This is a genomic window from Streptomyces sp. NPDC029296, assembly GCF_055569255.1.
Map to the genome: position 1 here is coordinate 1 of NZ_JBVHXT010000055.1, position 54,957 is coordinate 54,957.

The 54,957-nt window shown below is 71.8% G+C and carries 56 protein-coding genes and 1 pseudogene (1 of these 57 only partly in view); 29 read left to right on the forward strand and 28 right to left on the reverse strand.

Features of this window, described 5'->3' with window-relative positions:
• Positions 1-366: 366 nt before the first annotated feature.
• Positions 367-2,787: a M4 family metallopeptidase gene (locus tag ACZ4W9_RS35465; protein ID WP_467942708.1), complete on the reverse strand. Its 2,421-nt coding sequence runs from the start codon at positions 2,785-2,787 to the stop codon at positions 367-369.
• A gap of 155 nt (positions 2,788-2,942) precedes the next feature.
• Between ACZ4W9_RS35465 and ACZ4W9_RS35470 the strand changes: the two genes are divergently transcribed.
• Both ACZ4W9_RS35470 and ACZ4W9_RS35475 read left to right on the forward strand, forming a co-directional pair.
• The gene (locus ACZ4W9_RS35470) at positions 2,943-3,902 is read left to right on the forward strand and encodes a LysR family transcriptional regulator (protein ID WP_467942711.1); all 960 of its coding nucleotides are present in this window, start codon (positions 2,943-2,945) and stop codon (positions 3,900-3,902) included.
• Positions 3,903-4,038: 136 nt separating this feature from the next.
• Positions 4,039-5,022: an intradiol ring-cleavage dioxygenase gene (locus ACZ4W9_RS35475; RefSeq protein WP_467942713.1), complete on the forward strand. Its 984-nt coding sequence runs from the start codon at positions 4,039-4,041 to the stop codon at positions 5,020-5,022.
• A gap of 223 nt (positions 5,023-5,245) precedes the next feature.
• On the opposite strand, the gene ACZ4W9_RS35480 is transcribed toward ACZ4W9_RS35475, so the two are convergent.
• Positions 5,246-5,467 (reverse strand): hypothetical protein, encoded by a 222-nt coding sequence (locus ACZ4W9_RS35480; protein WP_467942715.1) that lies wholly within the window; start codon positions 5,465-5,467, stop codon positions 5,246-5,248.
• A 319-nt stretch (positions 5,468-5,786) separates the two neighbouring features.
• Here ACZ4W9_RS35480 and ACZ4W9_RS35485 point away from each other — a divergent pair, with 319 nt between their 5' ends.
• Positions 5,787-6,335 carry a putative immunity protein gene (locus ACZ4W9_RS35485; protein WP_467942718.1) on the forward strand — a complete coding sequence of 183 codons (549 nt, stop codon included), beginning with the start codon at positions 5,787-5,789 and terminating at the stop codon, positions 6,333-6,335.
• A gap of 330 nt (positions 6,336-6,665) precedes the next feature.
• Positions 6,666-7,256, forward strand: coding sequence for a dihydrofolate reductase family protein (locus ACZ4W9_RS35490; RefSeq protein ID WP_467942720.1), 591 nt, complete (start codon positions 6,666-6,668; stop codon positions 7,254-7,256).
• A gap of 62 nt (positions 7,257-7,318) precedes the next feature.
• Here ACZ4W9_RS35490 and ACZ4W9_RS35495 read toward each other — a convergent pair whose 3' ends face one another.
• The 3 genes from ACZ4W9_RS35495 to ACZ4W9_RS35505 form a co-directional block, all read right to left on the reverse strand.
• Positions 7,319-8,119 carry an inositol monophosphatase family protein gene (locus tag ACZ4W9_RS35495; protein ID WP_467942723.1) on the reverse strand — a complete coding sequence of 267 codons (801 nt, stop codon included), beginning with the start codon at positions 8,117-8,119 and terminating at the stop codon, positions 7,319-7,321.
• A 161-nt stretch (positions 8,120-8,280) separates the two neighbouring features.
• Positions 8,281-9,105 carry a hypothetical protein gene (locus ACZ4W9_RS35500; protein ID WP_467942726.1) on the reverse strand — a complete coding sequence of 275 codons (825 nt, stop codon included), beginning with the start codon at positions 9,103-9,105 and terminating at the stop codon, positions 8,281-8,283.
• A gap of 231 nt (positions 9,106-9,336) precedes the next feature.
• Positions 9,337-10,086, reverse strand: a complete 750-nt coding sequence (locus ACZ4W9_RS35505) for an abortive infection system antitoxin AbiGi family protein (protein WP_467942728.1) — start codon at positions 10,084-10,086, stop codon at positions 9,337-9,339.
• Between the two features lie 349 nt (positions 10,087-10,435).
• On the opposite strand from ACZ4W9_RS35505, the gene ACZ4W9_RS35510 reads away from it, so the two are divergent.
• Entirely contained in the window at positions 10,436-12,079 is a 1,644-nt protein-coding gene (locus tag ACZ4W9_RS35510) for an alkaline phosphatase D family protein (RefSeq protein WP_467942730.1), read from the forward strand.
• A 252-nt stretch (positions 12,080-12,331) separates the two neighbouring features.
• Positions 12,332-12,773, forward strand: a pseudogene (locus tag ACZ4W9_RS35515) (GlxA family transcriptional regulator); the annotation flags it as partial.
• Positions 12,774-12,891: 118 nt separating this feature from the next.
• Here ACZ4W9_RS35515 and ACZ4W9_RS35520 read toward each other — a convergent pair.
• Positions 12,892-13,359, reverse strand: a complete 468-nt coding sequence (locus ACZ4W9_RS35520; RefSeq protein WP_467942826.1) for an ATP-binding protein — start codon at positions 13,357-13,359, stop codon at positions 12,892-12,894.
• Positions 13,360-13,497: 138 nt separating this feature from the next.
• On the opposite strand from ACZ4W9_RS35520, the gene ACZ4W9_RS35525 reads away from it, so the two are divergent.
• Positions 13,498-13,917: an STAS domain-containing protein gene (locus ACZ4W9_RS35525; protein ID WP_467942732.1), complete on the forward strand. Its 420-nt coding sequence runs from the start codon at positions 13,498-13,500 to the stop codon at positions 13,915-13,917.
• Between the two features lie 154 nt (positions 13,918-14,071).
• Entirely contained in the window at positions 14,072-14,503 is a 432-nt protein-coding gene (locus ACZ4W9_RS35530; protein WP_467942735.1) for an ATP-binding protein, read from the forward strand.
• Positions 14,504-14,619: 116 nt separating this feature from the next.
• Here the strand turns inward: ACZ4W9_RS35530 and ACZ4W9_RS35535 are convergent, their stop codons facing one another.
• Positions 14,620-15,585 carry a hypothetical protein gene (locus ACZ4W9_RS35535; protein WP_467942737.1) on the reverse strand — a complete coding sequence of 322 codons (966 nt, stop codon included), beginning with the start codon at positions 15,583-15,585 and terminating at the stop codon, positions 14,620-14,622.
• A gap of 335 nt (positions 15,586-15,920) precedes the next feature.
• Between ACZ4W9_RS35535 and ACZ4W9_RS35540 the strand changes: the two genes are divergently transcribed.
• A complete protein-coding gene (locus ACZ4W9_RS35540; RefSeq protein ID WP_467942739.1) occupies positions 15,921-17,243 on the forward strand; it encodes a sensor histidine kinase in 1,323 nt (440 codons plus the stop codon).
• A complete protein-coding gene (locus ACZ4W9_RS35545) occupies positions 17,240-17,935 on the forward strand; it encodes a response regulator transcription factor (protein ID WP_467942741.1) in 696 nt (231 codons plus the stop codon). Before ACZ4W9_RS35540 ends, ACZ4W9_RS35545 begins: the two co-directional genes overlap by 4 nt.
• Before the next feature lie 39 nt (positions 17,936-17,974).
• Here the strand turns inward: ACZ4W9_RS35545 and ACZ4W9_RS35550 are convergent, their stop codons facing one another.
• The 4 genes from ACZ4W9_RS35550 to ACZ4W9_RS35565 all read right to left on the reverse strand — a co-directional run bounded on the left by ACZ4W9_RS35550 (position 17,975) and on the right by ACZ4W9_RS35565 (position 22,540).
• Positions 17,975-19,198 (reverse strand): FAD-dependent monooxygenase, encoded by a 1,224-nt coding sequence (locus tag ACZ4W9_RS35550; RefSeq protein WP_467942743.1) that lies wholly within the window; start codon positions 19,196-19,198, stop codon positions 17,975-17,977.
• Positions 19,195-20,589, reverse strand: coding sequence for an MFS transporter (locus tag ACZ4W9_RS35555; protein WP_467942828.1), 1,395 nt, complete (start codon positions 20,587-20,589; stop codon positions 19,195-19,197). The genes ACZ4W9_RS35550 and ACZ4W9_RS35555 overlap by 4 nt, the downstream gene beginning before the upstream one ends.
• A 424-nt stretch (positions 20,590-21,013) precedes the next feature.
• Complete coding sequence (locus ACZ4W9_RS35560; RefSeq protein WP_467942745.1) at positions 21,014-21,835, reverse strand: lipase family protein; 822 nt, start codon at positions 21,833-21,835, stop codon at positions 21,014-21,016.
• A 258-nt stretch (positions 21,836-22,093) separates the two neighbouring features.
• Positions 22,094-22,540 (reverse strand): anthrone oxygenase family protein, encoded by a 447-nt coding sequence (locus tag ACZ4W9_RS35565; protein WP_467942747.1) that lies wholly within the window; start codon positions 22,538-22,540, stop codon positions 22,094-22,096.
• 91 nt (positions 22,541-22,631) lie between these two features.
• On the opposite strand from ACZ4W9_RS35565, the gene ACZ4W9_RS35570 reads away from it, so the two are divergent.
• Positions 22,632-23,210 carry a TetR/AcrR family transcriptional regulator gene (locus tag ACZ4W9_RS35570; protein WP_467942749.1) on the forward strand — a complete coding sequence of 193 codons (579 nt, stop codon included), beginning with the start codon at positions 22,632-22,634 and terminating at the stop codon, positions 23,208-23,210.
• Positions 23,211-23,437: 227 nt separating this feature from the next.
• Positions 23,438-24,559 carry a bifunctional class I SAM-dependent methyltransferase/NUDIX hydrolase gene (locus tag ACZ4W9_RS35575; RefSeq protein ID WP_467942751.1) on the forward strand — a complete coding sequence of 374 codons (1,122 nt, stop codon included), beginning with the start codon at positions 23,438-23,440 and terminating at the stop codon, positions 24,557-24,559.
• Positions 24,560-24,906: 347 nt separating this feature from the next.
• Here ACZ4W9_RS35575 and ACZ4W9_RS35580 read toward each other — a convergent pair whose 3' ends face one another.
• From ACZ4W9_RS35580 to ACZ4W9_RS35595, 4 genes are all read right to left on the reverse strand, one after another.
• Positions 24,907-26,256, reverse strand: a complete 1,350-nt coding sequence (locus ACZ4W9_RS35580; protein WP_467942753.1) for a dicarboxylate/amino acid:cation symporter — start codon at positions 26,254-26,256, stop codon at positions 24,907-24,909.
• A gap of 267 nt (positions 26,257-26,523) precedes the next feature.
• The gene (locus ACZ4W9_RS35585) at positions 26,524-26,769 is read right to left on the reverse strand and encodes a non-oxidative hydroxyarylic acid decarboxylases subunit D (RefSeq protein ID WP_467942755.1); all 246 of its coding nucleotides are present in this window, start codon (positions 26,767-26,769) and stop codon (positions 26,524-26,526) included.
• Positions 26,770-26,818: 49 nt separating this feature from the next.
• Positions 26,819-28,249: a non-oxidative hydroxyarylic acid decarboxylases subunit C gene (locus ACZ4W9_RS35590; RefSeq protein WP_467942757.1), complete on the reverse strand. Its 1,431-nt coding sequence runs from the start codon at positions 28,247-28,249 to the stop codon at positions 26,819-26,821.
• Positions 28,250-28,318: 69 nt separating this feature from the next.
• Entirely contained in the window at positions 28,319-28,909 is a 591-nt protein-coding gene (locus ACZ4W9_RS35595; protein ID WP_467942759.1) for a non-oxidative hydroxyarylic acid decarboxylases subunit B, read from the reverse strand.
• Between the two features lie 97 nt (positions 28,910-29,006).
• Here ACZ4W9_RS35595 and ACZ4W9_RS35600 point away from each other — a divergent pair, with 97 nt between their 5' ends.
• The gene (locus tag ACZ4W9_RS35600) at positions 29,007-29,906 is read left to right on the forward strand and encodes a helix-turn-helix domain-containing protein (protein WP_467942761.1); all 900 of its coding nucleotides are present in this window, start codon (positions 29,007-29,009) and stop codon (positions 29,904-29,906) included.
• Between the two features lie 494 nt (positions 29,907-30,400).
• Complete coding sequence (locus ACZ4W9_RS35605) at positions 30,401-31,411, forward strand: methyltransferase (protein WP_467942763.1); 1,011 nt, start codon at positions 30,401-30,403, stop codon at positions 31,409-31,411.
• A gap of 34 nt (positions 31,412-31,445) precedes the next feature.
• On the opposite strand, the gene ACZ4W9_RS35610 is transcribed toward ACZ4W9_RS35605, so the two are convergent.
• The 3 genes from ACZ4W9_RS35610 to ACZ4W9_RS35620 are packed head-to-tail and all read right to left on the reverse strand — an operon-like array spanning position 31,446 to position 33,003.
• Positions 31,446-32,273, reverse strand: a complete 828-nt coding sequence (locus tag ACZ4W9_RS35610; RefSeq protein WP_467942765.1) for a rod shape-determining protein — start codon at positions 32,271-32,273, stop codon at positions 31,446-31,448.
• Positions 32,270-32,641, reverse strand: coding sequence for a TraR/DksA family transcriptional regulator (locus ACZ4W9_RS35615; RefSeq protein ID WP_467942767.1), 372 nt, complete (start codon positions 32,639-32,641; stop codon positions 32,270-32,272). Before ACZ4W9_RS35615 ends, ACZ4W9_RS35610 begins: the two co-directional genes overlap by 4 nt.
• A 50-nt stretch (positions 32,642-32,691) precedes the next feature.
• Complete coding sequence (locus tag ACZ4W9_RS35620) at positions 32,692-33,003, reverse strand: TraR/DksA C4-type zinc finger protein (protein ID WP_467942769.1); 312 nt, start codon at positions 33,001-33,003, stop codon at positions 32,692-32,694.
• A gap of 433 nt (positions 33,004-33,436) precedes the next feature.
• Between ACZ4W9_RS35620 and ACZ4W9_RS35625 the strand changes: the two genes are divergently transcribed.
• From ACZ4W9_RS35625 to secD, 4 genes are all read left to right on the forward strand, one after another.
• Positions 33,437-34,390: a sensor histidine kinase gene (locus ACZ4W9_RS35625; protein WP_467942771.1), complete on the forward strand. Its 954-nt coding sequence runs from the start codon at positions 33,437-33,439 to the stop codon at positions 34,388-34,390.
• A gap of 2 nt (positions 34,391-34,392) precedes the next feature.
• Positions 34,393-35,100 carry a response regulator gene (locus tag ACZ4W9_RS35630; protein ID WP_467942773.1) on the forward strand — a complete coding sequence of 236 codons (708 nt, stop codon included), beginning with the start codon at positions 34,393-34,395 and terminating at the stop codon, positions 35,098-35,100.
• 72 nt (positions 35,101-35,172) lie between these two features.
• Complete coding sequence (locus tag ACZ4W9_RS35635) at positions 35,173-35,685, forward strand: hypothetical protein (protein WP_467942775.1); 513 nt, start codon at positions 35,173-35,175, stop codon at positions 35,683-35,685.
• 53 nt (positions 35,686-35,738) lie between these two features.
• Entirely contained in the window at positions 35,739-37,979 is a 2,241-nt protein-coding gene (gene secD / locus ACZ4W9_RS35640; RefSeq protein ID WP_467942777.1) for a protein translocase subunit SecD, read from the forward strand.
• A gap of 30 nt (positions 37,980-38,009) precedes the next feature.
• Here the strand turns inward: secD and ACZ4W9_RS35645 are convergent, their stop codons facing one another.
• Together ACZ4W9_RS35645 and ACZ4W9_RS35650 are read right to left on the reverse strand one after the other, a co-directional pair.
• Positions 38,010-38,483, reverse strand: a complete 474-nt coding sequence (locus tag ACZ4W9_RS35645; RefSeq protein ID WP_467942779.1) for a GNAT family N-acetyltransferase — start codon at positions 38,481-38,483, stop codon at positions 38,010-38,012.
• A 70-nt stretch (positions 38,484-38,553) separates the two neighbouring features.
• The gene (locus tag ACZ4W9_RS35650) at positions 38,554-39,183 is read right to left on the reverse strand and encodes a TetR/AcrR family transcriptional regulator (RefSeq protein WP_467942781.1); all 630 of its coding nucleotides are present in this window, start codon (positions 39,181-39,183) and stop codon (positions 38,554-38,556) included.
• Positions 39,184-39,300: 117 nt separating this feature from the next.
• Here ACZ4W9_RS35650 and ACZ4W9_RS35655 point away from each other — a divergent pair, with 117 nt between their 5' ends.
• Together ACZ4W9_RS35655 and ACZ4W9_RS35660 are read left to right on the forward strand one after the other, a co-directional pair.
• A complete protein-coding gene (locus ACZ4W9_RS35655; protein ID WP_467942784.1) occupies positions 39,301-40,122 on the forward strand; it encodes an SDR family NAD(P)-dependent oxidoreductase in 822 nt (273 codons plus the stop codon).
• Between the two features lie 227 nt (positions 40,123-40,349).
• Positions 40,350-41,117 (forward strand): dienelactone hydrolase family protein, encoded by a 768-nt coding sequence (locus ACZ4W9_RS35660; protein ID WP_467942786.1) that lies wholly within the window; start codon positions 40,350-40,352, stop codon positions 41,115-41,117.
• A gap of 47 nt (positions 41,118-41,164) precedes the next feature.
• Here the strand turns inward: ACZ4W9_RS35660 and ACZ4W9_RS35665 are convergent, their stop codons facing one another.
• The 4 genes from ACZ4W9_RS35665 to ACZ4W9_RS35680 form a co-directional block, all read right to left on the reverse strand.
• Positions 41,165-42,397, reverse strand: coding sequence for a PP2C family protein-serine/threonine phosphatase (locus tag ACZ4W9_RS35665; protein ID WP_467942830.1), 1,233 nt, complete (start codon positions 42,395-42,397; stop codon positions 41,165-41,167).
• Between the two features lie 257 nt (positions 42,398-42,654).
• Positions 42,655-44,115: an aminotransferase class I/II-fold pyridoxal phosphate-dependent enzyme gene (locus ACZ4W9_RS35670; protein ID WP_467942788.1), complete on the reverse strand. Its 1,461-nt coding sequence runs from the start codon at positions 44,113-44,115 to the stop codon at positions 42,655-42,657.
• A 322-nt stretch (positions 44,116-44,437) separates the two neighbouring features.
• The gene (locus ACZ4W9_RS35675; protein WP_467942832.1) at positions 44,438-45,625 is read right to left on the reverse strand and encodes a PP2C family protein-serine/threonine phosphatase; all 1,188 of its coding nucleotides are present in this window, start codon (positions 45,623-45,625) and stop codon (positions 44,438-44,440) included.
• Positions 45,626-45,909: 284 nt separating this feature from the next.
• On the reverse strand, positions 45,910-46,389 hold the full coding sequence (locus tag ACZ4W9_RS35680; RefSeq protein WP_467942793.1) for an ATP-binding protein: 480 nt from the start codon (positions 46,387-46,389) through the stop codon (positions 45,910-45,912).
• A gap of 138 nt (positions 46,390-46,527) precedes the next feature.
• On the opposite strand from ACZ4W9_RS35680, the gene ACZ4W9_RS35685 reads away from it, so the two are divergent.
• On the forward strand, positions 46,528-47,130 hold the full coding sequence (locus ACZ4W9_RS35685) for an STAS domain-containing protein (protein ID WP_467942797.1): 603 nt from the start codon (positions 46,528-46,530) through the stop codon (positions 47,128-47,130).
• Here ACZ4W9_RS35685 and ACZ4W9_RS35690 read toward each other — a convergent pair.
• Positions 47,048-47,656, reverse strand: coding sequence for a VanZ family protein (locus ACZ4W9_RS35690; protein ID WP_467942799.1), 609 nt, complete (start codon positions 47,654-47,656; stop codon positions 47,048-47,050). The two genes, ACZ4W9_RS35685 and ACZ4W9_RS35690, sit on opposite strands and share 83 nt — an antisense overlap.
• A 207-nt stretch (positions 47,657-47,863) precedes the next feature.
• Positions 47,864-48,514 (reverse strand): DUF4230 domain-containing protein, encoded by a 651-nt coding sequence (locus tag ACZ4W9_RS35695; protein WP_467942801.1) that lies wholly within the window; start codon positions 48,512-48,514, stop codon positions 47,864-47,866.
• 125 nt (positions 48,515-48,639) lie between these two features.
• On the opposite strand from ACZ4W9_RS35695, the gene ACZ4W9_RS35700 reads away from it, so the two are divergent.
• Complete coding sequence (locus ACZ4W9_RS35700) at positions 48,640-49,077, forward strand: VOC family protein (protein WP_467942803.1); 438 nt, start codon at positions 48,640-48,642, stop codon at positions 49,075-49,077.
• A gap of 375 nt (positions 49,078-49,452) precedes the next feature.
• Here ACZ4W9_RS35700 and ACZ4W9_RS35705 read toward each other — a convergent pair whose 3' ends face one another.
• Positions 49,453-49,626 (reverse strand): CsbD family protein, encoded by a 174-nt coding sequence (locus tag ACZ4W9_RS35705; protein WP_467942805.1) that lies wholly within the window; start codon positions 49,624-49,626, stop codon positions 49,453-49,455.
• Positions 49,627-49,871: 245 nt separating this feature from the next.
• On the opposite strand from ACZ4W9_RS35705, the gene ACZ4W9_RS35710 reads away from it, so the two are divergent.
• Complete coding sequence (locus ACZ4W9_RS35710; RefSeq protein WP_268691654.1) at positions 49,872-50,042, forward strand: DUF5670 family protein; 171 nt, start codon at positions 49,872-49,874, stop codon at positions 50,040-50,042.
• 274 nt (positions 50,043-50,316) lie between these two features.
• Here ACZ4W9_RS35710 and ACZ4W9_RS35715 read toward each other — a convergent pair whose 3' ends face one another.
• The gene (locus tag ACZ4W9_RS35715; RefSeq protein WP_467942808.1) at positions 50,317-50,856 is read right to left on the reverse strand and encodes a phenolic acid decarboxylase; all 540 of its coding nucleotides are present in this window, start codon (positions 50,854-50,856) and stop codon (positions 50,317-50,319) included.
• A gap of 149 nt (positions 50,857-51,005) precedes the next feature.
• Here ACZ4W9_RS35715 and ACZ4W9_RS35720 point away from each other — a divergent pair, with 149 nt between their 5' ends.
• From ACZ4W9_RS35720 to ACZ4W9_RS35745, 6 genes are all read left to right on the forward strand, one after another.
• Complete coding sequence (locus ACZ4W9_RS35720) at positions 51,006-51,551, forward strand: MarR family winged helix-turn-helix transcriptional regulator (protein ID WP_467942810.1); 546 nt, start codon at positions 51,006-51,008, stop codon at positions 51,549-51,551.
• Between the two features lie 251 nt (positions 51,552-51,802).
• Positions 51,803-51,982, forward strand: a complete 180-nt coding sequence (locus tag ACZ4W9_RS35725) for a lasso RiPP family leader peptide-containing protein (protein WP_467942813.1) — start codon at positions 51,803-51,805, stop codon at positions 51,980-51,982.
• A gap of 24 nt (positions 51,983-52,006) precedes the next feature.
• Entirely contained in the window at positions 52,007-53,842 is a 1,836-nt protein-coding gene (locus ACZ4W9_RS35730; protein WP_467942815.1) for an asparagine synthase-related protein, read from the forward strand.
• Between the two features lie 9 nt (positions 53,843-53,851).
• On the forward strand, positions 53,852-54,157 hold the full coding sequence (locus ACZ4W9_RS35735; RefSeq protein WP_467942817.1) for a lasso peptide biosynthesis PqqD family chaperone: 306 nt from the start codon (positions 53,852-53,854) through the stop codon (positions 54,155-54,157).
• Entirely contained in the window at positions 54,154-54,585 is a 432-nt protein-coding gene (locus ACZ4W9_RS35740; protein WP_467942819.1) for a lasso peptide biosynthesis B2 protein, read from the forward strand. The genes ACZ4W9_RS35735 and ACZ4W9_RS35740 overlap by 4 nt, the downstream gene beginning before the upstream one ends.
• A 206-nt stretch (positions 54,586-54,791) precedes the next feature.
• Positions 54,792-54,957, forward strand: partial view of a DUF488 domain-containing protein gene (locus ACZ4W9_RS35745; protein ID WP_467942821.1) — the 5' end (the start) only. Its footprint extends 362 nt past the window's final position; the window shows 166 of its 528 coding nt (coding positions 1-166); the start codon lies at positions 54,792-54,794; the stop codon falls past the right edge of the window.

Consider the following 54,957-nt stretch of genomic DNA (forward strand, 5'->3'; position numbering starts at 1 on the left):
GCTGTGGGCTCGTGGCGCCTGGCGACGTCATCCAGATAAGCAGCCCCGGGAGGTGCCCGCAATGACCCCCTTTACTAGTGGTGGCCGGATCGGACTAGAATGCCGGGAATGTGGCGTGCGTCTCAATCCGCAGGTCAGAGGGGATGCGGGAAGGGGTGAATCGGGCAAATGCGACTACGGTCCGGAGTCGTAGGTGACGTGCGTCATGTGGGGCCCTTCACCGGCCCGCACGCACCCCGCGCCCGGATCTTCGCACAGGGTCACCATTCGGGACCACCGAATGTGACCGCTGATGACACACTGGAGTCGATGTGCCGTGGTCCCGCACCCGGAGATGGCGTGCGGGACCGTGTCGGCGGTACGTGCTCAGCTGGTCGTCAGCGCGGTGTCGTCCACGACGAAGTTGGTGGCGAGGTAGGCGTCCTCGACGCCGGTGAACTTCAGGGTCACCGTCTGGCCCGCCAGCGAGGACAGGTCGAGGGACTTCTGGCTGTAGCCGGAGGCCGCGTTGGCGTTCGAGTAGGTCGCGAGGGTCTTCGAGCCGGCGGTCACCGTCAGCTTGTCGTAGACGGTGCTGCCGCTCTCCGCGGTGTCGATGTGCAGGTAGAAGGTCAGGGTCGCCTTGCAGCCCGCGGGGATCGTCACCGACTGCGACAGCGTGTCGGTGTGCGCGGAGCCCCAGCCGTTGAGCCAGGCCGTCCAGGAGCCGCCGTGGGCCGGTTCACGGGTGTCGTTGTTGATGATGCCGCTGTTGGTCCAGCCGGTGTCACCGGACTCGAAGCCCGGGTTGGCCAGGAGCTGGGCCGAGGTGCAGCCGCCACCGCCGCCGCTGGTGCTGACGGTCCAGGAGAAGGTCGTGGTGCCGGTGGTGCCGGTGGTGCCGGTGGTGCCGGTGGAGTCCTTCACCGTGACGGTGGTGCTGTAGGTCCCGGCCGCGGTGGGCGTGCCGGTGATCAGGCCGGTGGAGGCGTTGATCGTCAGGCCGGTGGGCAGGCCGGAGGCGCTGTAGGTCAGGGAACCGCCGCTGGTGCTGGACGCCTGGATCTGGAGGCTGACCGCGGTGCCCACGGCGGTGTTCTGGCTGCCCGGGTTGGTGACGGTCACCCCGCTGCTGGGCGGGGTGATGTGGCTGCCGACGTTGATGCCGGCGAAGGCGTTGCCGACCGCCGCGTACTGGGCGGAGTTGGTGCCGTAGAGCGCGGAGGCGGCGTTGAGGGCGGCGGTGCGGGCGCCGGCGTAGTTGGTGCTGGACGTCATGTACGTCGTCAGCGCCTTGTACCAGATCTTCAGCGCGGCGTCCCGGCCGATGCCGGTGACGGCGACGCCGTCGGAGGTCGGGCTGTTGTACGTGACGCCGTTGATGGTCTTGGTGCCGCTGCCCTCGGACAGCAGGTAGAACATGTGGTTCGCCGGGCCCGAGGAGTAGTGCACGTCGAGGTTGCCGAGGGAGGAGGACCAGGAGTCCGCGGAGTTGCCGTCCTTGCTGGGCTTGTCCATGTAGCGCAGCGGGGCGCCGGTGCCGTTGAGGTCGACCTTCTCGCCGATGAGGTAGTCACCGGGGTCGGAGCTGTTGTTGGCGTAGAACTCCACGCCGGTGCCGAAGACGTCGGAGGTGGCCTCATTGAGACCGCCGGACTCGCCGCTGTAGTTGAGACCGGCGGTGTGGGAGGTGACGCCGTGGGTCATCTCGTGGCCGGCGATGTCCAGCGAGGTCAGCGGGTCGTTGTTCCCGGTACCGTCGCCGTAGGTCATGCAGAAGCAGCTGTCGTCCCAGTACGCGTTGGCGTAGGCGTTGCCGTAGTGGACGCGGGAGTAGGCGGCCTGGCCGTCGTTCTTGATGCCGCTGCGGCCGAAGGCGTCCTTGTAGAAGTCCCAGGTCTCCTGGGCGCCGTAGGCGGCGTCCGCGGCGGCCGTGGCGGCGGTGGAGTTGGTGCCGTCGCCCCAGGTGTCGCTGGACTGGCTGAACAGGGTGCCGGTGCCGGAGGTGGCGTGGTTGAGGTTGTAGGTCTTGTGGCCACCGCGCGTGGCGTCGGTCAGGGTGTACGACGAGCCCGACTTGGTCGTGGTCAGCGAGACCTGGCCGCTGTAACGGGTGTTGCCGACGCCGGTCTCGATGTCCTGGTACCGGTACAGCTCCTTGCCGGTGGTGGCGTCGGTGACGACGTGCAGCCTGCTGGGGGTGCCGTCGTCCTGGAAGCCGCCGATCACGGTCTCCCAGGCGAGCTTCGGGGTGCCGGTACCGGCCCAGATCACCTTGCGGACGTTCTCGGCGGTGGGTTCCTCGGCCGCCAGGCCCCTGGCGGTCTTCAGCGCCTTGGTCTCGGCGGCGGCCTTGGTGAAGGTCGCGGTGGTGGAGGACACCGCGACCTTGCGCTTGGTGTTGTACGTGGTGCTCACGGTGCCCTTGGCCCGCGAGGCGGGCGGGGTGTGCACGACGAGGTCGCCACCGAGGACGGGCAGACCGGCGTACGTGCGCTCGTAGCGGGTGTGCAGGGTGCCGTCGTTGTCCTTGACGACGTCCCTGACGACCAGCTTCTCCTTGGCACCGAGACCAAGGGTGCGCGCGGTGCCGGCCGTCTTGTCCTGGACACTCCGGATCAGGGCCTTGCGCTGGACCGGGCTGAGCTTGGCCTCCAGCGCGCCGGTGCGCAGGGGGCTGAGGTGGTGCGCGGTGGCAGGGGCGGAACCGCCCTCGGCGGCCGCGGCGGCGGTGCCCGCGAGAGTGCCCGCGAGGCCCGCCGTCAGCGCGAGCGCTGTGAGGGCCGCCGTGAGTCTGGTGGGGTGCACGTCTGCTCCGGTTCCATGAGGGGAGTTGGCGGGATGCGCCGAGTATGAGCGTGGACATGGCGAAAAAGGGACCTCCCATCGGTCATAAGGCCGGAGTTATGAAGCCCCCCGGCCCGGGCCCCCACGACGTCTGTCGGCCCGCATATGCTGGTGAAATGCAGCTGGAGTTGAGGCATCTCGAAGCTGTCCGACGGATAGCGGAAGCGGGCAGCCTGGGGCGTGCGGCGGCTCGGCTCGGGGTGTCCCAGCCGGCCCTGTCCGCCCAGCTACGCCGCATCGAACAGGTGACGGGCGGCGAGCTGTTCGTCCGCGGCAGGCTCGGCGTCGAGCCCACCCCGCTGGGCGAGTTCGTGCTGTCCGCGGCACGCCGGGTTCTTCGCGAGATGGACGCCCTGACGGCCGGAACACGAGCCGCCGCACCGCATCCGACGCTGCGGCTCGGCTGCGTCCTGCTCGTCCTCGTGGACCGGCTGCTCGAACGCGTGGAGGAGGAGTTGCCCGGCCACGAGATCGACATCACCACCGAGCACTCGGCGACCACGCTCACCCGCATGCTCGGCACCGGCCAGTACGACGCGATCCTGTACGGGGAGGTCGCCGACTACGAGGTGCCGCTCCCCGATGGTGTGGCGGCCCGGACGCTCGTGCCGAAGGAACCGGCCTGCGTACGGCTGTCGGCCACCCACCCACTGGCCGGGCAGGAACAGATCGAACTCGCCGATCTCGCGGGCGAGACGTGGACGGCGCTGACCGACGACGGCGACGGGGGTCCGGAGGCCATGGCCGACGCCTGCCGCCGGGCCGGCTTCATGCCGAGGCTGCGCTACCGGATCGACGACCGCAAGATGCGCTGGGAGCTGATCGCCGCCGGGCGGGCCATCTCCCTGTGCCAGCCCACCTCCCCGCCCGCCGAAGGCACGGTACTGCGCCCACTGGCCGGCGACCCGATCACGGAACGCATCCGGCTCGCCTGGAACCGGGCCGCGGTCTCCGAACGGCGCGCCCGCCTGCTGTACCGGGCGGCGGGACGCGCGTACCTCGACAGCATCCCCAACAACACCTTCTACCGCACCTGGTGGGAAGCCCGCCCCGAACTCCACCCGGCCCTCGACTGAGCACACGCACGGGCGGCGGGGAGACGGTCTTCACCGGCGCGGCGGACACGGCGGGTGCCCTAGGGCGGGTGTTTCATATGAGACTCACAGAGGATTTCACATGGGGTTCACAGTCAGCGCCCCTACTGTCCTGTACATGTCTAGTCCCTCCCTCGAAGAGCCTGACAACGCCCTCGTGTCCCGACTCGTGTCCCGCCGCCGCATGCTGTTCCTGAGCGGCGCTGCCGGCGCCGTGGCCCTCGGCGGGGCGGGTGCCGTCGCGAGCGCCGCCGACCGGAGCCCCACCGGTGCCGGCACCCTCGCCTCGGTGAAGGCGGCCGCCTCCGCGTCGAGCGCTTGCATGTCGCTGACCACGGAGCAGATCGAAGGCCCTTACTACATCGACTACGAGCTCTTCCGGAAGAACGTGGTCGAGGATCGCACCGGGATTCCGCTGCTCCTCGTGCTGCGCGCCGTGGACAGCGCGACCTGCAAGCCCCTGCGCAACTCGGCCGTCGAGATCTGGCACTGCGACGCTTCCGGTGTCTACTCCGGCTACACCCAGATCGGCAACGGCGGTGGTGGCGGCACGCCTCCCGGCCCGCCGCCCTCCGGCACACCGACGGCACCTCCGGACGGTCCCGGTGGTCCGGGCGGTCCGGGCGGCGGGGGCGGTCACGCGACCCCGACCGACGACCTCACCTGGCTGCGCGGCATCCAGATGACCGACCACCAGGGCTTCGTCACCTTCCGGACCGTCTTTCCCGGCTGGTACACCGGCCGGGCCGTCCATGTCCACACCAAGGTGCACACCGGCGGCTCCCGGACCTCCGACGGCTACACCGGCGGACGCACCTGTCACACCGGGCAGTTCTACTTCCCCGAGGACGCGGTCAAGGCCACCGCGGACACCACCCCCTATTCGGCGAACACCGTCACACGGGTGACCCTCGACCAGGACTCGATCTACCCGGGCACCGGCACACAGGGCGGTCTCCTCAAGCTCGTCTACGACAAGAAGCACATCGAGCGCGGCGTCATCGGCTCCCTCACCATGGCGGTCGACCCCGGCGCCACGAACGACGGCGGGGGCGCACCCGGCGGACCCGCTCCCACCACCTCGGCGTCACCGTCCGCCTGACACATCGACACCAGGCACCGGTGACCGGCCGAGCGGCCCGGACGCCATGGTCGTCCGGCCCGCCGCCGTGCCCGTCCCGCCGTGTTCCCGGTGCGCGGGCCGTCCATGCTGGAGCCGGCCAGTGCCAGGCCGCGAGTCCCACCGAAGTCGCCGTCGCGCCGCGGGTCGAAGGCCGCCGGGCCAGCTCGGCACCGGGCGGGTCGGCGCCCGGTGGCAACGGCGGTCAGACCCAGATGGACAGGCGGGCGGTGGTGGGGGCGACGTCACAGAAGTAGCTGGCCGCCAGGCCGCGGGCCACGTAGTCCTTGCCGGCCGCGTCACAGGCGGCGGCGCTCGGGTACATGCCGGCGTACGTGTATCCGATGGCTTGGGCGGACGGGGCGAGCAGCAGGGCGGCTGCGGCCAGCAGTCCGGTCAGGCTCAGGGTCGAAATCGTTTTGCGCATGGGTGTGTTGCTGCCTTCCTGTTCCGGTGGCGAGTGCTCCGGTCGTGATGGTCCGGTGCGTGGTGTGCAGCTTCCTTCACGGACGGACCGGAGAGCAATGGTCGAGACCAAAGCAATTCGGCAGCCGTCGGGTCAGCCCTGGCCGAGCGGACGGCTTACCGCCTCCCATCCCGCGGAGCGGTCGGCTCGCCGGTTCCAGCCCGCTGCGGCCGGGCGGCCTTCCAGGATCCTGCCTCCTCGGGGGCGAGTCGGCGTGGGATCGGCTCTCGGTGCCGCCGCAGCCGCCTGGTCGTCCGGCACAAGGGTCGAGGATGGAGTCATGACAGCGGAAATGGGCGAGATCGCTCTGAGCAGGCAAGAGCTTCGTGAGGTCACCGCGTTCGCCGCAGCGTGCGCGGACAGGGCGCTCGAGGTCTTCGAGAGCGACCGGCCGGACGACTCGCGGCCTCGGGAGGCTGTCCGCGCCGCGTGGGAGTTCGCTCGAGGCGGTGAGCGGGGAAAGGCCCTGCGCGACAGTGCGTGGGCGGCCCTCAAGGCGGCCAAGGGCGCGGACACCGCGGCCGCGCGCGAGGCGGCGCGGGCGGCGATGTCCGCGGCAGGCGCCGCCTACCTGCATCCGCTGGCCAAGTCCACCCAGGTCAAGCACATCCTCGGGGCCGGCGCTCACGCGGCCAGGGCGGCCGAACTCGTCGCCGACGATGATCGGAGCGTTGGTGTCGAGCACCTTGAGCAGACGTTGCAGCGTGCGACACCGGTCCTCGTCGACGTGCTCAAACGCTTCCCGACGGCGCCGAGTGGCGGCGGACGGGTCGGTGAGTTGATCCGCATGCTGGATGCCGGCCTTCGCTCGCTCACCCTCGCCGAGTGACTTCGCACGTGCGGACGGTGCGGCCCGCCTCGGCCGGCGCTCGGCCACGTCGTCCGTCAGGACCGGCGGGGCGCGCGGCAGCCGGGCGGTGGGGGGCGGGGCAGGGTTCGACGACGGTCCGCCGGTTCCCGGAGTGGGCGAAGGGAGCCTGTCGCGAGCACGCGGGTCGCGTACGTCACGAGCGCTGGACATCGTGAAGTCGCAGGTCATGGGGCTGTCGTGTGGTCTCTTCGGCGTTCCTGGGATCGCTCGCAGCCTCAGGGCGATGAGTTTCGCGGTGCACCACGGTCAATCTCCCGACACCTCCGATCAACCGTCCGGGAGGACCTCATGACCGCCGTCTACACCGCCGACATCTTTTCCACCGTCGATGGCTTCGGCGCCCCGAAGCCCGGCACCTGGGGTGGTTACTGGGGCAAACAGAGCCCCGCGTTGCTCGACCACCGGCTCGCGCTGTACCGCGAGGAGCAGCGGATGGTGTTCGGTGCCCACACCTACCGGTTGTTCGCGCGATTCGAGCGGCTGCGGGGCGCCGGCCCCGAGGTCGACAAGGCAGGCGACCCCTGGGTCACCCGGATGAGGGCACTACCGGCAACCGTGGTGTCGACGACGCTGCAAGGGCCCCTCGAATGGCCGGACGCGACATTGGCCAAGGGTGACGCCGTGGAAGTCGTCGCCCGGCTCAAGGAGGAGTCCGAGGTCCCGTTGCGCTCGCACGGCAGCGTGTCGATGAACCGGGCGTTGATGGCCGCCGGCCTGGTCGACCGCCTCCAGCTGACGATCTTCCCTGTGATCACCGGGCGGACCGGAGCGCACCGGATCTTCCAGGACGCGGCCGACTTCGGCCTTGAGCTGATCGAGAGCCGGACGTTCGACGGCGGCATCCAGGAGCTTGTCTACCGTCCCACGCCGCATGCCTGAGCGGGGCGCGCACCGCACATGACGAGTGCGCCCGGCCCGGACGAACGCACGCGGTCGCAGCACTACCCCCGGCTGCGCGTCATCGACATCAGCAGCCCGTGGGTCTCCTCGTCGGCAGCGACCACGAGCCCACGACCCCCCTCGCCGACCGGTGCACCGTCGATGCCGGTGACCACGCAGCCGGCGGCCCGGCACAAGGCGATGCCGGCCGCGAAATGCACGCTGCCGGAGAGGTCGCCGCCATCGGTGACATACGCGGCGCGCTTGCCCGCGGCCACCCAGGCCAGGGCCAGCGTCGTGGAAACGACACGCGGCCGGAAACGCGCGACGAACTCCGGGTGTGCCAGCAGATCCACGGCCCGGAAGCCGGGCGCGTTCGGGAACGGCGGATCCAGGTTGACGTCCACCAACCGGGTAGCGGCCGTGGGCCTCAGCAGCACGTCGTCGGCCCCGTCACGCCGCGCCCAGGCACGCTCCCCATCGGTGAAGAACACCTCCCCGCCGAACGGGTCGGCCACGGCCGCCGCCCCCTCGCGCAGTGCCACGTTGACGGCCACCAGCATGTTGCCGACAGCGTAGTTCAGCGTGCCGCACAGGGGATCCACCAACCACTGGCGCACGGCGTCGACGGCACCCCGCTGACCGCCTTCCTCGCCGAGCACGGCGTCGTCGGGCCGTGCGGCGCGGATGACGCCGAGGATCGTCTTCTCGGCCTCCACGTCGGCGGCGGTGGCGAAGTCACCCGCGCCCTTGTCGATGCGGTCGAGCCGCCGGCCGTACAGGGCGCGGACCACGTCCGCGCCGGCCCGTGCCCCGGCTGTCGCGACGGCGGCATCGTCCGCACCCGTGTATGAGTCGATCATGCCGTGCAGATTATCGAGGCGGAGCCGCCGCCCCGGCGCCCCTCCCGGTCGGAGCACCAGCCGCCGGGCGACTACCGACTCCGGGACGGCCCGGCCGAGTCGGCCGGCCGACGGGTACGGGCCCGGGGGCGGCCGGGTGGCGGCCGGCGTCGGTCCCGGCCTCAGTCGTTCCGCGGCTGTACGGGCGGGCGTGTGGGCACCGGGGCGCGCAGCTTGGTGGGGTCGAGGATCCGGTCGCGCGGCGGCGGGGTGGTGCGCACGGGTTCGCCCTGGTCGGTGAAGGTGATGTCGAAGGGCTCGTCGCCGCCTGTGACCGTGATCCTCAAGGGGTACGGCTCGCCCTCCTTCGCGATGTATTCGGTCGTGGTGTCGGTCGTGGTCTTCTCTACGAGCACGGCGGCGGGGCGGCCGTCCACGGCGGCATCGGTTTCGCGTGTGAAGCCCCCGTCGGACGTGAGGCTCAGTGACTCGGTCCGGGCATGGATGGCGTCGCACACGCTCCCGACGACCTTCGACATTCCCCTGGGGGGCTTGACCCAGCGGTCCGTGAAGATCCCGACCATCTTCTCGGTCTCCTCGGCCGTCATCCCACGGCTGAAGCTGGTCCGCCAGAACGTCTCCTCGGCCTTGAAGTAGACCAGGGAGCCCTTCTTGATGATGTGCATGACCGAGTCACGGTTGACCGTGCCGTTGCAGGAGCCGTGGTCGTCCACGGCCAGGTCGACTTCCAGCTGCCGGCCGTCACTGGTGAACGTGCCGACCCAGCGCATACTCGGAGCGTTCTTGAAGGCCGCCACGGACTGATGGTGGATCCGCTCGGGCGTCATGGTGTCGAAGGGGTGCTCCGGTGCGCCGTGGCTCCCGGACTTCGGCCCCGTGCCCGTAACGCCGGTGCCGGTACTGCCCGTGCCGCAGCCGGTGATGATCACTGTGGTGGCGGCACACAGCAGCGCGCCCGCGGCGCGGTCGCCGAGGTAGTGCTTCACGTGCGAGTTCCCTCCCCTGTCGAACCCACTGACTGTATGCGGTCAAGACCGGAGACGGGCGCGGCGGGATGGGTTTCCGGTGGTCCGCGCTCTGTGGCGGATGGCGGGTACCGGTGGGAACGGACAGGCACACGAGCCGCCATGACCCGCCGCCTTCACCGCCCCGGGCGCCCTTCCTTCCCGCTGTCCGCTTCACTCGGCCGGTGCACGGGTGGGTGGGCCGGGTTCGTGTCACCGGGGGAACGGGCCGGGCTCGGAGACCCCGGCGAGCTCGGCGATCATCCGCTCCAGGCCCCAGCGGGCGTCGACCAGCTTGGGTCGCCTTCCCTTCGGCTTCAGCTCGGAGAGGTGGTCGTCGAAGTCGTCGTGCTGGTCTTCCGGCGCGAAGACCACGACCAGGTCCCCGAAGGTGAAGTGGAGATCGCCGACATGGCGCCACTCCCGCTCCCACCAGAACTCCTTGCGGACCCCCAGCGGCTTTCCCATCTGCTCGATGAAGGGGGTCAATCGCAGGACATCGGCCTTCGCGGCCGCGCCCTCCCCTCCCCCGGACGGGTCGTCGGCGACTTCCCTGACGCCGGCAACCATGTTGTTGACAGGGACGGTCAGCCAGTCGTGGCCGGGAGTGATGTCGAGGTACCAGACGGGATTGGCACCCATGCGCCGCGCGAAACTGCGGGTGAAGGCCAGGCCGTAGCCGCTGAACCGCATGGTGCGGTTGGGGATGTCCTCGCACATCATCCAGGCGTGTTCGAGGGGTGTCTCGGTGAAGCAGACAGTGCGCTGGGTGTTCGCGATGGCCTCGTACTCCTTCGCGAGCTCGGCCGCCATGCCGAAGACGCTGCGGGCCTCTATCGTGCGATCGTCCAAGATCGCCTTCAGGTTCTCCTTGGCCGTGCCGTCCGCGGTGCCACGGGTGAAGTGCACCACGAAGGCGGACAAGTCGGTGCGACGGTGGAGCAGCGTCTCGATCGACGGCATGTATGCCTCTCCTGGAAGGATGCGAGAGTGGGGCGTCACTCGGCCGTTTCGGCCCGAGCGCAAAGTCTGGCCCACTCCCCCGCCGGCCGGCCAGGCGACTGCCCGTGTTCCGGAGTCTCGTGCAGGGCCCGGCCAGACCACCACCCAGCCCGTGCACGGCAGTTCGGCGGGGACCGCGTAACCGACACGGTGGTCGACGGCGGCGCCGGAGGGCGGGATGGTCCGGCCGGTTCCGGAACGAAGGCTTCCGTCATGTGAGCGTCATGAGCCTGCCAGGCTCCTGCCCCGTCGCGGTAGTCACGGCCCTGTCAACTGCCCCCTGCATCGACCGCGACAGGGGAGAGACCGGATGACACCCGCAGCAGACCCGCCGTCCCAGCACGCCCCCGAACTGCGCGCCGCCGCCAGGCACCTCGGCCGGCGGCGCTTCCTCACCGTCACCGGTGCCGCCGCCGCACTCGCCTTCGCCGTGAACCTGCCCGCCGCCGGCACGGCCGCCGCCGCCGAGCTCGACGCCCGGAGCATCACCGACGACCCCTTCACGCTGGGCGTGGCCTCCGGCGACCCGCTTCCGGGCTCCGTCCTGCTGTGGACCCGGCTGGCCCCGCAGCCGTACCAGCCCGACGGCGGACTGCCCGCGCGGCGCGTCACCGTGCACTGGGAACTGGCCCATGACGCGAACTTCCGGCGGATCGTCAGACGCGGCACGGCACTCGCCCATCCCGAGTTCAGCCACACCGTCCACGTGGAAGTGCCCCACCTGCCGGCGGACCGCGTGTTCTTCTACCGCTTCCGGGCCGGCGCGTGGCTGAGCCCCGCCGGCCGCACCCGCACCGCCCCGCTGCCCGGCTCCCGCCCCGCCGCGCTCACCCTGGGCGCCGTCTCCTGCCAGGCCTACACCGACGGCTACTACACCGCCTACCGCCACCTCGCCGACGAGGACGTGGACGTCGTCTTCCACTTGGGCGACTACCTGTACGAGTACGCCGTCGACGCCACCGGGAACCACCGCGCTTACACCGACCGCACCCTCCCGGCCCACTACGACCGCGAGACGGTGACGCTGGAGGACTACCGGCTGCGCTACGCCCTGTTCAAGTCCGACCCGGACCTGATGGCCGCGCACGCCGCGCACCCCTTCGTCGTCACCTGGGACGACCACGAGACGGAGAACAACTACGCCGACGACACCCCGGAGGACGGCGGCTCCTCCGAGGAGTTCCTGCTGCGCCGCGCCTCCGCCTACCGCGCCTACTGGGAGAACCAGCCACTGCGCCGGCCCCAGGTGCCCACCGGCTCCGACATGCGGCTCTACCGCCGCCTCCACTGGGGACGACTCGCCCAGTTCGACGTCCTGGACACCCGCCAGTACCGCTCGGACCAGGCCTACGGCGACGGCTGGCAGTACCCCGGCCCGGAGTCCGAGGACCCGGCGCGCACGCTCACCGGTGCCACGCAGGAACGGTGGCTGATCGACGGCTGGCGTGCCTCGCGGGCGCTGTGGAACGTCGTACCGCAGCAGGTCACCTTCTCCCAGCGGCACAACACCACCGCTACGCCGTCCAAGGTCTCCATGGACTCCTGGGACGGCTACCCGGCCTCCCGCGAGCGGGTCCTGGCGGGGGCGGAGGCCGCCGGCGTGGAGAACCTCATGGTCCTGACCGGCGACGTGCACGTGCACTACGCGTTCGACATCAAGCGCGACTTCGCCGACCCCGGCTCCCGGACCGTGGGCACGGAGATCGTCACCACCTCGATCACCAGCGGGCGCGACGGGGCGGACCGGCCGAGCAACTGGGCCACCTATCTCGCGGCCAACCCGCACATGAAGTTCTACAACGGACGGCGCGGCTACGTGACCGTCGCGCTCGGACAGGAAGCGGCCCGCGCCGACTTCAAGACCGTCCCGTACGTCACCAGGCCCGGCGCCCCCGTCACGACCGCGGCGTCCTTCGTCACGGAAGCCGGCGCCCCGGGACTCGAGCCGGCCTGAACCCCGGCACGGCGGCGAGGCACACAGGCCGGCCCGGACCGCTGGGGCGACCACCCCGGCGAACGGCCTGGAGCAGAGCCTGCCCCCACTCGCCGCACCGGGCCCCGGCCCGAGTACGTCCAGTACGAGGGCCGGGACCCGGCACTCCCCCGCCCTCCGGCCGGGCTCCGGCACGGCGTGCCCGCGCCGCTCCTCGGCCTCCCGCCGTCGGCGCCCCCGGTCCACGTCCATCCCCCAGGCTGCGTGAAACCGGCTCGGTGGCAGGACCTCAGGACGGTCACGGGCCCGCTGGACACGCTGATCGTCGTGGGGGGCGTCGGGTGCGAGGACGCGGCGGCCGACGAACCACTCCTGGGACAGGTGCGCCGGCTGGCCGCCCGCAGCCGGCGGGTGGCGTCCGTCTGCACGGGCGCCTATGTGCTGGCAGCGGCCGGACTGCTGGACCACAGACGGGCGACGACCCACTGGGGGTGGGGTGAACGGCTCGCCGAGCGGCACCCCGCCGTGGCCGTGGACGTGGGCCCGCTCTGCATCCGCGACGGCCATGTCTACACCTCGGCCGGGGTCACCAGCGCGCTGGACCTGACCCTGTCGCTGATCGAGGACGACCACGGTCCGACACTGACCCGTACCGTCGCCCGGGAACTCGTCACCCCCCCTGCACCGCCCCGCCGAGGCGGCACCGCCGTGCGGTTCCACGGCGAGGAGGGTCCGACCCGGGGGGAGCAGATCGCGGACCTGTTCCGCGAGACCTGTGAGTTCCGCGTCCTCACCGGGGATGCGGGCAAGTGCCGTTCGGCCCCTCCGACCGCTCAACCGCCGTTCCAGGCGCTGACGCCGAGCGGCTCGTCCGTCAGGGCCAGGCGGGCGATGATGCGCTTGCCGACCGGCTCTCGCACGGCTTCGAAGCTCTGGCAGACGGCCATGATGATCTCCAGGCCGTGCTGCCCCACCCGGCCCACATCGGCGGCACGAGCCACCGGCAGCACGGGATCGGAGTCCCACACCTGGACCTCCACCAGATCGCCGACGATCCGCAGATCCATCAGGATCGGGCCGGCGGCGTACTTCTGCGCATTGGTGACCAGTTCGCTCACGACCAACTGCGTCACCTCCACAGCCCGCTGGGAAACCGGGACACCCTGCTCGGAGCGCATCCGGGTCAGGAACCCGGCAGCCGTGTGGCGCGCCTCGGCGATGCAGGGACCCTGCTCGTCCAGAACCACCGCAACGCTCAGGAGAGCGTCATCCGAGCGACACGCCACACCGTCGTCGCCCACCAAGCCCCGTACCATCCGCACCGCCTCCGCGCGATCTCATGCCTCCGAACCCCGGATACCCCCGATCGGGCCGGACAAGCCGGGGCGGCCACAATGTTGGCTAGGCCACACGGCGGCGTCGTCCGTACGATGCCGGGCATGATCCAGGACGGAAAGCAGGTCGTAGCCGAGACCGAGGATGCCGGGCAGAACGTGGTGGACATCGAGAAGGGGCACCGGCCCGAGCCGTTGGACGTCGTATCCACCGTCACCCGCGGCGTCAGCGTGGTGACCGTGGCCGGCGAAATCGACCACACCAGCGTCGGCCCCCTCGTCCGGGCTCTGGACCTCGGCGCTCTCGGCTCCCGGCCCCGCGTGGTCATCGACATGCGGGACGTGACGTTCATGGACTCCAGCGGAATCAACGTGCTGCTCGCCGCCCGCCTCGACCTCGCCTCGACGGGTGGTTGGTTGCGCCTGGCCGGCGCGCAGGACTCCGTCATGCGGACCCTCGGGATCGTGGGCGTCGACACCCTCATCCCCTGCTATCCCAGCCTCCGCGAAGCCCTCCCCGCCTGACCGGAACCGGCCGCGGCCTGCCCCCGGCGACGGCGGTGAGCGGCACTCTCCGTGAAGAAGTCGGTCCTACGGCGCATCACCGCCTGTTCACGTTGAGCTGCCGCGTGCCGGGGAAGACGGGACAGGAAACCGTCGGTTGGCAGAAGGAGAGACCATGACGGACGACTCATCGCTGAGGGCTGTCGGGTGGGCGCGCTCGTTGCCGATCAGCGCCGGGGTGAGGGAAGCCAGGGACTGGACGCGTACCCACATGATCGCACTCGGCTGGGACAGGACAGCACCGGCTCTGGTGGACTCGGTGGTGCTGGCCGTCTCGGAGTTGGTCACCAACGCCCATGTCCACGCCCACAGCGCGGCACAGCTCATCCTCACCTGGGACAAGCAATGCCTGCACGTGACGGTGCACGACGCCTCGCCCCGGCTGCCCGAGCAGCGCCGCACGGATCACAGCGCCCTCGGGGGACGCGGGCTGCTCCTGGTCGACGCCCTCGCCGACGACTGGAAGGTCCGCCGTTGTCCCCGCGGGAAGGACGTCACCGCTTGCTTTCAACCGCCCCCAGCGGCGGAGGCCACACAAGGGGGGTAGCCGCACGCGTCCTGTCCACGAGGAGCCGAGGCCGTTCGGCGCGGGGCATGGTGCCGTCTCACGCACAGTGATGATCGTGTTCAGGGTGGTCGTCGGCCGCGGACGACCGCCGGTGGTCAGTGGCAGATGCGGGCGGTCGTGACGGCGCCGCCCGCATTCTCGTCGTCCGTGCCGAGGAGCGCGGTGCCGGAGCCGGACACGCAGTCCAGGGCCTCGACCTTGTGGCCCTTGAACGTCCGCAGGATCTCGGGCGACTTGGCCACCGTGAGCCGTACCCGGCCCGAGCGGTCGAGCGACACCGACCCCGCGTCGCTCACCGCCGAGTCGAACGGCCCGTCGTCCCCCTCGTCCGACGCCGAGGCGATCAGCAGTCGGCCCGAGTCGGTGACGGAAAGGTCGGAGGCGTGCCGGACGTCTTTCGAGGGATACGGTGCGTGGTAGGCGGCCTTCGTGACGGGGCCGAACACCGGCTCCCCGTACGTGTCGAACGACAGCGGTGCCGCGTACAGCGTCGCCGGCCGGCCCTCGCCTTCGCCCCGGTCGGCCCAGACCGCCGCCAGCCTGTCGTGCCGGGACACGAGCGTGAAGCTCTCGAAGTTGTCGCCCTGGCCGATCGCCGGGAGCGGCGAGAGGTCGCGGACCTCGACCGCGCTCGCGTCGTCGGTGACCTCCAGGTGGTAGACGATGCCCCGGCTCGCCACGGCCAGGTACTCGTCGGACGTGCCCGGCACCGCTTCGAGCGCCTCCAGGTCGATCGGCTCGGCGCCACCCTTCCATTCGAGTGGCCGCACAGCGGCCGTACCACCGGACTCACCTGCCTTGTAGGTGAGTTGGGCGATGCGGTTCTCTCCGCGGCGCTTGTTGTCCAGGGCGATCACGGCCCGGTGGGTGCCGCCCCTGGACGAGGTGACGGCGAGTCCGCTGATGCCGCTCCTCATGTCGTCGCCGACCTGCGTCCATCCGGTGGCGGCGAGCGCCGGCGCGTCACTTGTCCGAGCCTCGGTCACTCCCGTGCCGGCGGCCACGGCTCCTCCCGCGCAGAGCACGGCGACGGTGGTCAGGGCGGTCTTGCGCAACCTCATTGAGTTCTCCCCGGTGACGTGACGCGCGTAGATGATCAGATGATCCGCGAACGTAGTGGCCCGCTCGCCCTCCCGGCAAGAGGCGCGACCATGTGACCGGCAGGAGATCCGACAGCAACCGCGCCCTCGTGTCATGGCACTTCCCGGCCACGGCCCCGTGTCGGCGGCCCCGGCCGGGTGGCCTCGCCGGGCGCCCGCGGCGCCTCGTATCCTGGATCCGGTTGCCGCGTGTGAATCGTCGAGGGGGGAGCATTGAGCAGGTGTGCGCCGCCGGCCTGCGCGAGGGCCCGGAGCATTGGCCCGGCGGCTCTCCGCCGGTCCGCTCCGAGCCGGCCGTGACGACACCGGGTGGCGGTGGCCGGCGCTTACGCGGCCGGTGGCGGGAGGGAGCGGTCACGGCGACGGCGTTCGTGCTCTGCCTGCTCGGCGGGGTGATGCGGGTCGACGACACGCTGTCGGTGCCGCCGGCCGCCGCCTACGTCGTCGCCGTGGTGTCCTGCGCCGTGCTGCCCGTGCGGCACCGGGCCCCCTTGGCCGCCCTGGCGGCCACGACCGCGGTGGGCGTGCTGGTGCCCTCCCTGGGCCTCCTGCTCACCCCGCTCATCGTGGCCCCCGCCGTGATCACCGCCTACTCGTACGCGCTCGTCACACGCGGCGAACGGCACGCGGCGAGCGCGGTGGTGCTCACGTCCGTGGCGCTGGCCGCCTCCATTCCCTTGTCCGGGGACTTCTCCTGGAAAGACGCGAGCAGGACGGCGGTGGTGGCGTCGTCCGCGCCGGTGGCCGGCGTGCTCGGTCGCTCGGTGCGGAACCGGCGGGCCTACCTGGCGGCCGTGCAGGAGCGGGCCCGGCGGGCCGAGGAGAGCCGGGACGGCGAGGCACGCCGACGAGTGGCCGAGGAACGGGTGCGCATCGCCCGGGAACTGCACGACCTGGTGGCCCACCAGATCACCCTGGCCAACGCGCAGGCCATGGTCGCCGCCCATCTCTTCGACACCCGCCCGGAGCAGACCCGCAAGAGCCTTCGGGAACTCGTCGAGACCACCGCCGGCGCGCTGGACGACCTGCGGGCCACGGTCGGCCTGCTGCGTCAGTCCGGGGACGCGCCCGCGCCGGCCGAACCGGCACCCGGGCTGTCCCGGCTCCCCGCCCTCGTCGAGTCCTTCCACCGCGCGGGTCTGCACGTGTCCGTACACCAGGAGGGCACGGCCGGTCCACTGCCGCCGGGAGTGGACCTGACCGCCTACCGCATCGTCCAGGAGGCCCTGACCAACGTGGCCAAACACGCCGGCACGGGTAACGCCCGGGTGCGCCTCGCCTGGAGCCGGGACCGCGTGACCATCACCGTCACCGACGACGGGAAGAACTCCTCCACGGCGCCCGTCGCGCCCACCCCGCCCAGTGCGTCCGGCGTCCCTGGCCGGCCGCCCGGTTACGGTCTGATCGGCCTGCGCGAACGTGCCACCGCGGTCGGAGGAGATCTCCTCGCGGGCTGGCGCCCGGAGGGCGGCTTCCTCGTCCGCGCCCAACTGCCCGTGCCACCCACCAAGGACACGACGCGACGATCCGACGGAGCACCCGCCGCCGAGGGGTCACCGGCCCACGCGGCCACCGGGGACGCACGGACGGGTGACGCGGCGGACGGAGAGACCCCGTGACGCTCCGAGTTCTTCTCGCCGACGACCAGGCCCTGCTGCGTGGTGCCTTCCGGCTGCTCCTCGACAGCGCCGACGACATCACCGTGGTCGGCGAGGCCGCCGACGGCGGGGAGGCGGTCAGGCTCGCCCGCGCTCTGCGTCCCGACGTGGTGGTCATGGACATCCGCATGCCCGAGGTGGACGGACTCACCGCCACCTCTCGGATCTGCGCCGACCCGGAACTGCGGGCCACCCGCATCCTGATCCTCACCACGTACGAGACCGACGAGTACGTCGCCCAGGCACTGCGCGCGGGGGCCGCCGGCTTCATCGGCAAAGGCATCCGCGCCGAAGACCTGCTGGACGCCGTGCGTACCGTGGCCGAGGGCGACACCCTTCTGTCCCCCGCTGCCACCCGCTCGCTGGTCGCCCGTTTCCTCGCCACACCGGAGACCGTCCCACCGCACCACGGCGAACAGCTCGCCGCGCTCACTCCGCGCGAACGCGAGATGGTCGCTCTGGTCGCGACCGGCCTGTCCAACCAGGAAATCGCCGAGCGCATGTCCCTCAGCCCCTTCACCGTCCGCGCCCACGTACAACGCGCCATGACCAAACTGCACGCCCGCGACCGGGCACAGCTCGTCGTCATCGCCTACCGGACGGGCCTCGCCCGCGCCAGCGGCACGGACGCCGACACGTACGGCCGGCCGTAGCCCGCCGGAGGCAGGGGGGCAGCCGGCGGGTGGGCCGGATCAGGGCACCGGAGCGAATCCGGGCAGTGTGAGAGCCGAGTGGGCCGGTCGTGCGGTCGCGGAGGGCATGGTGACGAGGCCGCGCAGCATGGTGTTGCGTCGTTCCAGGGCCCGCGCCGTGACGGGGAAGAGCGTGGCCGCGCCGTCTCCGGCCAGTTCCTGATTCATGGCCGCGTAACCGCGCATGCCGCGTTCGTAGGCGGCGAAGGCCGCGGTGTGGTCCTGGTGCGTGGACAGGGCGTGGGCGAGCATGTAGGCGCCGACCAGCGCGAGGCTCGTGCCTTGTCCGGTGAGGAAGGAGGGCGCGTACGCGGCGTCGCCGACGAGCGCGACGCGGTCGCCGGACCAGTGGGGCATGCGGATCTGACCGGCCGTGTCGAAGAACAGGTCGTCCGCGTCGCGCATGGCGCCGACCAAGCCGGCGACCTCCCATCCCGCGCCCGCGAAGACTTCGGCGACAAGGTCCCGCTGGGCGTCGGGGCGGTGGAGGACGTCGGCCGGGGGCCGGGGTTGATGGAAGTTCAGGAAGGCGTGCAACTCGTCGTTGTCCGCGACGGCATAGAGGGCGGCGGCTCGGCCCGGGGTGTTCCACAGCACCACCTCGCGGGAGAGCCCGAAGGTGTTGGGCATGGTGAAGAGGGCGAAGCAGTACCCGAGGTAGCGGTGGAACCGTTCTTCGGGGCCGAAAAGGCGCTCCCGGGTACGCGAGTGCGTACCGTCGGCGCCCACCACCAGGTCGAACGTGCGCCGCCGCCCGCCGCGGAATGTGACATCGACGCCTTGTCCGGACTGGTCGAGGGTGTCGACGGAGTCGCCGAACAGGAATTCCGCGTCGTCGCGGACCAGCGCGTAGAGGATCGCGGCCAGATCCCCGCGACGCACCTCGAGGTCGCGTCCCTCGGCACCGCCCGCAACGGTATGGGGGGTGAGCGAAGCGACTTCACCGCCATCGGCGTCGAGGAAGGTGACACGACGCGAGTCGACATGTGCCTCCCGCAGTCGGCGCAGTATTCCCATCCGCCGGACCACCTCCAGCGCGGTACCGCGGATGTCGACGGGGTAGCCACCGTCGCGTGGTGCGCCCGCCTTCTCCACCACGGTGACCACGCACCCCGACCGGTGCAGCCAGTACGCCAGCGCGGGTCCGGCGACACCGGCCCCGGAGATCAGAACCGTGCGCTTCTCGCCGGTACTCACGTCCGCCGGCGGGCCGGTGAGTGTCATGTGCGGGCTCCCTTGTTCTTCGTGACGTGGACAACGAGCAGTGACAGCGCGGCGACGAGTCCGGCGACGGCGGACCCCGTGGCGAAAGCCGATTCGGCCGGCCGGCCCGTCACCGGATCGGCCCCGGCGCCGAGGATCGCGCCGGCCACTTGGGCGCCCAGGGCGACACCGATCACGCGCGTGACCACGAGCAGGCTGGTGGCGATGCCGATGTCCTCGGTCCGGATGGCGGCGGCGGTGCCGGCCAGCAATGCCGTGGTCCCGACGCCCGCGGCGAACGCGGTCAGCACCTTCGCGAGGACGAGCTGCCACTGCGCGCTGTGCAGCGTCGCCAGGGCGGTCATCGTGGCCGCCGTGACGACGGTGCCCACCACGACCACGGTGCGCGGGCCGAAACGCCGCGCCGCGACCCCGCCGGCCGCATCGCTCACCGCCCCGGCGACGGCACCGGGCAGCAGGAGCAGGCCGATGTCGGTGGTGTCGGCCCCGAAACCGTACCCGTCGGCCGGCACCGCGAACAGCTGCGGGAGGAGGAAGAGCACCATGCCGGAGGTGGCGGTCATGACGAAGGTGAGCGCACACGCACTCCACATCGCAGGCTTGGCCAGCATCCGCAGATCGACCATCGGCGAGGCCGCCCGGCGCTCGGCCACGACCCACCCGGTCGCGAGGGCGGCCACGACCACCACGAGGGCACCGGCCACCGGCGGCGGCGCACCACCGTCCCCCGTCACCGTCGCGAGTCCGACCATGAACGCGAGCAGCGTGCCACTCAGCAACACCGTGCCGATCCAGTCGATCCGCTCCTGCGACCGGCCCGGCGGATCATCCGGCAACAGCCGGGCCACGGCCAGCGTCGCCGCGATGACCACGATCGTCGGCAGTATGAACATCCACTGCCAGGACAGTGCTTCCGCGACCGGCCCGGCACACGCCGTCCCCGCCATGCCGCCGCCGGTGAACAACGCGACGACCACCCCGATCGCCGCTTGTGACTGTCCTGCCGTGAGGTGTTTGCGCACCAGGATGAACGACAGGGGCAGCGCCCCCACCATGACACCCTGCAGGATCTGGCCGAGCAGCAACACCGGCAGACCCCGTGCCGAACCGGCCATCAGGCCACCCATCGACACCACGGCCATCAGCCCGACCAGCACCCGTTTGCCGCCGTAACGGTCGCCGAGCTTGCCGGCCACGGGGGTGACGACCGCACCGGTCGTGAGAAGCACGTTCCCGATCAAGGCCCCCTCGGCAGCACTGACCTCCAGCTCACGCTGCAACAGAGGCAGCGCGGGCTCCACCACGGACTGCAGAGCGCCAAGTGCCGATGCCAGGACTCCGAGTGCGCCGACCGGCACCCACCCGGGGCGGAGACGGACCGGCGCGTCCACAGCTTCGGTTACGGCCGTCCCCTTCACCGGCACTCCCCCAGCGGACCGCACACCTTCCGGGACGCGGTGCCGGGCACCGAGAAGACCTCGGCCTGCCCCTTCGGCAGCAGGCCACCTGTCACCCACCGGCCGGCGCCACCGGAACGCCCACCGCCTGATCCCGTGCAAGAAGACCGTCACTTGCTGACCACCCCAGACACCACTGGACGAGAAGCGAATGCGCGAGAATCCCGCGCACCCCCCACGCTCCCCTCCGGCAGCCTCCCGGGCATCGCCCCCAGCGACCGTCCGGCCCTGGTCCACCCGCACCAGCCACCCGCCCGGCCTGGTGCCTACGCACTGGACACCCGCTCGAGACAGCCGACCGCACACCGCTGACGTCCAGCGAAGCGTGCGGGGCCGGTTCGACGACGACCGACCGGTGTCAGGAGAGGTTCTTCTCCAGCGCGGCGAGGTAGCTGTGCATGAAGTGGTCGCGGACGCCGTCGGAGGCGGGTGCGAGCGGGTCGGCGGTCAGCCCCGCCGCGTGGTCGAACAGTCCGCCGATCACCGGCATGGTGTCGCGGACCTTGCCGTGGGAGTCGATGTAGCGCAGTGCGTCGACATGGGAGTAGGGGGGTGCGGGCGGCATCTGGGGGACGATGTCGTTGTTGTTCACGAACCGGTACATCCGGCCCTTGTAGCCCTTGTTGTAGGCCCTGGCCAGGGTGGCGTCGCAGGTGCGCGGCTGGCCGTAGGTGTAGACGCCGTCGGCGGCCAGGCGCGGGTCCTCCAGGTACATGCGGGCGCCGGCGAGCATGGCGAGTGCCCCGCCCAGGCTGTGTCCGGTGAACCAGACCGTCTGGCCGTTGGTGCGCAGTTCGGCGTGGGTGTCCTTCACACCGGGCCAGATCGACGCCAGCGCCTCGCCGAATCCGTCGTGGACGTGTCCCGTGCCGGCCGGACCCTGCCGGGGCGGGGTCGTGGCGTCGGAGAGCCAGTCCTTGATCTGCCGCGGTTCGGTGCCGCGGAACGCGGTGACGATCATGTCATCGCCGGCCATGGTGTAGGCCTGGGTGTCCTGGAGCGGGAACGGCGGGGTGAACCGGGTCTCGTGGTGCCGGACGGTGCCGAACCCCCACTGCCTCGCCTGCGCCTCGATGGCGGCTTCGTCCTTGTACGCCAGGTCCGCGGCCAGCGCGAGCCAGTAGGCACGTTCGAGGCTGTAGCCGGTCGAACGCCGATCGAACTCCACGGGAACAGGCACAGCGGCATCCTCCTCGCCCCGGACCGGGCATCGGCTTGACTGGGCGGCCGTTCACGCCGGCCGCCCCTTCCTCATATGCCTGTCCCGCCGACCGCCCCGGACCGGACACACCCACGTCCACCCGTACAGCCCAGCGCGCCGGCCACCGCACCGCGGAGCGTTCCCGTGCCTGCGGTTCCCGGATGGCCGGGTTGCGGTTGCCCACTGCTCTCCGGGAGTGGGGAGCGTGTGCCACCGGCGCGATGTCGCCTCGCGGGCTCAGGCGAGGGCGGTGACCAGCAAGGCGAAGGAGCCGGTGATGACGGCGACGCGGACGTAGTGGAAGCGGTCCCAGCGGTTCAGCTGCTCCTTCCAGTCCTCGGGCCGGTTCTCGGGTGTCCATGTCCTGCCCCGGTTGTTGATGGGGACGAGCAGCAGGAGTGACATGATCACGCTGAGGATCAGCAGCGCGCCGGCGGTGACGACGAGGCCGGTGCCCTGGGCGTGCCATCCCACGACGGCCCGGACCACGACGAGCGCGACCGAGGTGACGTACCAGACCGGCATCACGGCGCCGAGCATCCGGCCCCCGTGGGCGCGGCCGAGTTGGCCGCTGTCACCGGGGAGTGCGTCGAGGATCGGATTGACGACGAAGGCGACCGAGAACTCCACCCCCACCATCACGCCGACGACCACGGTGGTGAACACCTCGAGTGCGCTGAGCATGATGAGCCCTCCTGAAATCTAGTGTCGCTAGATGATGAATCAACGCTAGCCTTGCTGCCGCTTGAATGTCTAGCGATGCTAGGATCGAGTTATGTCGGTACAGGAACGCAAGCAGCGCGAACGGGCGGAGCGGGAACGCCTCATCGTGGCGACAGCCCGCGAACTCGCCGAGCAGCAGGGCTGGGACGCGGTCACCACCCGCCGGCTCGCCGAGCGCATCGAGTACAGCCAGCCCGTCCTCTACAGCCACTTCCGCGGCAAACGCGAGATCATCGGCGCCGTCGCCCTCGAAGGCGCCACCGAGATGGCCGCGGCGCTCAGGGCCGCCGCCTCCGCCGCGGACGGCCCTCGCGCCCGGGTCGCCTCCCTCGCCCGCGCCTATCTCAACTTCGCCGCGCGCAACCCGGCGGTCTACGACGCCCTGTTCCAGCTCGACGGCGGCCTCGCGTACGCACAGGAGGACACCCCGCAACCCCTCAAGGACGCTTTCGCCGCGCTGCTGGAATGCCTCGGCGAGGTCGCCGGTGACGGTATCTCCCCGGAGCTGTTCACCGAGGTGTTCTGGGCGTCCCTGCACGGGATCGCGACCCTGACCCGGGCCGGACGGCTGCCACCGGAGTACACCGAGCAGAGGGTGGAACTGCTCGTGGAGCGCCTCGCCGTGCTCTGACCGCCATTCCGCCGGGCACGCGAGAAGCCGGGCACGCGAGAACACGGGTCGATGCGGCCCCCGTCTTCCGCGACCCGCTCCCCGTCGGGACTTCACAGTCGGCCGGAACACGCCAGTTCGATATCCCGGCGTGGTCGTTGAGCTTCACGATCGCGCCTCACGAGCGTTCAGGAGGAGCGGTGTCCGGGCGGCCACCGTGGCGGCCGTCGACGCACGAGGAGGTTTCTGTGGGCTATACGCGAGCGGACTGGTCCAGCCACTACGACGGCGGCCGTGGTTTCCGCCGGCTGGGAGAGGGGGAGAAGGGCCTCCTGGCCGAGCACACCCCGGCGCCCGTCGGCGGCCGGGCCCTCGACGTCGGCTGCGGCACCGGTGAACTGGCGGCCTGCCTGGCGTCGCTCGGCTACGCGGTCGACGGCGTCGACTTCGCCGAGGGCGCCCTCGATCGGGCCCGCGCGGAGCACACCGCCGTGGAGGGGGTGCGCTGGCTGTGCCTGGACATCGAGCACGACGACCTGGACGCGCTGGCCGAGGACGGTTACGACCTGGTGACCATGCGGCTGTCCGTGGCCTTCATCGGCAACCGCACCTGGGCTCTCGGCCGGCTGGCCGCGCGGCTGCGTCCGGACGGGGCGCTCGTCGTCATCACCCCGGTCGCGGAGCGTACGGCGGCCGAGCGGCGCCACATCGCCCTGGACGAGGCCGAACTCACCGCGCTCGCGGACGGGTTCGCGGAAGCCGAACGGTTCGACGTGGAGGGTCTGGCGGTGCTGGTGCTGCGCGGACAGCGCCGGACGTTCACCGCGCGGGAGAAACGACGGCCGCCCGAGCCGGACGCCGTCTTCGGCGCCGCCGCGATCGTCACCGACGCGTCCGGGCGGGTTCTGCTGGGGCGCTCCACCGAGGGCGTGTGGGAACTGCCGGGAGGGCGGATCGAGACGGGTGAGAGCGCTCCGGCCGCCGCCGTGCGGGAACTGTCGGAGGAGACCGGGCTGACGGCGCGCGTGGAGGACGCTCACCTCGTCTCGGTCCTCCACGACGACCGGCTCGACGTGCGCCGGGTCACCGCCGTGGTCCGCGTCACCGCGTGGGACGGGCGGCCCCGGGTGTGCGAGCCGCACCGGTTCGTGCGCTGGGAATGGCACGACCCGAACACCTTGGCCGGCCTGGGGAAGGTCTTCGCGCCTTCCGCATCGGCGTTGGCCGCGGTGTGGCCCGCGGCGCGGCGGGGGCTGCCGCCCGTTCACTCCTACCCGTGCACGACCGCCGCCCCGCCCGTGGCAGGTGGGATGGCCGCGGCTGCGCCGGAGGACGACCGCGGCACGGACGGGGCGCTGCCCGTGGGGTGACATCGTCCACGCGGTGGAGGGCGACCCTGCCGAGGTCGCGCGCGGCGGTGACGGCCTGCCGGTGATCGCCGCCGGCGACGACGCGGTTCGACACGGGCGACGTCTCGTCCGCGAGCGCGGCCCGGGACCTCACCGCCGGGGTCACCCACCACCGCGACCGGGAGATGCGCTTCTCCGGCCGCGGTCGCCGGGACGTCCACGCCGCCTCGGCGGCGATCGTCTCGGGGCGGCTCGGGGACGGGAACTCCTCCCCTGCCCGCCGATCCGGACCGGCGGCCCGTGACCACACGCACGAAGCGCCCCCGTCGGCCTGCCGGCCGGTGGGGGCGCCATCGTGGGGGGGAGCGTCAGACGGCGACCGGCACGGTCACCTTCTGCTCGGCGTCGCGCACGCCGTAGTCGTCGTCCACCGGAGAACCCGAGGCGGAGTTGTACGCGTCGAGGTCGAGGATCTTCTCGCGGGCGGCGACGACGACCGGGACCAGTGCCTGGCCGGCGACGTTGGTGGCCGTGCGCATCATGTCCAGCACCGGGTCGATCGCCATCAGCAGGCCCACGCCCTCCAGCGGCAGGCCCAGCGTGGACAGGGTCAGCGTCAGCATGACCGTGGCGCCCGTGAGACCGGCGGTGGCCGCGGAACCGATCACCGAGACGAAGGCGATCAGCAGGTAGTCGCCGATGCTCAGGTGCACGTCGAAGATCTGGGCGATGAAGATCGCGGCAAGTGCCGGGTAGATCGCGGCGCAGCCGTCCATCTTCGTCGTGGCGCCGAACGGGACGGCGAAGGAGGTGTACTCCTTCGGCACGCCGAGGCGCTCGGTGACCTTGACCGTGACCGGCATGGTGCCGACGGACGAGCGGGAGACGAAGGCCAGCTGGATGGCGGGCCAGGCACCCTTGAAGAACTGGACCGGGTTGACCTTGGCGACGGTCGCCAGCAGCAGCGGGTAGACACCGAAGAGGACCAGGGCGCAGCCGATGTAGACGTCGGCGGTGAAGGTCGCGTACTTGCCGATGAGGTCCCAGCCGTAGTCGGCGATGGCGTAGCCGATGAGGCCGACGGTGCCGAGCGGGGCGAGGCGGATGACCCACCACAGGGCCTTCTGCAGCAGTTCCAGGACCGACTCGCTGAGGGTGAGGATCGGCTGCGCCTTCTCACCGAGCTTCAGGGCGGCGATGCCGGCGACGGCGGCCATGAAGACGATCTGCAGGACGTTCAGCTCGGTGAAGGGCGTGACGACGTCCGTCGGGACGATGCCGGTGAGGAAGTCCAGCCAGGAGCCGGCGTACTCGGGCTTCTTCCCGTCCTTCGGGGTGAGGCCGGTGCCCGCGCCCGGGTTGGTGACCAGGCCGATCGCGAGGCCGATGGCGACCGCGATCAGCGATGTGACCATGAACCAGAGCAGGGTGCGGGAGGCCAGCCGGGCGGCGTTGTTCACCTTGCGCAGGTTGGTGATGGACACCAGGATCGCGAAGAAGACCAGCGGGGCGACGGCCAGCTTCAGCAGCTGGACGAAGATGTGGCCGATCTTGTCGAGCGTGGTGTACAGCCACTGCACTTCGAAGGTGCGGGTGACCCAGCCGAGGGCGACGCCGAGGACGAGACCGGCGACGATCTGGGCCCAGAAGGGCACCGAGGGTATGCCCCGGACGGGCTTGGCGGGGATTTCGGTGCTCGCGGACGCGGACACGGACACACTCCAGTGAGGGCGTATCGGGGAATACGGACGGGCGGGGTGGGTGCGGCGCACACGCGCTACGGGCGGCGCCGCTGCATGATGCCGGTCAGACCTCTCGGCAACAGACCGCGGACATACAGCGGCACAGATCGACATGCAGGCGCACCACGAGCAGAGGGCTCATGGGTTCACGGAGGCGCACGGCTGTCTTCACACCGAATACGTTAACACTTGTACTTTGAGACCCTCAAAGTACTTCTTTGAGGGTCGGACGCCCGCCCGGTTCTACTGGTGCGAGCCGTCGGTGCGCAGGGGCGGGACGGCCGGCACCTCGGCGGCGTTCGCCATGTCCTCGCAGGTCAGCCGGAACGCCTCCGGGTAGGCGGCACGCCGTGTGCGCCGGTCCGGTTCGCTGGTCCGCCACGTGTAGAGGCAGCGCCCGCACTGCACGACGTCCCAGACACCGGGGACGGGCGAGGAGTGCAGGGTCCTGACGCTCTCGTGGGCACAGCGGGGACAGCAGTCGGTCATGGGGGGTGCCTTCCTTGGTACGGGGTCGGGTGGGTGCCGGAGACGGGTGTCAGCCGCGGGCTTCGGACAGCAGGCGCTGGAGCCTGGCCGCCCACTCCTTCGCCTCGGGGAGGTCCTTGGTGGGCGTGGAGAAGTTGCCGCGCGCGTCGGGGTGCACGGGTGTGGTGGCGTCGATGATCATCTTGCTGGTCAGGCCCGCCGGCTGGGCGGCGGGTGCCAGCTCCACCACGGAGAGGTTGGGCAGGACCACGACGTCGTCGGCCGGGTTGACCTTCGACGACATCGCCCACATGACCTGCGGCAGGTCGAACGGGTCCACGTCCTCGTCGACGACGATGACCGTGGTGATGTACCCGAGGCCGTGCGGGGTCGTCATGGCGCGCATGGCCACGGCCTTGGCGAAGCCGCCGTACCGCTTCCTGGTGGAGATCACGGCCAGCAGGCCGTGCGTGTACATGGCGTTGACGGCCTGGACCTCGGGGAACTCGGCGCGCAGCTGCTTCAGCAGCGGGACACAGGTGTTGGGGCCCACGAGGTAGTCGCACTCGGTCCACGGCATGCCCAGGTAGAGGGACTCGAAGACCGGGTTGGTGCGGTAGGAGATGCGGTCGATGCGGACGACGGGCATGCGGCGGCCGCCGGAGTAGTGCCCCGTGAACTCGCCGAAGGGGCCCTCGATCTGCCGCTTGCGGCTCTCGATGACGCCTTCGATGACGACCTCGGAGCCCCAGGGCACGTCGAAGCCGGTGAGGGGGGCGGTGGCGATCGGGGCGGGCGCGCCGCGCAGGGCTCCGGCCATCTCGTACTCGCTCTGGTCGTAGCCCATCGGCATCCCGGCCACGATGGCCATGACGGGGTCGTTGCCGAGGGTGATGGCGATGGGGAGGTCCTCGCCCTTCTCCTCCGCCTTGCGCAGGTGGATCGCGATGTCGTGCACGGGGACGGGCTGTATCGCGAGCCGGTCGCGGTCGACGACCTGGAGGCGGTAGGTCCCGACGTTCTGCTTGCCGAAGTGGCCGGGGTCCTCGGGGTCGCGGGAGACCACGGCCGCCTTGTCGAGGTAGAAGCCGCCGTCGCCGTCGTTGAGGCGGAACAGGGGAAGGACCGAGAACAGGTCGACGTCGTCGCCCTCCTGCGTGTTCTCCCGCCACGGGGCGTCCTCGCGCCGCTCGGGGGCGACCGGGAAGGCGTCCCAGCGCCGGGCGAACTCCTCCACCTGCTCCTTGACCGGAGTGTGCTTGGGCAGGCCGAGGGCGAGGGCGTGGTTGGCCCAGGAGCCGTGGACGTTCAGGGCGACACGGGCGTCGGTGAAGCCCTTGACGTTGTCGAACCAGAGGGCGGGCGCGCCTTCGCCGATGCGGCCGGCGGCGTTGGCCGCCGCGGCCAGATCGGGTTCGGGAAGGACTTCTTCGGTGATGCGCAGCAGCTGGCCTTCCTTCTCCAACGTGCTGAGGAAACCGCGCAGGTCGTCGTAAGCCATGGGTACTCCGTGAAAGCGGAAAGGGGCAGGATGAGGGGGTTCCGGGGCGCGGGGCCCCGGGAACGGGGGTCAGGAAACCGGTCGCGACAGGCGGGCGGCGCGCATGCCCTCCCACCTCTTGGCGGCGGGCGCGGGCAGGTCGAACTGGTCCAGGATCCGGGCCACGACGTGGTCGACGATGTCGTCCACCGACCGCGGGTGGTTGTAGAAGGCGGGCATGGGCGGCACCAGCCGTACGCCCATCCGGGAGAGCGCGAGCATGTTCTCCAGATGGATCTCGCTCAGCGGTGTCTCGCGCGGGACGAGGACGAGCGGGCGGCGCTCCTTGAGCACCACGTCGGCGGCGCGTCCGACCAGGCTGTCGGCGTATCCGGCGCGGATCCCGGCGAGCGTCTTCATGGAGCACGGCACGATCACCATGCCGTCGGTGCGGAACGACCCGGAGGAGATGGCGGCGCCCTGGTCCTCCGGCCGGTGCACGACGTCGGCCAGGTCGCCGACCTCGTTCACGGACAGGCCCGTCTCCAGCTCGATCGTCGTCCGCGCCCACCGGCTGAGGACCAGGTGGGTCTCGACGTCCGGCAGCTGGGCCAGCACCTGGAGGAACCGGACACCGAACACGGCGCCGGTGGCCCCCGTCATCCCCACGACCAGTCTCATACCGGGCTTTCCTTCCGCGTATACCGCGCTGACCAGCGCCTGTGTCCTCACGCTAGGAGCCCGGTGACGGGGTCCGGCGGTACACTCGGGACTCGGTATGGGGAAAAACGGACAGGTTGCGCGACGGCCGGTCATCCGGGACCTCGCCCTGCGGCGTACGGCCGGCTCCCCGCCGGGTCTGGAGCTGGTCGAGCTGGCGGGACTGGCCGAGCGCGCCCGCCGGCACGGCAACGATCCGTACGCGTCGTTGCGCCCGGCCTTCCACCAGCTCGTCACCGTGCGGCCGGGCAGCCGGCTGACGGTCTCGGTGGACTTCACCCGGTACGAACTGTCCGGCGGCGCCTGGCTGTGGATCCGTCCCGGGCAGGTACAGCGCTGGGGCGCGGATCTGCCGGGGGCCGAGGGTCTGGTGGTCGCCTTTCCCCCGGGTTTCCCCGACACGGAGACGGCCGCCGCCTCGGTCGCCGACCTGGCGTCCGCCCAGGCACCCCTCAGACCGGACGCCCCGCACGCGGAGGGCCTGCGCCGGGCACTGGACCACTTGCGGTACGAGTACGAGGCCATGGCCGAGCTGCCCCTGGAGTCCCACGTGCAGGTGCTGCGGCATCTGCTGGCGGTGCTGATGGTGCGTCTGGCGAGGGCGTACGGGTCCGAGCCCGGCAGGCCGGTCCCGAACGAGACGTTCCGCCGTTTCCGCGCGGCCGTGGAACGCGATTTCGCGGTCACCCGCCGGGTGGAGGACTACGCGGGGGCACTGGGCTACAGCCGTCGCACCCTCACCCGGGCGACCGAGGCCGCCACCGGCATGCCGGCGAAGCGCTACATCGACGAACGCGTGGTGCTGGAGGCCAGACGGGAGCTGGCGCACGGCTCGTCGACCGTCGCCACCGTGGCCGCGCGTCTCGGCTTCGCCGACGCCAGCGACTTCACCAAGTTCTTCCGGCAGCGGACGGGCACGACACCGACGGCCTTCCGCGCGACGGCCCGCGGCGCGTGACCCTACGGCCGTCGGCACCCGGGGCCGGGGGCCGGGGGCCCGACCCGGCAGGCCGTGGCACGTCGGCACCCGGCGTGCCGCCGGATGGGGAGGCGCCCCCGGTCCGGCGGCCCCGCGGGGTCCCGGCCCCGCCATCCGGCCCCACCGGCACGCGCGTACCGCGGGAGCGGGCCGCGTCCCGCGTGCGTCGCTCCGCTCGTCGGAGGGCCGTCCGACAGGACCGGCCGCGACAGCCGGGCAGGACCTGTCCACGTCCGGGTGAAGACGGCCGGAAGCCCTCTGGCCGCTCCGTGCCCGAGGGGATGCACTGGGACCAGCGGCCTCATCGACCCCACCGACCCGTCAGCACCGGTCACCGCGACCGTACAACCCCCGCCCGCGACCGCCGTCTGGCCGCCGACCGCGCCATCCTGGACCACCCGCCCTCGCCCGTCCCCGCACGCGCGATCCGGCCCCGCGAGGACCGGGCCCCGCCAAGAAGAGGTGACACAGCAATGAACACGGCACGGCAATCCGCCGCCCGGCTGATCGACGAAAGTCTGGGCTTCCTGTTCCCCGCGGCGCTGCGCGCCGCCGCTGCCGTGCGGGTGGCCGACCACATGGCGGACGGCGACGAGAGCGTCGAGCGGCTCGCCGCGGCGACCGGGACCGACGCCGGCAACCTCGGGCGAGTCCTGCGGCTGCTCGCCACTCGCGGCGTGGTCGAGGAGACGGGCGCGGGGCGGTTCCGGCTGACCGCCATCGGCCAGGCGCTGCGCTCGGACGCCCCTCATTCCGCCCGTGCCGCGATCCTCATGCTCACCGACGCCACCATGTGGCGCCCCGCCGGGGAGATGCACCGCTGCCTGACCGACGGCGGCTCCGCCTTCACCGGCATCTTCGGGACGACGTTCTTCGACTACTTCGCGCGCGACGCGGAGACCGCCGCCGTCTTCCACGTCGGCATGGCCGCCCTGTCGGACCACGAGAACGAACCCATCGCCGGGGCCTACGACTTCCCGCCCACGGGCACCGTCGTGGACATCGGCGGCGGCCACGGCGGCCTGCTCCTCGAGGTGCTCCGCCGAGGGCCCGGCCTGCACGGAGTGCTCCACGACCAGGCGCACGTCCTCGCCGGCCACCGGCTGGGCGACCACGACGACATCGCCGGCCGCTGGTCCACGGCCGAGGGAGACTTCTTCTCCTCGGTCCCGTCGGCGGACGTCTACCTCGTCAAGCGCATCCTCCACGACTGGGACGACGAGCAGTCCGCCACGATCCTGCGCAACTGCCGGCGGGCCATGGCACCCGGCGGACGCGTCCTCGTCATCGACGCCGTCGTGCCACCCGGTGACCTGCCCCACCAGTCCAAGACCCTCGACCTGATGATGATGTCCTCCCTGGTGGGGCGGGAGCGCACCGAAGAGGACTTCGTCCGGCTCTTCGCGGAGGCGGGGCTGCGCCTGCGGCGGATCGTGCCCACGCCGACCGTGCTGTCCGTCGTGGAGGCCGTGAGCGCCGGCTAGCGGAAAGAAGGCGGGACGTCGGCTCCCGGCCCCGTCACACGTCCTGCGTGTCGGAGTGCTGTGCGTCTCCCGCTGCCGACGGATGGACGTGCGCGGCCTGCAGGAGCGTCCCCGCGCCGCGGACCGCGGCGGTGTGCGGGGCGGGGACCGTGTGCAGTCGCGCGGGGAGCCGGGCGCCGAGCCGGTGCCTGATGTCGGGGCGCAGGGCGCCTCCGCCGGCCAGCAGGATGTCGCGCCGCAAGGCGTCCGCGGTGAGGGTGGTGTGGTCCTGGTGGAGCATCGCCGTCAGCATCCGGGCGACCGCTTCGGCGATGTGCCCGGGCGTGGTCGTGTCGTCCAGGTCGCTGGTGCCCAGGGCGGTGCGGCGCGCGTCGGTGACGGCGCCGTCGCTCAGCAGCACCACCTCCGTGAGGTGGGCGCCGACGTCCACCACCAGCAGCGGCCGGGTGAGGTCCGCGCCGGAGGCCAGGGCGATGCCACGGGCGCTGGGCACGGTGAGGACGGCACGCGGCCGCAGCACGTCGACCGCCGCGCGGGCCTCGGTGCGGTAGGCCGGCCCGTCGAGAACGGGGGCGGTGACGATGACCATGGGACGTACGAGAGGGGGCAGACGGTCCGCGAGCAGGCGCCGCAGCATCCGGGCGCAGCCCGGCGTGTCGATGATCGTGCCCCGCTGGATGGGGTGGATCGCGCCGGCGCCGGGGAAGGTCTCGGTGGGCACGTCCACCACCACGCCGCGGCCGGCGATCAGGGCGCGGGTGCGGGCACTGCCCATGTCCAGGGCGATGCCGCAGCAGTGCCGGCACAGCGGCCAGGGGCGGTGCCGGGCGGGGACGGCGTACGGACGGCGGGCGCCGTTCACGGGCCGGCCTCCTCGGCCTGCCGGCAGCGACCGCAGTAGCGGGCCTGCGGCACGATCCTCAGGCGTTCGAGGCCGACGGCGCGCCGGCACAGGTGGCAGATGCCGTAGGAGCCCTCGTCCATGCGCCGCAGGGCCGCTTCCACGTCGGTGAGGACCATACGGGCGTATGCGGCCAGCTTGGCATCGACCTCGGCCCGCGCGGCCGTCTGCCGCGCCGCCCCTCCCCCGGCCCGGGAGGCCTGCGGTCCCGCGAGCCGGCGCACCTGCTCCCGGCGGAACAGACGCTGCTCGTTCAGGTTCTCGCGCAGCGCGGCCAGATCCTCGGCCGGCAGAACGGTCGTGATCCCGCCGGAGGCACGGTGGTTCACCTTGTCACCCCTCGTCGTCGTGCGGTGGTGAAGACGCGTACGGGCGATGGTCAGGAGCTGCTCAGCCGGCAGGTGACGCAGTGGCGGGTGTAGGGAAGGATCTCCAGCCGTTCGGCGGGAATCGGCTTGGCACAGGCCAGGCAGGTTCCGTAGGTTCCGTCCTCGAGGCGGGCGAAGGCTTCCGCGATCTCTTCGAGGATCTGCTCCATGGCGTTCCTCTGTTCGGACAGCAGGGGGTCGTCCGTGCCGCGTCCGCTCTCGTCGAGCGCCTGCACCTGTGCGAGCCGGGAGGCCCGTGCGTGCTCCAGGCGCTGCCGCGCCTCGTGCGGGTGGAGGCCGGTCCGGGTGACGTCGAGCGACATGGCTGTTTCCTCTCTGGGTGTCGTACGCCCCGTCAAAAGGCGTCGCACGGCTGTCCGGGGCGCCGTACGGACCGCGCGGTTCCGGGGTCGTACGGCACCGGGCGTGCCGTCCCGGTCCCAGGCGCGGGTGGCCCGGCGGTGTGCCCGGGCCACCCGCCGGTGGGGTGACGCCTTCCACTCTGGGCGGGCCGGCCCCGCACGCCTATCGGGCGCGGACCCCATTTGCGTGGGGGCGGAAGATCCACGCGGACTGCCATGGGTGGCCGTGACCAGGGGAAATGGGCTTCGTGCCCCATGGACGGCGCGCACGGGCGGGGGCAGGCTGGCCGTAGGCTCACTCGAGCGCTCCTGCACCAATGGACGCTGATGAGGATGCCGCGGCGCCCGACAGTGAGGGCGAACCGACGGCACGGTGAAGGGGAGGCGCGAGCCGGTGTCGTTGTTCTGGCGGATCTTCGCTTTGAACGCCGTGGTGCTGGGTACGGCCACGGCGCTGTTGCTGTGGGCGCCGGTGACCGTATCGGTGCCGGTGGTGCTCACCGAGGCGATCATCCTGGTGGGCGGCCTGGTGGTCATGCTGGTGGCCAACGCCGCGCTGCTGCGGCTCGGCCTCGCTCCGCTGGACCGCCTGACGAGGCTGATGGCCACCGTGGACCTGCTGCGCCCGGGCCAGCGCCTGACCACGCGGGGGGGCGGTGAGGTCGCCGAGGTGATCCGTACGTTCAACGCCATGCTGGAGCGGCTGGAACAGGAGCGGGCCACCAGCAGTGCCCGGGTGCTGCTGGCCCAGGAGGCCGAGCGCCGCCGCATCGCGCAGGAACTGCACGACGAGGTCGGCCAGACCATGACCGCGATCCTGCTGGCGTTGAAGCGGGCCGCGGACGACGCACCCGAGCCGCTGGGCAAAGAGCTGCGGGAGGCTCAGGAGATCACCCGGGAGAGCCTGGACGAGGTACGGCGCCTGGTGCGCCGGCTGCGCCCCGGTGTGCTGGACGACCTGGGACTGGTGAGCGCGCTGACCTCGCTCGCGGAGGGCATCGCCACCCACACCGGGATGCGGGTCGGCCGCCGTTTCGACGCCGAGTTGCCCGACCTGGACCCGCAGACGGAGCTGGTCCTCTACCGCGTCGCGCAGGAGTCGCTGACCAACGCCGCGCGGCACGCGGACGCGGAAACGGTCACCGTCGCCCTGCGGCACACCGATGACAAGGTGGTGCTGGCCGTCACCGACGACGGGTGCGGCATCACGGCACCGCGCGAAGGCGCCGGCATGCGCGGCATGCGCGAACGGGCCCTGCTCATCGGCGGCAGCCTGGAGATCACTCCGGCCGCCCGCGCCGGCACCCGGGTCACGCTCACCGCGCCCGTCTCCAGGAAGCAGCCCTGATCATGTCCGACACCGCCACGCGTACCGACACCGCCAGGAGCGCCGGAACCGGCACCGGCACAGCGGCGATCCGTATCCTGCTCGCCGACGACCACCGCCTGGTCCGCCGCGGGGTGCGGCTCATCCTCGACCAGGAGCCGGACCTCGAAGTGGTCGCCGAGGCAGGTGACGGCGCCGAGGCCGTCGAAATGGCCCGTACCCATGACATCGACCTCGCCGTGCTCGACATCGCCATGCCGCGGCTGACCGGTCTGCAGGCCGCCCGCGAACTGGCCGCGCTCCGACCGGGCCTGCGCATCCTGATGCTCACCATGCACGACAACGAGCAGTACTTCTTCCAGGCCCTCAAGGCCGGGGCCTGCGGGTACGTCCTGAAGTCCGTCGCCGACCAAGACCTGGTCGCCGCCTGCCGGGCCGCGATGCGCAACGAGCCCTTCCTCTATCCGGGCGCGGTCACCGCGCTGATCCGCAACTACCTCGCCCGCGTCCGCCACGGCGAGGAGACCACCGACCAGATCCTCACCCGCCGTGAGGAGGAGGTCCTCAAGCTGGTCGCCGAGGGGCATTCCTCCAAGGAGATCGCCGACCTGCTCTTCATCAGCGTCAAGACCGTCCAGCGGCACCGCGCGAACCTCCTGCAGAAGCTGGGCCTGCGCGACCGCCTCGAACTCACCCGCTACGCCATCCGCGTCGGCCTGATCGAGCCCTGACCGCCCGTCCGAGACCGGGGCCGCGGTCTGCCGTCCCACAGCGAGTGACCAGCACGGAAGGGGGGGCGGCACATGCTCCACGCGGCTCGAACCGCCCCCGGAGCCCGCGGCACCGACGGCATGGACGCCGCCTCCGGCATGGGCGCCGTCCCCTGCCTCGCGGCCCGCGCCCTCGCCACCGCGGTCACCACGGTGATCGTGGTGACCGCGCTCCTCCTGTGGGCCGTCCTGTCGGTGCTGCCGTCCGCGCTCGGTGCCGTCGCCCCCGATGCCGCGCCGGGCGGGCCGGCCACCGCCCGGGTGGTGGCGGCCGACGGTCATCGCGAGGCCGCACCGCTCGCCGACGACCGGTGCGACACCGCCTGCGCCGGCCCCGCGGCCGTCCGCACCGCGCACACCGAGCACGTCGCCCCCCGCGGCGACCTCACCGCCTGCCTCGACGCCACGGTGATCGTCCCGCCCGGCCCGGCGTGGCTCCCGCCGACGACCGGACGTCTCCCCGCCGCCGCTTCTCCCCCACCCCCTGACCGCGGGCGGTCACCGCCCGCGCCCTCCGGCGAACCACACACCATCCCATCCCCCTAGCCACCACCGGCCGCACCCTTCCGTGGCCGTGGTGCGTCTGCCGGAGGCTTCCCGTGACCCGCTCCGCCCGGGTGAGGGCGCTGCTCGCCCTCGCCGTGATCGCCCTGTCCGTGTACATCGCCGCCACCGTGCCGCTCCGCCTCGGCCTCGACCTGCGCGGCGGCACTCAGATCGTGCTCGAGACCCGCTCCACCGCCACCGCGCACGCCGATCGTGAGGCGACCGACCGCACCCTGGAGGTGCTGCGCGGCCGCATCGACGCGCTGGGCGTCGCCGAACCGACCCTCGTCCGTTCCGGCGAGAACCGCGTCATCGTGGAACTGCCCGGCGTGCAGGACCCGCGGAAGGCCGCCGAGGTGCTGGGCCGCACCGCCCAGCTCACCTTCCACCCGGTGCTCGGCGCCGCCCGGCCAGGCGAGAAGACCCCGCGTCCGCTGCCGGAACGGCCGGGGGAACGGGTTCTGCCGGACGAGTCGGGGACACGGTTGCGCCTGGCCTCCGCGGCGCTGACCGGTGGTCACGTCAAGGAGGCCGCCGCCCGGTTCGACCAGCAGGGCGGCGCCGGCTGGCACGTCACCGTCGACTTCGCGGGCGCCGGCCGCGACGGCTGGGCGCGGCTCACGGGCGAGGCCGCCTGCCACCCGGCGGGCGATCCGGCCCGGCGTGTGGCCATCGTCCTCGACGGCAAGGTCATCTCCTCCCCGCAGGTCGATCCGTCCGTGGCCTGCGCGTCGGGAATACGCGACGGAGCCACACGGATCACGGGCTCCTTCAGCCCGGAGGAAGCCCGCGAGCTGGCCCTGCTCGTCAACGGCGGCGCGTTGCCCGTGCCCGTCGAGACGGTGGAGCAGCGCACCGTGGGCCCGGCCCTGGGCGCGCGGGCCATCACGGCAAGTGCCTGGGCCGCGGCCCTGGGAACGGCCCTGACCGGGCTGTTCGTCATCGTCGTCTACCGGTTGATGGGCGTGCTGGCCACCGTGGCACTGGTCTGCTACGGCCTGGTCTCCTACGCGGCCCTGGCCGCGCTCGGGGCCACCGTGACCCTGCCGGGGCTCGCCGGATTCGTCCTGGCGATCGGCATGGCGGTGGACGCCAACGTGCTGGTCTTCGAAAGGGCCCGGGAGGAGTACGCGGCCGGCCGCCGGCCCAGCCCCCGCTCGGCGCTGGCGGCCGGTTTCCGCAACGCCTTCGGCGCGATCGCCGACTCGAACGTCACCACGTTGATCGCGGCCGGTCTGCTGTTCTTCCTCGCGTCCGGGCCCGTGCGGGGTTTCGGCATCACCCTCGGCATCGGCGTGCTCGCCTCCATGTTCAGCGCCTTGGTGGTCACCCGTGTGCTCGCCGAGTACGCGGCGAACCGCGCCCCGGTCCGCCGTCGTCCGCGCGTCACCGGCCTCGCGACCACGGGTGCCGTCCGCGAACGGCTCACCCGCCGCGGCCCACAGCTGATGCGCCACCCCGGCCGCTGGCTTGCCGCGGCGGTCGCCGGGCTCGTGCTGGCCGGTTCGGGCATCGTGGTCCGCGGCCTCGACCTCGGCGTGGAGTTCACGGGCGGCCGCCTCATCGAGTACGCCACCAGCGCCCCCGTCGACCCCGGCCGGGCCCGTGCCGCCCTCGCCGACGCCGGCTTTCCCCGCGCCGTCGTGCAGTCCTCCGGCGAGAGTGGACTGACGGTGCGCACCGAGGTGCTGACCGACGCGGAAGAGGGCACGGTCACCGGCACCGTGCGCGGCCTCGCCGGCGGGGCGGACAAGCTGCGCGACGAACTGATCGGCCCCAGCCTGGGCGAGGAACTGCGCCGGGATGCCGTGCTCGCGCTCGCCGTGGCCCTCGGAGCGCAGCTCTGCTACCTCGCGTGGCGCTTCCGCTGGCTGTTCGGCACCGCCGCGGTCGCGGCCCTCGCCCACGACGTGGTGGTCCTCGTCGGAGTCTTCGCGTGGCTCGGCAAACCCGTCGACGGGGTGTTCCTGGCCGCCCTGCTCACGGTCATCGGCTATTCGGTCAACGACTCGGTGGTCCTCTTCGACCGTGTCCGGGAACTGGCCCGGCGCACGCCCGGGGCACCACTGGGCGGCATCGCCAACGAGGCCGTCCTGCAGACCCTGCCCCGCACCGTGAACACGGGCATGGGCGCCGCCTTCATCCTGACCGCCCTCGCCGTATTCGGCGGACCTTCGCTCACCGACTTCGCCCTGGCCCTGCTCATCGGGCTCGCCGTCGGCACGTACTCCTCCGTCTTCACCGCGGCGCCCGCCGCCGTCGCACTGCACGACCACCGACTGGTGCGGCGGTGAACGACACCGATACGTGTCGGTGACGGCTTGTCAGGGCTTCGGGACACGGAGCGGCAGGTCCCGGCGGAAGACGGCCATGGTCCGGCCGGGGCCGTTGTAGTCGGCGACGATCTCCGTGTCGAAGCCAAGGCTGCGATGGAAGGCGATCGAGCCGGTGTTCCCGGTCGAGGTGATCGCCTTCAGCCGCCGTGCGCCATGACGTTCCGCCGCCTCGGCGAACGCCGCGTACAGACGACGCCCGAGCCCCGTGCCGCGGGCGTCGTCCCGCGTGGCGATCAGGTGCGCGTACCCGGTTCCGTCGGGGGTGACGAACCCGAAGACGTACCCACGGATGCCGTCCTCGGCCCGGGCGACCAGGCAGGTCGAGCCGAACTCCTGCACCATTGCCAGAAGGTGCAGCGCCCGCAGGTCGCGTTCTCCCCAGTAACGGGGGTGATCGGTCAGGACTTGGTGGAAGTCGGCCACCCCGGCCGGCGCGATGCGTATGCCCATGACGACGATCATGGCAGGCGCCGCGGCGGCCGACAGCCCATACAACGGCGGGACAACACCTGCCGCGCGCACGGCGCTGCGGTCACTCGGGCGGCGTCGATCCGCTCCGGGTGCGGGGGCCGAATGCTCTGAGGGTGGCGTCGACGAGTGAGTCGGCGTACGCGGCGGTCAGCGGACCGCCGCGGTGCAGCCACCGCTGGAAGAGGGGGGCGTAGAGCGCTTCGAGGGCCAGGTCGAGGTCGGCGTCGGCATCGAGCTGGCCGGCCTCCTGAGCGCTGCGCAGGCGCGCCTTCTTCGCCTCGTCCAGCGGCTGGGCCACCTTCTCCCGGTACTCGGCCGCCAGCGCGTCATCCCTGGCGATCTCGGTGTGGAGGGCCCGTATCAGCCTGTCGAAAGCCGGATCGGCGAACTCCTCGACCGTGGCACGCAGGACGAGCTTGAGATCGGCCTCCAGGTCGCCCGTGTCCGGCAGCACGACCGGCTGCCCGTCCGCGCCCTCGCTCAGCGCCAGAAGGGCGGCGAAGACGACCGCGCTCTTCGATGGCCACCGCCGATAGATCGTCTGCTTGCCGACGCCGGCCCGGGCGGCGATGGCTTCGATGGTGACCTTGTCGTACGCCTCCTCCGCGACCAGGGCGCGGGCGGCCGCGAGGATCGCCTGCCGGGATCGTTCCTTGCGCCGGGAGTGGTCCGGCCCCTTTTCGCTGGACATGCGGTCACCCTACTCCAGAAAGTAAACGAGACGGTCCGTATTGCTTAGTCGGCATCCCTGCCCTAGGCTCACCAGCGAAACGGCACGGGCCGTCTCGTTTACCGAGAGTGAGGCATCATGGTGGAAGCAAGGGTCTGGCTCATCACCGGCGCGTCCCGCGGCCTGGGCAGGGCTTTCACCGAGGCCGCCCTGGCTGCCGGCGACCGCGTGGTCGCCGCTGCCCGCGACGTCGGGCCACTGGAGGAACTGACCGGCACGTACCCCGGCCGCCTGGTCCCGCTCGCGCTGGACGTCTCCGACCGCCGGGCCGTGTTCGACGGGGTGGAGCAGGCGGCTGCCGCGTTCGGCAGGCTGGACGTCGTCGTGAACAACGCCGGCGGAATGCTCTACGGCATGGTGGAGGAGGCCGCCGAAGAGCAGATCCGGGCGCATTTCGACGTCAACTTCTTCGGCGCCGTGTGGGTGACGCAGGCGGTCCTTCCCCACTTGCGCGCCCAGGGCGGGGGGCGGCTCCTCCAGATCACCTCGATGGGCAGCGGCGGCGGCATGGCCACCGTCGGCTTCTACGGCGCGGGCAAGGCCGCGCTGGACTCGGTCAGCGAGGCACTGGCGATGGAGGTCGAGGACTTCGGCATCAAGGTCACCGTCGTGCAGATGGGCGGCTACGACACCGGCCTGTTCACCACCGGCACCACGGCCACCGAGCCCCAGGCGCGGTACCAGCCCCTGCGCACGCGGATGGAGGCGTTGTGGGGCGACGCCGTCGCCCCGGAGCCGGGCACCGCCGCTCCGGTCGTCATGGAGTTGTCCGCACTGCCGGACCCGCCCCGACGGCTGATCGTCGGCAGCCGGTCCTTCGATCACGTTCTGGAGATGAACCGGGCCCGGACGGATCTGTACCGGTCCTGGGAGCGCCTCAGCCGTATCGCCCCGGGCTGACCGGCTCCGGGCACCGCTCGTGGTCGAGGCGGTGCCGGCCGGGGGGCCTTCGCGGAAACCCGTTGGCGGACCACGGCGAGCATTGCTAACCTCCGGGGGCCGTGCGAGAGAACGAGGAGGTGGTACCCGTGAACGCAGTATCGACATGGGTGCTCCCCTCCGGGGTCACGGTCGGGCGATAGGTCGTCCGGGAGCGCCGTTCCAGCGCCCTCCCGAAAGGCACGACCGTGCACTTCACTTCCGAACAGCGCCTCGACGACGGCGTCCTCGAGCGCGACTTCACCCTCGGCGAGATCCCCGGCACCCTGTGGACGCCCGCGTGCGCGTCCGCGTCCGCGCCGGCGCCGCTGGTCCTGCTCGGCCACCCCGGCGGACTGCGCGCGATGTACCCCCGGCTGGTGGCCCGGGCCCGGCACTCCGCGGCGGACGGCTTCGCCGCGGCCACCATCGAGCTGCCCGGAAGCGGCGACCGGCCCCGTTGGGCCGCCGCCGAGCAGGCCCGCGCCGACCTGCGCCGGGCACTGGGGGCCGGCGAGCCGGTCGACGACGAGATCGTGGACCGGCTCGTCCTCCCGCTGGTCGGCAAGGCGGTACCGGAATGGCAGGCCGCCCTGGACGCCCTTCTGTCGCTGCCCGAGATCGGCGGCCCGGTCGGCTACTCGGGGGGAGTGATCTCCATCGGGATCCGGCTGGCGGTGGTCGAGTCCCGCGTCTCGGCCGCCGTCCTGTTCGCCGGGAGTTTCGTGCCCCGCACCATGTTCGAGGAGGCCCGGCAGGTCACCCTTCCGCTGCACGTCCTGCTGCAGTGGGACGACGAAGGCAACGACCGGCAGGCGGCCCTGGACCTGTTCGACGCCTTCGGCAGCCAGGAGAAGACCCTGCACGCCACCATGGGAGGACACACCGGCGTCCCGCGGTTCGCGGGGGACGCCGCGGCCCGGTTCCTCGCCCGGCATCTGAAGCAAGACCGCCAGGCGGGCGGTAGGGCGCTGTGAGCCCGGTCGATGCGGAAGGTGCCGCGACGCGCGCGTCGGCGAAGCGTCTACGAGCCGAGGCCGACCGGTCGGCCGGGGCCGGGGGTGTTGGAGCCACCGTGGGTGTAGCGCTGTCCGGTACGGCTGCCGTGCCAGTCCAGGACCATCGTGGTGGCGTCGTCGGGCAGGGATCCGCCGCAGGCGTCGTGCACCGCCGAGGTCAGGGCCCGGACCACTTCACGGGGGTGTGCCTCGCGGGTGGCCCGGAGGAGCGTGGGGAAGTCCACCGCGGCGGCGGCACGTTCGCGCATGCCGTCGGTGATCAGGATCAGGCGGTCGCCGGGCTCCAGACGAAGCCGTTGCACCTGATAGGTGACCGGGGCCGGCACCCCGAACGGCATGTTCACCTTGATGGTCAGCTCTTCCACGCCCGTGCCGCGCAGTCGCAGCGGCCAGGGGTGGCCTGCGTTGACCAGCTCGCAGGCACCGGTTTCGAGCTGGACGCGCAGCAGCTGCCCGGTGGTCATGCCGTGGCCGTGCCTGGCGATCGCCTGGTGGGCGGCGTACGCCTGGTCGAGGACGCCGCCCCCGTCCCGGCGGGCTCTGCGCAGGGCGTTCACGGTCAGCGTGGCCAGCAGCGCGGAGGCCGTGTCGTGGCCCATGGCGTCGGTGATCGAGAGGTAGAGGGCGTCCTGGTCGAGGGCGTAGTCGTAGGTGTCGCCGCCGATGTCGTCGGCCGGGACCAGACCGCCGGCCAGGGTGAACTGCGCGGCCTCGCAGCAGGACGCGGAGGGCAGCAGCTGGTGCTGGATCTCCGCGGCCAGACTCATCGTCGTCGTGCGCCGTCCCCAGTGGTAGAGGTCGGTGAAGCGGCGGTCGGTCACCACGATGTACGCGAGCGCGTGCGCGGCCTGCGTCACCGCGTCCCGCACCGCCTCGTCCGCCTCGGGTACGACCAGCTCCAGGACGCCGATGCAGTCGCCGCGGTTGGTCACCGGGGCCACCAGCCGGCAGCCGCCCTCCTCGTCCGGCTCCTGGTGCAGCCGCTGGGAACACAGCACCCGGTCGTAGACGCTTCCCGTCAGCCCGCGTCTCTCCGTCTCACCACGTGTCTGCGCGGCCGTACCGGCTCTGGGCAGCCGGACGACTTCCTGCCCGACCACGTCCACGAGCCAGAAGGACACCTCGCTCGCCGAGAAGCGCTTTTCCAGGTTCCGCGCCACCACGTCGACCGACTCCACCGGCGCGGCGTCCTCCGCCGCCCGCAGCACCTCGTCCAGGCCCAAGCCCTCACCGCCCACCACAGGCACCTCCCAGTCCACCACCCCGCATTCCCGGAGAGCCCGTCCGGGATGCCCACCCCCGCGAAGGAGCCCGCGCCGGCCCGCCGTCGACCGGGTGCGGCCGCCGTCGCGGCGCTCACGGGGAGGTGTCGGACCGGCTGTCGTGCGGGCTGGTCAGCGATGAGGTTGTGTGCGCGCAAGGGAACAGCGGTGAGTCGTACGGGAGTTGAGGGCCTGACCGTTCCCCCTCGGAGTCACTCGTCCGCGAACCGCGCCTATCGCGCCGTCACCCGCAGTGTTTCGGCACCGGGGTCGGCGGCGTCGGGGATGAGCATGCCGGCGGCCACACCGCTGGTGAGGTAGTCGACGACTTCCCGGGTGATCACCTCGCCCGGGGCTACGACGGGAACGCCGGGCGGGTAGGGGCTGATCGTCTCCGCCGCGACGCGTCCCACGGCCTGCCGGGCCGGGACGTGCTCGGCGCTCGCGAAGAAGGCGTCGCGCGGGAGCATGGCCTGTTCCAGTTGCAGCGCGCGGGGCTCGGGCAGGCGGACCGGCGGCCGGTTCTCGATGGTGTCGGCGTGCTCGACGAGGCGGTGCAGGGAGTCGATGAGGAGGTTCTCGGTCCGGTCGTCGTCGGCGTGGGTGACCTGGGCGTTGATCCGGCACGTGTCGGAGGAGCCGATGTCGACGTGGCAGTGTGCGCGCAGCCATTCGGCGGCCTGCATGCCGCTGATGCCGAGTTCCCGTACGTCGATGGTGATCTTCAGCAGGTCCAGCTCGGCCGTCAGCCCCTGGTCCACGACCTCCGGTCCCATCAGGCGCAGACCGGGCATGCCGGTGACGGCCTTTCGGATGCGGGCCGTGCGGTGCAGCGCCGCGTCCAGCAGGTCGTGTCCGTGCTGGACCATGTGGCGGCGCCATCCGTCGAGGGTGGCGTACACCAACGAGGAGGAGCTGGTGGTGCCGAGCAGGTCCTCGCGCTGTTTCAGTACCTCGGGTGAGACCCGGTCGCCCTGGAGGTGGAAGACGGAACTCTGCTCGATGGCTCCGCCCATCTTGTGGACGCTGGTGACGACGAGGTCCGCGTCGGCGTTCATGCCCCAGGCCGGCAGGTCGGGGTGGAAGGGCAGATGGGCTCCCCACGCCTCGTCGACGATCAGGGGGATGCCGTGGTCGTGGCAGACGCCGGCGGTACCGCGGATGTCGGCGCACGAGCCCCAGTCCGTCGGGGTGATCAGCAGCATGCCCTTGGCATCGGGGTGCTCCCGCAGGGCCCGGCGCACGTCGTCGGGCTCCGGCGGGTGGGCCAGGTGCCGCTCGGTGTCGAATTTCGGGTGCACCCACACCGGTCGCACGCCGTTGACGATGACACCGGCGATCACGGACTTGTGGGCATTGCGCGAGATGAGGATTTTCTCGCCCGGGCCGGCCACGGCCAGCATGGCCGTCTTGACCGACAGCGAGCTGCCACAGGTGGAGAAGAAAGTCCGTTCGGCACCGACGGCGTCGGCCATCAGCTCTTCCGCCTGGGTGAGCACCCCCTGTGACTCGCGGCGGTCGTCGAGCCCGTTGAGGGACAGCACGTCCGAGGCGAAGACCCCCTCCCCCACGATGTCGAGGACTCGCGGATCGGCTCCCCGACCCTGCTTGTGGCCGGGAGGCCCGTACACCACGTCGCCACGACGCCGGAACTCCTGCAGCGCCTCCAGCACAGGGACACGGGAGTGGTCCATTCTTGCCCTCCTCGTCGGGTGTGTCTTCGGTGATCGCGAGCGCGGCCTGCACCAGGGCGCCGGCCGGCGGGGACCACGCCCGAGTTGCACAGGCGTCGGAGCTGAAACGGCGAGACGGCTCCGGATCGCCGTGCGGCGGCGCGTGCGGGGGCGCTCAGGCCCGCGGCCGACGGGAACGGCCGCGCGGCGCCGGGCGCGGATCGACACCGCCCGAGTGAACCGGCCGCCAGGCCGACCGCTGCCGGGCCGGGCCCGGATCCCCGGGTCTGCGTCCCTCCCGCCGTGGAGGGTTCCTTGCCCCGCTCCCCGCGCGGATGGCGGTTCAGGGGATCAGTTCCCGCTGGTGTCCGCCGCGCCACTCGGTGAGCAGGACGGTGGCGTCGTCGTCGAGCTTGCCGTCGTGGTGTTCCACTACGGCGGCCATCAGCCGGCGCAAGGTCTCGTGCAGGGTGTGCCGGCCGGAGTGGTGCCGCAGGACGAAGTCGACGAACCGGTCCCGGCCGAACTCCCTTCCCCGGGCGTCCCGGGCCTCGACGATGCCGTCGGTGTAGAGCAGCAGGCGGTCTTCGGGCTGGAGTTGTTCGGTCGCCATGGTGACCGGCAGGCCGAGGCCGGCGCCCATGGGGCCGGCCGGGGGGCAGGCCAGTTCGGTGGCCCAGCGGTTACCGCGGATCAGGATCGGCAGGTGGTGGCCGCGGTTGATCCACGTCAGCCGGCCGCTTTCCATGTCCAGGTCGGCCAGGATGCCGGTGACGTAGCGGCCGGTGCTGAACTGTTCGATCAGGGTCTGTTCCACCTGCTCGCTGGTCTCGCTCAGGGAAGCACCCTGGCGGCGGGCGTTGCGGCACGCGGCCACGGCGACGTTGGCGGTGATGCCGGCGGTGGTGTCGTGGCCCATGGCGTCGAAGACACCCAGGTGGAGGGTGCTGCCGGCCACGGCGTAGTCGAAGACGTCTCCGCCGACCTGATAGGCGGGTTCCATCACCGCGCCCACGGTGACGTCGTGTCCGGCGTAGGCGGGCGGCGGGGTGAGGTTCCACTGCATCTCCGCGGCCACGTTCATCGGCTCGGTGCGCACGAGACGCGCGTAGGAGTCGCTGAAGGAGCGCTTGCTGAGCAGCAGCAGGGCCGTCATGGACGCCAGGTCGCGCAGGGCCTGCCGGATGGGTTCGTCGTCGGTACGGGTGTCGGCCCGCAGCACGCCCAGGCGTTCGACGCCGTCGGTGACGGCCACCCACCACCTCCGGCCGCCCGGACGGTCGCCCGGCCCGGCCCGTTCGGATTCGGAGAGCAGTTCCACACGCTGATACGCCTGACCGGGCAGACTGCCCGAGACGGTGAACTCCTCTCCCCCCTCGCCGGCGGCCGTCCCCTGGCCGGTGAGCCGGCGCAGGACCGTCTCACGGACGTCCACCACGAAGACCGCCACGTCGTGCATTCCCGCCGCGGTGGCGTGCTCGGCGATCATCCCCGGCAGCCGTTCGAGCGTGGCGGTGTGGCTGGCCTGCATCAACCGCACCAGCGACACCGCGCTGCTCTCAGTCACGGTCCGCCCCCTCACCGGGCATGCGCACGGACGATCACCGGCCCCGCAGCATGATGCGCCACTTCCGACACTCCTTCTGGCCGCTCAGGTGGGTAACCCGTCTCCAGGCACTGCACGTGTACCCGCCACCCGCACAGCACAGACGCCCGACGTTCCCGCGACGGACCGGGAGGTCGGCGGAGGAGGGGCCACACGGTGTGACCGAGGGGCCCGTGCGACGGTCCCGGCGCTTTCGGCTTCCCGCACGTCTACCAGGGATGGCGTCCGGCGAGCGACCCCCCGGGGTCGTCGAGCAGGGCGACGCGGACGGTGACGCGTTTGCCGACGGGCTCCCGCTGCACCTCGAAGCCCTGGGCGACGGCCATGACGATCTCCAGCCCGTGCTGTCCCACCCGCCCCGCGTCCGTGGCCCGGGCGACCGGCAGGACCGGATCGGAGTCCCACACCACCACCTCCACCGCGTCGCCCACGATCCGCAGATCCAGCAGGACCGGGCCGGGCGCGTACTTGCGGGCGTTGGTGACCAGCTCGCTGACCACCAGCCGGGTCAGCTCCAGCGCACGCTGCGAGACCGGCAGACCGTGGTCCCTCTGCACGCGGGTCAGGAAGTCCGCGGCCACGTGCCGGGCCCGGGCGATGACGGAGCCGTCACCGTCCAGGGCCAGAGTGGCCTGCAAGGCCCGTTCGTCCGGCGCGGTACCGTCCTCGCCCACCGGCACTGGATCCATCGCAGCCGCCTTCATCACCCCGTTCACCCCCCGCGCATACCCCCGCCCGCACGAGACACGCCCCGTCCCCGACGCCGGCTCTCCGGGCACGGGGGCGTCGTCGGCACCGCACGGGCTGCGGTGCGGGCCAAGGTCTTCGTGTGCCGGTATCCCCCGCATGGCCGATCCACGAGGTGCGCAGACGGCGCCGGCGGGGCAGGCACCGCCGCCGGCGGGCTGCCCGCCGTAACCACCGCCACCGGGGGCATCCGCGTCATCACGCTGACCGGCGAGATCGACCGTCACACCGGCGACACGCTCCGCCACACCCTGGGCACCGCCCGCACCGGCCGGTCCCGCTCCGTGATCGACATGCGGCAGGTCACCTTCAACTTCATGGACTCCACCGGCATCGACATCCTCATCGCCGCCCACCAGGCCGCCGCCGGGGCCGGCGGCCGGCTCCGCCTGGCCGCACCGGCCGCACCCGTTCCGCGCACCCTCCGGATCGTCGGTGTCGACGAGGTCATCGCCTGCCGCCCCGCCCTGCGCGACGCACTCGGCCCCGGACACCACGGCCCTGCCCCTCGCCTCGCGGCTCATGGACAGCCGCCGTTCCCCACCGCCGGAACCGGCCCGCTTCCTCCCCGAGCGCGTCGGCCTCGCCCTGCCGCCCGCGTCACGCGTTCTTTCGGCGGTCGTGCACCCGCCCGAGCCTGCGGCCCAGCAACAGGTAGCCGGCCATCGCGCCGGACGTGTTGAGGATGACGTCGTCCACGTCGAAGACCCGGCCCGTGACCAGGGCGCCCTGGGCCGTCTCCACCAGCAGCATCACGATCGCGGTCAGCAGCAGCACCCGCCAGAACCCCCGGGCTCCCGGGGCGAGCACCGGCAGCAGGACCCCGAACGGCACGCCCAGCAGGATGTTGCCGCCGACCTGCTTGACGGCGTCCCGCAGCTCGGGCTGGTCCAGATAGGCCTTGAGGGAGCGACCGGGGTGCAGGTTGCTGTGCGTCAGGGAGACGGAGGCCGGGGACGGCTCCAGGGTGATCTTGGCCAGCACCGCGGCGAAGGCCACCATGAAGACGAAGGCGCAGAGCATCGCCAGTATCCGCACCGGCAGCGGGAGCACATGCCGACGGCGAGCGGGTCCGGGCTTCGTCTGCTCCTCGGGCCCGGCCGCGCGGACGTCGCCCGTCCTGCCCGTCCCCGTGCTCCGGGAAGGGCCGCCGCTCCAGCGCGCCCGCGCCCTCGCGAGGAGACCGCCGCTCCCGGCCGCCTGCGTCACCGGGTTCCTCTCGGCGTCCTCGCGGGACCGTGCCTCTGTCCCGTTCCGGCCGTGGAGGCCGAACCGGGCAAGGCGACTCGTTCGGGACGCGCGGCCGGGAGAGGCTGCGCGTGAGGACAAGGCGATGCGGGCCATTCGGTCCTCCAGTCGTCAACGACCTTGAGTGGTGAGGCGGTTGTCCGTCGAACCGGCGGAGCGCCGGAGGTGTCAGTACCCGTAGGAGACGTGCACATCCTTGAATCCGAGGGAGTGCAGCAGACCCTCCAGCATGTCCGTGGTGTTGGTCTCGGCCCGTGCGATCAGACCGCTGCCTTCGGCCGCCCCGCGGATGTGGGACACGGCGAGCTTCTGTACGGCGTGTTCGCTGTTGGGGTTGTCCGAGAACAGGTCGCCCAGACGGTCGAGCAGTCCGCGCTGCTTGGAGACGGCGTAGGAGTGTTCCGCGTCCAGGGCGGCCCCGCCCAGTCGCGCGTGCGGCAGCCGCAGCGTGGCCGACGTACGTTCCTTGTTCACCGTCACGTCCTTGTCGCCCAGCTTGCCGAGGTCCACGTACGCGTCCACCGTGCCGGCGCCGACGTACAGGGTGCGGGTACCGCGCAGGGCGTCCGGGAGGAACTTGGTGTCCTTCTCCAAGTCGACGACGACCTGGAAGTTGCCCGAGGCCGCCTCGTAACGGCTCATGTCCTTGATGGACTTGAGGAGAGCGGGGCCCGAGCGGTCGTGCGTCTCCGTGCCGAACAGGCCCTTGATGCCCGGGAGCACGGCCAGTGCGATCCCGGCGAACAGCAGCGCGAGTACCAGCACCAAGGCGGTCACCGCCTTCGCCCAGCCGGGCATGTGCCTACGGGAAGCCGTCATCCGGCGGTCCTCCTTCCTGCCATCCGGATGCCCCTCAAACCTCGTGCCAGACACGGGAGACGGAGGAACCGACGCGAGGTGGTCCGAAGGCTCCGATGAACACGCGGCTCGGTACCATGCGCCGCATGGCCATCAAACTCGAGAACGTCGGCATCGCCGTTCGTGATCTCGAAGCAGCGATCTCCTTCTTCACCGGCCTCGGCCTCACGGTGGTCGGCCGGGACACGGTCAGTGGTGAGTGGACCGACACCGCCGTCGGCCTTGACGGCAATCACGCCCGCATCGCGATGCTCCAGACGCCGGACGGCCACGGGCGCCTCGAGCTCTTCGAGTACATCCATCCCGAAGCGATCGAGTCGACGCCCACTCGTCCCCACGAGATCGGCATGCACCGCGTCGCCTTCTCGGTCGACGACATCGACGCGGCGCTCGCGACAGCCGCGACCCACGGATGCCACCCGCTGCGCGGCGTGGCGACCTATGAGGACGTCTACAAGCTCACGTATCTCCGCGGTCCCAGCGGCATCCTCGTGATGCTCGCCCAGGAACTGAAGAAGGACTGACGGTTCGTCCGTGACAGCGGTCGGGGCCTGGCGCCGTTCGTGTCCCCCTGCCGCTGCCACCCCCGGCAAGAACACCGCGGGGGGGGGGGGGGGGGGGGGGGGGGGGGCGTCGGGGGGGGGGGGGGGGGGGGGGGGGGGGGGGGGGGGGGGGGGGGTGTTGGGGGGGGGGGGGGGGGGGGGGGGGGGGGGGGGGGGGGGGGGGGGGAGGGCCCACCCCCCCCCCCACCCCCCACCCCCCCCCCCCCCCACCCCCCTCCCCCCCCCCTCCCCCCCCCCCCCCCCCCCCCCCCCCCCCCCCCCACACCCACCCCCCCCCCCCCCCCCCCCCCCCCCCCCCCCCCCCCCCCCCCCAGTGCCGGATGTGCCGTAAGCCGGTCAGCGGGGACCGGTTTCCTTCAGCGACTCCTTGGTCTCGCGGGACTTGCCGAGGGCCTCGGCCGCGCGGCCCTTGGCGATCAGCTTGGCGTTGCCGGTGGCTCGTCCGGCCGCTTGGGCGGCCTTGCCGACGGCCTGCTCGGCCTTGGCCCGCGCCTTTTCGCTGGCGGTCATACTGCCAACCCTCCTCCGTCTCGGTAGGTGGTCCTGGCTGGCGCATGACCCGGCACGGCGCAGGCAAACCCTCGATCGCGGGCACGCACCGAATGATCGACAAGGTGTCACTGTGATGCGTCGGACGGCCGGGAACGGGAACCGGGCGGTGGGTGCGGATTCCCCTCAACCCGTGAAAGTAACTCGCATTTTGTGTGCATGTAGGGGCGACCTAAGGGCATCCGGTGGCCAGGAGGTTGATAGCAATGGTTCCCCTGCTTCTGGTTCTTCTGCTCGCTCTGATCCTCTTCGGCGCGGGCTTCGCGTTGAAGGCTCTGTGGTGGATCGCGGTGATCGTACTGGTCCTGTGGCTCCTGGGCTTCGTCGTCCGGTCCGCGGACGGTACGGGCCGCAAGGGGCGCTGGTACCGCTGGTAGGCGCCCGCACTCCGCATGAGGAGCACGGGTCATAGCGAAGATCGGGGCCCGGCCGGTGACGGCCGGGCCCCGCTTCGTGCGCGAGGGCGTGCCCTGCCCGGCGGCCGGGACTCATCGGGCGTATCGGGCGTGCCCCAGGGTACGTGTGTGGTGCACCGGCCCCGCAGAAGCAGCAGTGGAACCCTGCGCCTCCTGGCTCAGCGGGGCCGGTGCTTGCCGTGCGGTCGGACCGGGGGGATATCAAGGCCTCCAGACCGCACCGGAGTCGCCGCCGTCAGTTGGTTCGGTCGGCGAACCCCTCGGGCAGCTCGTTCGGGCCGACCGCGACGACGGTCTCGTCATCCTCGCCGACGTGCTCGAACAGGGTGATGCGGGCGAACTCCGGGACCACGTAGATCGGGTAGGTGGGGCCGGCGTCCCGGTAGGCGCGCATCTCGTCGAGATGGTCGTTCTGGTAGAGCACCGTCCTGCTTCCGTCCTGCTCGATCCACTGCGGGAAGAAGATGGTGCCGTGCAGGACGCGCCGGCGGGGGAGCACGTTGACGACGACGCAGGTACCGGTCGGTTCGGTCCAGGAGACCTTGTAGAGGTCGTCGGCGAGCCGCACCAGGTCGACTTCCTGGTCCTTGACCCAGCGGCCGCCGACCATGCCGCTGTGTATGCGGTAGTCGATGGTCGTGGCGTTCTTCACGTACATCTCGTACTGCCAGCCGTTGGCGTAGGTGTAGATGAACCGGTGTCCGGTGATCTCGGCCAGGTCCTGCGGCGGTACGGGGTTCTCGACGGTGGTCGGGGCCTCGTGAGCGATGGTCATGAGTGTTGCTCCTTGCTGTGGTGCCAGAGGCGGACGCGCCGGTGCGCCGTTCGTCGGCCCGGGCCGGCCCTTCCGTACCCCTCCTCACCGCAAGTTTGCCACAAAATATGTTTGCTACAAAACTTTATGGTCTGGTTCACAATGGAGGCATGCCAGGCACACACAGCACACGAAGCGCGACGGACCGGAGCGGCGGGGACGGGCCGCGGGAGGTGACGGACGCGGCGAGGGCGGCCGCGGGGTTGAGCGGACTGCTGGGCCCCCTGCGACGCGCCGTGCTGCGCGCCACCCGGAACGCCGAGGGGCTCCCCGATCTGCCGGAAGCGCAGATCGAGCTGCTGCGGACCCTGTCCACGTCTCCCGAGGGACTCTCCCCCGGCTCGGTGGCCGCCCGGCTGCGGATGGCTCCCTCCACGGTGAGCAACCTCGTCCGCGCCATGTCCGCCGCGCGGCTGGTGGAGCGTGTCCGGCCGGCGCACGACCAGCGCAGCGTGGTCCTCACCGCTTCCCGGGAGGCGCTCGAACTGCTGGACCGCTACGACCGGGCTAGTACCGCGGCACTCACCCGGGTCGTCGACGAGCTGCCGGCCGCCGACCGGCTCTCGCTCGCTCAGGCCCTGCCCGCGATGGACCGTCTCGTCACCGCCCTGGAGACCGCGAACGACACCGCGGCCGGCACGGCGCCCAGGCCCTGACCCGGCCTCGACGGCTTGGACGAGCCGGTGCGGTGCCTCCTCCGGCGGGGAGGAGGCGAACGGGGTGAGCCGGCTGTGCGCGGGCGCACCGCTGGATTGCCTACTGGCCTCCAGTGCCCCCTCCACGGGTGGTTTGAGTAATGCCTGACGGTGCTGACGGCAATACATCGACTGCGCAGGCATCTCCGTGCAGTGCCTGCGCAGGCATCTCCGTGTGTTGCAAACAGGCCGCTCACCGTGGGGAGATCTCCATGAACGACAGCGAACGCAACCTTCCGCATCTCGGGACCGTGCCCGCGGGACACGCCGAGGACGCCGGGACGGCGGTCTACATCCCCCCGACCTTCATCGAGCTGGGTGACTTCGCCGAGCTGACCATGGGGACGGGGTCGATCGCCGTGGAGCCGTTGGCCTTCGGATTCAACGGCTGAGCCGCTGTGGCGCATGCCCAGGGCATGCCCCCCGCGGAAGCGAGCTGGTTCGTCGCGCTCCCCGACTGCCCGGCGGGCGAACGGATCGCGGCGGACCTGCGCGCCCGCGCCTGCGAAGAAGTGGCCCACCCGTCGGGGCGGGCCTGGCTGATCGGTGCCTGGCGGGCGGATGAACTGCGCGTCCTCGACACAGGGCACGCGCGGGTCGTGGTCCTCGGGGTCTTCCAGGACGCCGGCATCCGTACCGCGTCGGCGAGGCCCGCCGAGCTGTTGCGCGCCGTCCTGCCCGGCTCGTTCCACGTCGCCGTCAGCCAGGGCGACGGGCGCACGTCCCTGCGGGGCGGAGCGCACGGCGTACGGCAGGTGTTCACCGTGTCCCTCGGCGGGGTCACGGTGGCCGGGGACCGTGCGGACGTCCTCGCCCGCCTCACCGGGGCACGCGTCGAGCCCGCCGCCCTCGCCGCCCGGCTGCTCCTGCCCAGCCTGCCGCAGGCCCTGGCGGACACGACGGTCTGGCGGGGCGTGCACGCCGTTCCGCCCGGCCACCTCCTGACGCTCACACCGGACGGCCGAGCCGTGGAAGAGCGATGGTGGACTCCCCCGGCGGAGGAACTCTCCCTGCGCGAAGGGGCCGAGCTCCTGCGCACCGAACTCCGGCGGTCCGTCGAGGCGCGCGCGGCGCTCGGACCACTCACCGCGGACCTCTCCGGCGGGCTGGACTCCACCAGCCTCTCCCTCCTCGCCCATCGCACGGGCGCACGGCTCACCACCGTGTCCGTCACCGGGATCGGCGACGAGGACATGCGCTGGGCAGCGCGCGTCCGCTCCCTGATGCCGGATGCCACGCACCTCGCACTCGACGCGTCCGGCGATCTCGCCCCGTGTTACGCGGAACTGTCCGATGCCTGGGCACCGCCCGACGAGCCCTTCCCCGAAGCGCGCACCCAGGCCCGGCTGCGCGAAGTCGCACGGCGTCTGGCCGGCCGGGGCGCGTGCGCGCACTTGGCGGGCCTTGGCGGCGACGAACTCCTCGCGCCCGGCCACGGGTACCTCCACGACCTCGTCCGCCGTGAACCGACGCTCGCGATGCGGCACTTGAGCGCGTACCGGGCACACCACCGCTGGCACCCGCGGCAGGCACTCGGGCTGATCACCGGAGGACCCGGGCGGTACGCCCACTGGCTGGCCCGTCAACGGCAGGCCCTCCGCGCGCAGATCGACTATGCCGGGCCGCCCACCTCTTGGGGCTATCCGCTCAGGCTGCCTCCGTGGGCCACCGACAGGGCCGCCGAGCTGGTGTGCGGGCTGATCGAGGACAGGCTGCCCCGGGTCGGACCGCAGGCGGACGGCCGCGGGCGGCATCTCGCCGTGGAACGGGTACGGGCGGGAGCCCGCAACAGCCGCCTGTACGGACGGGTCTTCGAGGCGGAGGGTGTCCGCTGCCACGTCCCGTTCCTCGACGACACCGTCGTCGACGCCTGCCTGCGCGTCCGGTCCGGTGAACGCTTCTCGCCCTGGGAGTACAAGCCCCTGCTCAAGGAGGCGATGACCGGCGTCCTGCCACCGGAGCTGCTTACGCGCCGGACAAAGGACGAGACGTCGCGGGACGCGCACGCCGGACTGCGCCGCCACCGCCGCCAACTGCTGGAGCTGTGTGAGGGCTCGGCCCTCGGGGCGCTCGGCCTGATCGACGCGGGAACGCTGCGCGCAACCCTGTCCGGGCCGCTCCCGCCGCGGCTCCCCGTCGCGGCCGTCACCCTCACGCTCGGCGGTGAGGTGTGGTTGCGCGCCCTGGCCGGCAGGCCGGCGACCGGTGAGGGTGTGGAGAGCGGCACCCGGCGAAGGGAGATCGATGGCTGAAGGGGACCGATGGCTGACGACGGACGTGACGGCACGAGCGACAAGGGCAACAGGAGGGACAGCATGCGTCTCGCTCTATCCGTGTCGGCGCTGGACACCGACGACGGCACGGTCCTGCTCCACGAACGGGACGGGAAGTTCTATCAGCTCAACGCCACCGGCTCGGAAGTGCTCTCGCGTCTCCTGGCCGGTGAACGGTTGCCGGACGTGGTGAGCGAACTCGCGGAGCGTACGGGCGCGGCCCGGGAGAGGGTGCACCGGGACGTAGCCGGACTGATCGGCCGACTGCACGACGCGGGACTGGTGACGTCGTGACCGCCACCGACCAGGCGCTCGCCCGCCTGCCGCTCCCCCGCCGTCGGCTGCGCCTTCCGGCGTACGCCGCGGTGTGCCTCGCCGCGCCGATGGCCCGCTGCTCGCCCGCCGGGATCCTGCGGATTCTGCGCTTCCTCGGGCGCGGGGCTCGTGCCGCGGACCACGCCTCGGTACGCGCCTACCGGGCCGCCGTTGTCGCCGTCAGCCCTTCCTGCCGCGGACAGCGGGGCTGTCTGCGCCGTTCGCTGGCGGTCATGCTGCTGGCCCGGCTGCACGGGCAGCGGCCCGACTGGTGCGTCGGGGTGCGCACGAGCCCCTTCGCCGCCCACGCCTGGGTCGAGGCCGAGGGCCGCCCGGTCGGCGAGGAGGGGGCGGACGGCACCGCGAGCACGTACCGAACCCTCCTCAGCAGCCGGTCCGCCGAGTGACCCGGGCCAAGCCCAAGCGTGGCCGTGTCCGCCTGGGCCCGGCGCCACCCCGTGCGATCCCGCCGAAGACGTCGCCGGCAGGGCGGCTCCGGCCGTCCGCACCCCGCCAAGTGGCCCAGCCGCTGCCCGTGCCGATCGGCGCCGCGCCGGTCGATGGGGTACGTGTGTCAGATGCAGAGGAGCGCTGACGAAGGTGTGCGGCCCGGATGACCAACCGCATCTGTACCGTCGGACATTCGACGCGCGACTTCGACGAGGTGGTGGGGATGCTGCGGGCCCATGACATCACCTGCCTGGTCGACGTCCGCTCGTTCCCGTCGTCCCGGAAGTACCCGCAGTGGAACCGGGCCGCGATCGAGGAGTCCCTGCCGT

Coding starts and splice junctions, on each gene's coding strand:
- ACZ4W9_RS35470 (WP_467942711.1), top strand. CDS start 2,943: ATGCAGCTGGAGTTGAGGCATCTCGAAGCTGTCCGACGGATAGCGGAA.
- ACZ4W9_RS35475 (WP_467942713.1), top strand. CDS start 4,039: ATGTCTAGTCCCTCCCTCGAAGAGCCTGACAACGCCCTCGTGTCCCGA.
- ACZ4W9_RS35480 (WP_467942715.1), bottom strand. CDS start 5,467: ATGCGCAAAACGATTTCGACCCTGAGCCTGACCGGACTGCTGGCCGCA.
- ACZ4W9_RS35485 (WP_467942718.1), top strand. CDS start 5,787: ATGACAGCGGAAATGGGCGAGATCGCTCTGAGCAGGCAAGAGCTTCGT.
- ACZ4W9_RS35490 (WP_467942720.1), top strand. CDS start 6,666: ATGACCGCCGTCTACACCGCCGACATCTTTTCCACCGTCGATGGCTTC.
- ACZ4W9_RS35495 (WP_467942723.1), bottom strand. CDS start 8,119: ATGATCGACTCATACACGGGTGCGGACGATGCCGCCGTCGCGACAGCC.
- ACZ4W9_RS35505 (WP_467942728.1), bottom strand. CDS start 10,086: ATGCCGTCGATCGAGACGCTGCTCCACCGTCGCACCGACTTGTCCGCC.
- ACZ4W9_RS35510 (WP_467942730.1), top strand. CDS start 10,436: ATGACACCCGCAGCAGACCCGCCGTCCCAGCACGCCCCCGAACTGCGC.
- ACZ4W9_RS35525 (WP_467942732.1), top strand. CDS start 13,498: ATGATCCAGGACGGAAAGCAGGTCGTAGCCGAGACCGAGGATGCCGGG.
- ACZ4W9_RS35530 (WP_467942735.1), top strand. CDS start 14,072: ATGACGGACGACTCATCGCTGAGGGCTGTCGGGTGGGCGCGCTCGTTG.
- ACZ4W9_RS35535 (WP_467942737.1), bottom strand. CDS start 15,585: ATGAGGTTGCGCAAGACCGCCCTGACCACCGTCGCCGTGCTCTGCGCG.
- ACZ4W9_RS35550 (WP_467942743.1), bottom strand. CDS start 19,198: ATGACACTCACCGGCCCGCCGGCGGACGTGAGTACCGGCGAGAAGCGC.
- ACZ4W9_RS35565 (WP_467942747.1), bottom strand. CDS start 22,540: ATGCTCAGCGCACTCGAGGTGTTCACCACCGTGGTCGTCGGCGTGATG.
- ACZ4W9_RS35570 (WP_467942749.1), top strand. CDS start 22,632: ATGTCGGTACAGGAACGCAAGCAGCGCGAACGGGCGGAGCGGGAACGC.
- ACZ4W9_RS35585 (WP_467942755.1), bottom strand. CDS start 26,769: ATGACCGACTGCTGTCCCCGCTGTGCCCACGAGAGCGTCAGGACCCTG.
- ACZ4W9_RS35590 (WP_467942757.1), bottom strand. CDS start 28,249: ATGGCTTACGACGACCTGCGCGGTTTCCTCAGCACGTTGGAGAAGGAA.
- ACZ4W9_RS35595 (WP_467942759.1), bottom strand. CDS start 28,909: ATGAGACTGGTCGTGGGGATGACGGGGGCCACCGGCGCCGTGTTCGGT.
- ACZ4W9_RS35600 (WP_467942761.1), top strand. CDS start 29,007: ATGGGGAAAAACGGACAGGTTGCGCGACGGCCGGTCATCCGGGACCTC.
- ACZ4W9_RS35605 (WP_467942763.1), top strand. CDS start 30,401: ATGAACACGGCACGGCAATCCGCCGCCCGGCTGATCGACGAAAGTCTG.
- ACZ4W9_RS35620 (WP_467942769.1), bottom strand. CDS start 33,003: ATGTCGCTCGACGTCACCCGGACCGGCCTCCACCCGCACGAGGCGCGG.
- ACZ4W9_RS35630 (WP_467942773.1), top strand. CDS start 34,393: ATGTCCGACACCGCCACGCGTACCGACACCGCCAGGAGCGCCGGAACC.
- ACZ4W9_RS35635 (WP_467942775.1), top strand. CDS start 35,173: ATGCTCCACGCGGCTCGAACCGCCCCCGGAGCCCGCGGCACCGACGGC.
- ACZ4W9_RS35645 (WP_467942779.1), bottom strand. CDS start 38,483: ATGATCGTCGTCATGGGCATACGCATCGCGCCGGCCGGGGTGGCCGAC.
- ACZ4W9_RS35650 (WP_467942781.1), bottom strand. CDS start 39,183: ATGTCCAGCGAAAAGGGGCCGGACCACTCCCGGCGCAAGGAACGATCC.
- ACZ4W9_RS35655 (WP_467942784.1), top strand. CDS start 39,301: ATGGTGGAAGCAAGGGTCTGGCTCATCACCGGCGCGTCCCGCGGCCTG.
- ACZ4W9_RS35670 (WP_467942788.1), bottom strand. CDS start 44,115: ATGGACCACTCCCGTGTCCCTGTGCTGGAGGCGCTGCAGGAGTTCCGG.
- ACZ4W9_RS35675 (WP_467942832.1), bottom strand. CDS start 45,625: ATGCAGGCCAGCCACACCGCCACGCTCGAACGGCTGCCGGGGATGATC.
- ACZ4W9_RS35680 (WP_467942793.1), bottom strand. CDS start 46,389: ATGGATCCAGTGCCGGTGGGCGAGGACGGTACCGCGCCGGACGAACGG.
- ACZ4W9_RS35695 (WP_467942801.1), bottom strand. CDS start 48,514: ATGACGGCTTCCCGTAGGCACATGCCCGGCTGGGCGAAGGCGGTGACC.
- ACZ4W9_RS35700 (WP_467942803.1), top strand. CDS start 48,640: ATGGCCATCAAACTCGAGAACGTCGGCATCGCCGTTCGTGATCTCGAA.
- ACZ4W9_RS35705 (WP_467942805.1), bottom strand. CDS start 49,626: ATGACCGCCAGCGAAAAGGCGCGGGCCAAGGCCGAGCAGGCCGTCGGC.
- ACZ4W9_RS35710 (WP_268691654.1), top strand. CDS start 49,872: ATGGTTCCCCTGCTTCTGGTTCTTCTGCTCGCTCTGATCCTCTTCGGC.
- ACZ4W9_RS35715 (WP_467942808.1), bottom strand. CDS start 50,856: ATGACCATCGCTCACGAGGCCCCGACCACCGTCGAGAACCCCGTACCG.
- ACZ4W9_RS35720 (WP_467942810.1), top strand. CDS start 51,006: ATGCCAGGCACACACAGCACACGAAGCGCGACGGACCGGAGCGGCGGG.
- ACZ4W9_RS35725 (WP_467942813.1), top strand. CDS start 51,803: ATGAACGACAGCGAACGCAACCTTCCGCATCTCGGGACCGTGCCCGCG.
- ACZ4W9_RS35730 (WP_467942815.1), top strand. CDS start 52,007: ATGCCCCCCGCGGAAGCGAGCTGGTTCGTCGCGCTCCCCGACTGCCCG.
- ACZ4W9_RS35735 (WP_467942817.1), top strand. CDS start 53,852: ATGGCTGACGACGGACGTGACGGCACGAGCGACAAGGGCAACAGGAGG.